Source organism: Blautia hominis (assembly GCA_002270465.1).
In the GTDB taxonomy this organism is placed as follows: Bacteria; Bacillota; Clostridia; order Lachnospirales; family Lachnospiraceae; genus Blautia; species Blautia hominis.
On sequence record NQOF01000006.1, the window covers coordinates 1 to 56,580 of the forward strand.

At 45.2% G+C, this 56,580-nt stretch carries 61 protein-coding genes, 1 tRNA gene and 1 rRNA gene (1 of these 63 only partly in view); 44 read left to right on the forward strand and 19 right to left on the reverse strand.

Annotation, left to right across the window (positions count from 1 at the left end):
• The 6 genes from CI595_RS18290 to CI595_RS18315 all read left to right on the forward strand — a co-directional run.
• Positions 1-121, forward strand: a 23S ribosomal RNA gene (locus tag CI595_RS18290); the annotation flags it as partial.
• A gap of 145 nt (positions 122-266) precedes the next feature.
• Positions 267-337 (forward strand) — tRNA-Trp (locus CI595_RS18295).
• Positions 338-792: 455 nt separating this feature from the next.
• Positions 793-1,308, forward strand: coding sequence for a transposase (locus CI595_RS18300; RefSeq protein ID WP_243135208.1), 516 nt, complete (start codon positions 793-795; stop codon positions 1,306-1,308).
• A 495-nt stretch (positions 1,309-1,803) separates the two neighbouring features.
• Complete coding sequence (locus CI595_RS18305; RefSeq protein ID WP_095175078.1) at positions 1,804-2,472, forward strand: hypothetical protein; 669 nt, start codon at positions 1,804-1,806, stop codon at positions 2,470-2,472.
• Positions 2,473-3,328: 856 nt separating this feature from the next.
• A complete protein-coding gene (locus CI595_RS18310; protein ID WP_095175079.1) occupies positions 3,329-3,850 on the forward strand; it encodes a hypothetical protein in 522 nt (173 codons plus the stop codon).
• A 25-nt stretch (positions 3,851-3,875) separates the two neighbouring features.
• Positions 3,876-4,343, forward strand: a complete 468-nt coding sequence (locus CI595_RS18315; protein WP_095175080.1) for a hypothetical protein — start codon at positions 3,876-3,878, stop codon at positions 4,341-4,343.
• A gap of 129 nt (positions 4,344-4,472) precedes the next feature.
• Here CI595_RS18315 and CI595_RS18320 read toward each other — a convergent pair whose 3' ends face one another.
• Positions 4,473-4,682 (reverse strand): helix-turn-helix domain-containing protein, encoded by a 210-nt coding sequence (locus CI595_RS18320; RefSeq protein ID WP_243135209.1) that lies wholly within the window; start codon positions 4,680-4,682, stop codon positions 4,473-4,475.
• Between the two features lie 121 nt (positions 4,683-4,803).
• On the opposite strand from CI595_RS18320, the gene CI595_RS26265 reads away from it, so the two are divergent.
• Positions 4,804-5,127, forward strand: a complete 324-nt coding sequence (locus tag CI595_RS26265) for a hypothetical protein (RefSeq protein WP_162291918.1) — start codon at positions 4,804-4,806, stop codon at positions 5,125-5,127.
• Here the strand turns inward: CI595_RS26265 and CI595_RS27390 are convergent.
• The 3 genes from CI595_RS27390 to CI595_RS18335 form a co-directional block, all read right to left on the reverse strand.
• Positions 5,034-5,324: a phage holin gene (locus CI595_RS27390; protein WP_095175081.1), complete on the reverse strand. Its 291-nt coding sequence runs from the start codon at positions 5,322-5,324 to the stop codon at positions 5,034-5,036. The genes CI595_RS26265 and CI595_RS27390 overlap by 94 nt on opposite strands.
• Before the next feature lie 561 nt (positions 5,325-5,885).
• Entirely contained in the window at positions 5,886-6,593 is a 708-nt protein-coding gene (locus CI595_RS18330) for a M23 family metallopeptidase (RefSeq protein WP_095175082.1), read from the reverse strand.
• Positions 6,594-6,650: 57 nt separating this feature from the next.
• On the reverse strand, positions 6,651-7,286 hold the full coding sequence (locus CI595_RS18335) for a TetR/AcrR family transcriptional regulator (protein WP_095175083.1): 636 nt from the start codon (positions 7,284-7,286) through the stop codon (positions 6,651-6,653).
• A gap of 132 nt (positions 7,287-7,418) precedes the next feature.
• Between CI595_RS18335 and CI595_RS26705 the strand changes: the two genes are divergently transcribed.
• The 3 genes from CI595_RS26705 (at position 7,419) to CI595_RS18345 (ending at position 8,253) form a co-directional block, all read left to right on the forward strand.
• Entirely contained in the window at positions 7,419-7,550 is a 132-nt protein-coding gene (locus tag CI595_RS26705) for a hypothetical protein (RefSeq protein ID WP_279233391.1), read from the forward strand.
• 158 nt (positions 7,551-7,708) lie between these two features.
• Positions 7,709-8,023, forward strand: a complete 315-nt coding sequence (locus CI595_RS18340) for a hypothetical protein (RefSeq protein ID WP_095175084.1) — start codon at positions 7,709-7,711, stop codon at positions 8,021-8,023.
• On the forward strand, positions 8,020-8,253 hold the full coding sequence (locus CI595_RS18345; RefSeq protein ID WP_095175085.1) for a DUF4177 domain-containing protein: 234 nt from the start codon (positions 8,020-8,022) through the stop codon (positions 8,251-8,253). The genes CI595_RS18340 and CI595_RS18345 overlap by 4 nt, the downstream gene beginning before the upstream one ends.
• Before the next feature lie 73 nt (positions 8,254-8,326).
• On the opposite strand, the gene CI595_RS18350 is transcribed toward CI595_RS18345, so the two are convergent.
• The gene (locus CI595_RS18350; RefSeq protein ID WP_095175086.1) at positions 8,327-8,548 is read right to left on the reverse strand and encodes a flagellar export protein FliJ; all 222 of its coding nucleotides are present in this window, start codon (positions 8,546-8,548) and stop codon (positions 8,327-8,329) included.
• 504 nt (positions 8,549-9,052) lie between these two features.
• Between CI595_RS18350 and CI595_RS18355 the strand changes: the two genes are divergently transcribed.
• Complete coding sequence (locus CI595_RS18355) at positions 9,053-10,450, forward strand: YfcC family protein (protein ID WP_095175087.1); 1,398 nt, start codon at positions 9,053-9,055, stop codon at positions 10,448-10,450.
• Between the two features lie 13 nt (positions 10,451-10,463).
• Positions 10,464-11,891 (forward strand): amidohydrolase, encoded by a 1,428-nt coding sequence (locus tag CI595_RS18360; protein ID WP_095175088.1) that lies wholly within the window; start codon positions 10,464-10,466, stop codon positions 11,889-11,891.
• A gap of 92 nt (positions 11,892-11,983) precedes the next feature.
• Here the strand turns inward: CI595_RS18360 and CI595_RS18365 are convergent, their stop codons facing one another.
• The 4 genes from CI595_RS18365 to CI595_RS26140 form a co-directional block, all read right to left on the reverse strand.
• Entirely contained in the window at positions 11,984-13,321 is a 1,338-nt protein-coding gene (locus CI595_RS18365; protein ID WP_095175089.1) for a helix-turn-helix domain-containing protein, read from the reverse strand.
• Positions 13,322-13,368: 47 nt separating this feature from the next.
• Positions 13,369-14,091, reverse strand: a complete 723-nt coding sequence (locus CI595_RS18370; RefSeq protein WP_187144047.1) for a type 1 glutamine amidotransferase — start codon at positions 14,089-14,091, stop codon at positions 13,369-13,371.
• On the reverse strand, positions 14,091-15,428 hold the full coding sequence (locus CI595_RS18375) for a MurT ligase domain-containing protein (RefSeq protein ID WP_095175091.1): 1,338 nt from the start codon (positions 15,426-15,428) through the stop codon (positions 14,091-14,093). Before CI595_RS18375 ends, CI595_RS18370 begins: the two co-directional genes overlap by 1 nt.
• A 151-nt stretch (positions 15,429-15,579) precedes the next feature.
• On the reverse strand, positions 15,580-15,717 hold the full coding sequence (locus tag CI595_RS26140) for a hypothetical protein (RefSeq protein WP_156087477.1): 138 nt from the start codon (positions 15,715-15,717) through the stop codon (positions 15,580-15,582).
• Between the two features lie 112 nt (positions 15,718-15,829).
• Here CI595_RS26140 and CI595_RS18380 point away from each other — a divergent pair, with 112 nt between their 5' ends.
• Positions 15,830-16,024 carry a helix-turn-helix domain-containing protein gene (locus tag CI595_RS18380; protein ID WP_095175092.1) on the forward strand — a complete coding sequence of 65 codons (195 nt, stop codon included), beginning with the start codon at positions 15,830-15,832 and terminating at the stop codon, positions 16,022-16,024.
• A gap of 103 nt (positions 16,025-16,127) precedes the next feature.
• Here CI595_RS18380 and CI595_RS18385 read toward each other — a convergent pair whose 3' ends face one another.
• Positions 16,128-17,078 (reverse strand): MraY family glycosyltransferase, encoded by a 951-nt coding sequence (locus tag CI595_RS18385; RefSeq protein WP_095175093.1) that lies wholly within the window; start codon positions 17,076-17,078, stop codon positions 16,128-16,130.
• Positions 17,079-17,436: 358 nt separating this feature from the next.
• On the opposite strand from CI595_RS18385, the gene CI595_RS18390 reads away from it, so the two are divergent.
• Positions 17,437-17,730: a phage holin family protein gene (locus tag CI595_RS18390; protein WP_095175368.1), complete on the forward strand. Its 294-nt coding sequence runs from the start codon at positions 17,437-17,439 to the stop codon at positions 17,728-17,730.
• A gap of 71 nt (positions 17,731-17,801) precedes the next feature.
• Here CI595_RS18390 and CI595_RS18395 read toward each other — a convergent pair whose 3' ends face one another.
• A complete protein-coding gene (locus CI595_RS18395) occupies positions 17,802-17,981 on the reverse strand; it encodes an HMG-box domain-containing protein (protein WP_065542391.1) in 180 nt (59 codons plus the stop codon).
• A gap of 21 nt (positions 17,982-18,002) precedes the next feature.
• Complete coding sequence (locus tag CI595_RS26365) at positions 18,003-18,140, reverse strand: hypothetical protein (protein ID WP_167388472.1); 138 nt, start codon at positions 18,138-18,140, stop codon at positions 18,003-18,005.
• Positions 18,141-18,525: 385 nt separating this feature from the next.
• Here CI595_RS26365 and CI595_RS18400 point away from each other — a divergent pair, with 385 nt between their 5' ends.
• The 9 genes from CI595_RS18400 to CI595_RS18440 all read left to right on the forward strand — a co-directional run bounded on the left by CI595_RS18400 (position 18,526) and on the right by CI595_RS18440 (position 28,141).
• A complete protein-coding gene (locus tag CI595_RS18400) occupies positions 18,526-20,205 on the forward strand; it encodes a L,D-transpeptidase family protein (RefSeq protein ID WP_095175094.1) in 1,680 nt (559 codons plus the stop codon).
• A 456-nt stretch (positions 20,206-20,661) separates the two neighbouring features.
• Positions 20,662-21,231, forward strand: a complete 570-nt coding sequence (locus CI595_RS18405; protein ID WP_095175095.1) for a glycerol-3-phosphate responsive antiterminator — start codon at positions 20,662-20,664, stop codon at positions 21,229-21,231.
• A 180-nt stretch (positions 21,232-21,411) separates the two neighbouring features.
• Entirely contained in the window at positions 21,412-22,875 is a 1,464-nt protein-coding gene (locus tag CI595_RS18410; RefSeq protein WP_095175369.1) for an NAD(P)/FAD-dependent oxidoreductase, read from the forward strand.
• Positions 22,876-22,894: 19 nt separating this feature from the next.
• Positions 22,895-24,169, forward strand: a complete 1,275-nt coding sequence (locus CI595_RS18415; protein WP_095175370.1) for an NAD(P)/FAD-dependent oxidoreductase — start codon at positions 22,895-22,897, stop codon at positions 24,167-24,169.
• A 2-nt stretch (positions 24,170-24,171) separates the two neighbouring features.
• Positions 24,172-24,537: a DUF1667 domain-containing protein gene (locus CI595_RS18420; RefSeq protein ID WP_095175096.1), complete on the forward strand. Its 366-nt coding sequence runs from the start codon at positions 24,172-24,174 to the stop codon at positions 24,535-24,537.
• Positions 24,538-24,566: 29 nt separating this feature from the next.
• Positions 24,567-25,391 (forward strand): HAD-IIA family hydrolase, encoded by an 825-nt coding sequence (locus CI595_RS18425; RefSeq protein WP_187144042.1) that lies wholly within the window; start codon positions 24,567-24,569, stop codon positions 25,389-25,391.
• A complete protein-coding gene (gene sfsA / locus CI595_RS18430) occupies positions 25,388-26,071 on the forward strand; it encodes a DNA/RNA nuclease SfsA (RefSeq protein ID WP_095175097.1) in 684 nt (227 codons plus the stop codon). Before CI595_RS18425 ends, sfsA begins: the two co-directional genes overlap by 4 nt.
• Positions 26,068-27,120 (forward strand): A/G-specific adenine glycosylase, encoded by a 1,053-nt coding sequence (mutY, locus tag CI595_RS18435; protein ID WP_095175098.1) that lies wholly within the window; start codon positions 26,068-26,070, stop codon positions 27,118-27,120. Before sfsA ends, mutY begins: the two co-directional genes overlap by 4 nt.
• Positions 27,121-27,124: 4 nt before the next feature.
• Positions 27,125-28,141 (forward strand): glycosyltransferase family 2 protein, encoded by a 1,017-nt coding sequence (locus tag CI595_RS18440; RefSeq protein WP_095175099.1) that lies wholly within the window; start codon positions 27,125-27,127, stop codon positions 28,139-28,141.
• A gap of 95 nt (positions 28,142-28,236) precedes the next feature.
• On the opposite strand, the gene CI595_RS18445 is transcribed toward CI595_RS18440, so the two are convergent.
• The 3 genes from CI595_RS18445 to CI595_RS18455 form a co-directional block, all read right to left on the reverse strand.
• A complete protein-coding gene (locus CI595_RS18445; RefSeq protein ID WP_095175100.1) occupies positions 28,237-28,884 on the reverse strand; it encodes a phosphatase PAP2 family protein in 648 nt (215 codons plus the stop codon).
• Positions 28,885-29,021: 137 nt separating this feature from the next.
• On the reverse strand, positions 29,022-29,855 hold the full coding sequence (locus CI595_RS18450) for a glycerophosphodiester phosphodiesterase family protein (protein WP_187144043.1): 834 nt from the start codon (positions 29,853-29,855) through the stop codon (positions 29,022-29,024).
• Positions 29,856-29,873: 18 nt separating this feature from the next.
• Positions 29,874-30,797, reverse strand: a complete 924-nt coding sequence (locus CI595_RS18455) for a diacylglycerol/lipid kinase family protein (RefSeq protein ID WP_095175101.1) — start codon at positions 30,795-30,797, stop codon at positions 29,874-29,876.
• A gap of 308 nt (positions 30,798-31,105) precedes the next feature.
• On the opposite strand from CI595_RS18455, the gene CI595_RS18465 reads away from it, so the two are divergent.
• The 8 genes from CI595_RS18465 (at position 31,106) to CI595_RS18500 (ending at position 39,372) form a co-directional block, all read left to right on the forward strand.
• Positions 31,106-31,576: a methylglyoxal synthase gene (locus tag CI595_RS18465; protein ID WP_065542372.1), complete on the forward strand. Its 471-nt coding sequence runs from the start codon at positions 31,106-31,108 to the stop codon at positions 31,574-31,576.
• Positions 31,577-32,103: 527 nt separating this feature from the next.
• Positions 32,104-33,102: a LacI family DNA-binding transcriptional regulator gene (locus CI595_RS18470; RefSeq protein ID WP_095175103.1), complete on the forward strand. Its 999-nt coding sequence runs from the start codon at positions 32,104-32,106 to the stop codon at positions 33,100-33,102.
• Positions 33,103-33,155: 53 nt separating this feature from the next.
• Positions 33,156-34,199 carry a Gfo/Idh/MocA family protein gene (locus CI595_RS18475; RefSeq protein WP_095175104.1) on the forward strand — a complete coding sequence of 348 codons (1,044 nt, stop codon included), beginning with the start codon at positions 33,156-33,158 and terminating at the stop codon, positions 34,197-34,199.
• 43 nt (positions 34,200-34,242) lie between these two features.
• Positions 34,243-35,610 (forward strand): ABC transporter substrate-binding protein, encoded by a 1,368-nt coding sequence (locus CI595_RS18480; protein ID WP_162291919.1) that lies wholly within the window; start codon positions 34,243-34,245, stop codon positions 35,608-35,610.
• A gap of 70 nt (positions 35,611-35,680) precedes the next feature.
• Positions 35,681-36,604, forward strand: coding sequence for a carbohydrate ABC transporter permease (locus CI595_RS18485; protein ID WP_095175106.1), 924 nt, complete (start codon positions 35,681-35,683; stop codon positions 36,602-36,604).
• Positions 36,601-37,434: a carbohydrate ABC transporter permease gene (locus CI595_RS18490; RefSeq protein ID WP_095175107.1), complete on the forward strand. Its 834-nt coding sequence runs from the start codon at positions 36,601-36,603 to the stop codon at positions 37,432-37,434. The genes CI595_RS18485 and CI595_RS18490 overlap by 4 nt, the downstream gene beginning before the upstream one ends.
• 19 nt (positions 37,435-37,453) lie before the next feature.
• Positions 37,454-38,413, forward strand: a complete 960-nt coding sequence (locus CI595_RS18495; RefSeq protein WP_095175108.1) for a zinc-binding dehydrogenase — start codon at positions 37,454-37,456, stop codon at positions 38,411-38,413.
• Positions 38,414-38,415: 2 nt separating this feature from the next.
• Positions 38,416-39,372, forward strand: a complete 957-nt coding sequence (locus tag CI595_RS18500) for a sugar phosphate isomerase/epimerase family protein (protein ID WP_095175109.1) — start codon at positions 38,416-38,418, stop codon at positions 39,370-39,372.
• Positions 39,373-39,446: 74 nt separating this feature from the next.
• On the opposite strand, the gene CI595_RS18505 is transcribed toward CI595_RS18500, so the two are convergent.
• The gene (locus tag CI595_RS18505; RefSeq protein WP_095175110.1) at positions 39,447-40,223 is read right to left on the reverse strand and encodes an N-acetylmuramoyl-L-alanine amidase; all 777 of its coding nucleotides are present in this window, start codon (positions 40,221-40,223) and stop codon (positions 39,447-39,449) included.
• Between the two features lie 30 nt (positions 40,224-40,253).
• Positions 40,254-41,591 carry an MATE family efflux transporter gene (locus tag CI595_RS18510; RefSeq protein ID WP_095175111.1) on the reverse strand — a complete coding sequence of 446 codons (1,338 nt, stop codon included), beginning with the start codon at positions 41,589-41,591 and terminating at the stop codon, positions 40,254-40,256.
• A gap of 241 nt (positions 41,592-41,832) precedes the next feature.
• Between CI595_RS18510 and CI595_RS18515 the strand changes: the two genes are divergently transcribed.
• The gene (locus CI595_RS18515; protein ID WP_095175112.1) at positions 41,833-42,456 is read left to right on the forward strand and encodes a hypothetical protein; all 624 of its coding nucleotides are present in this window, start codon (positions 41,833-41,835) and stop codon (positions 42,454-42,456) included.
• Between the two features lie 60 nt (positions 42,457-42,516).
• Here the strand turns inward: CI595_RS18515 and CI595_RS18520 are convergent, their stop codons facing one another.
• Positions 42,517-43,155 (reverse strand): GTP pyrophosphokinase, encoded by a 639-nt coding sequence (locus CI595_RS18520; protein ID WP_242987198.1) that lies wholly within the window; start codon positions 43,153-43,155, stop codon positions 42,517-42,519.
• Between the two features lie 346 nt (positions 43,156-43,501).
• Here CI595_RS18520 and CI595_RS18525 point away from each other — a divergent pair, with 346 nt between their 5' ends.
• The 10 genes from CI595_RS18525 to CI595_RS18570 all read left to right on the forward strand — a co-directional run bounded on the left by CI595_RS18525 (position 43,502) and on the right by CI595_RS18570 (position 54,593).
• Positions 43,502-44,359: a DUF5685 family protein gene (locus tag CI595_RS18525; protein WP_095175114.1), complete on the forward strand. Its 858-nt coding sequence runs from the start codon at positions 43,502-43,504 to the stop codon at positions 44,357-44,359.
• Positions 44,352-45,005, forward strand: coding sequence for a J domain-containing protein (locus CI595_RS18530; protein ID WP_095175115.1), 654 nt, complete (start codon positions 44,352-44,354; stop codon positions 45,003-45,005). Before CI595_RS18525 ends, CI595_RS18530 begins: the two co-directional genes overlap by 8 nt.
• Complete coding sequence (locus tag CI595_RS18535) at positions 44,996-45,535, forward strand: hypothetical protein (RefSeq protein WP_065542366.1); 540 nt, start codon at positions 44,996-44,998, stop codon at positions 45,533-45,535. Before CI595_RS18530 ends, CI595_RS18535 begins: the two co-directional genes overlap by 10 nt.
• Before the next feature lie 3 nt (positions 45,536-45,538).
• On the forward strand, positions 45,539-46,819 hold the full coding sequence (locus CI595_RS18540) for an L-cysteine desulfidase family protein (RefSeq protein WP_095175116.1): 1,281 nt from the start codon (positions 45,539-45,541) through the stop codon (positions 46,817-46,819).
• Between the two features lie 161 nt (positions 46,820-46,980).
• On the forward strand, positions 46,981-47,880 hold the full coding sequence (locus CI595_RS18545) for a DUF445 domain-containing protein (protein ID WP_095175117.1): 900 nt from the start codon (positions 46,981-46,983) through the stop codon (positions 47,878-47,880).
• Between the two features lie 34 nt (positions 47,881-47,914).
• Complete coding sequence (locus CI595_RS18550) at positions 47,915-50,188, forward strand: helix-turn-helix domain-containing protein (RefSeq protein ID WP_162291920.1); 2,274 nt, start codon at positions 47,915-47,917, stop codon at positions 50,186-50,188.
• 161 nt (positions 50,189-50,349) lie between these two features.
• Positions 50,350-51,726: a CapA family protein gene (locus CI595_RS18555; protein ID WP_095175119.1), complete on the forward strand. Its 1,377-nt coding sequence runs from the start codon at positions 50,350-50,352 to the stop codon at positions 51,724-51,726.
• The gene (locus CI595_RS18560) at positions 51,716-53,128 is read left to right on the forward strand and encodes an amidohydrolase (RefSeq protein WP_095175120.1); all 1,413 of its coding nucleotides are present in this window, start codon (positions 51,716-51,718) and stop codon (positions 53,126-53,128) included. The genes CI595_RS18555 and CI595_RS18560 overlap by 11 nt, the downstream gene beginning before the upstream one ends.
• Positions 53,129-53,144: 16 nt before the next feature.
• The gene (locus CI595_RS18565; RefSeq protein ID WP_095175121.1) at positions 53,145-53,861 is read left to right on the forward strand and encodes a DUF5058 family protein; all 717 of its coding nucleotides are present in this window, start codon (positions 53,145-53,147) and stop codon (positions 53,859-53,861) included.
• Positions 53,862-53,873: 12 nt separating this feature from the next.
• The gene (locus tag CI595_RS18570) at positions 53,874-54,593 is read left to right on the forward strand and encodes a hypothetical protein (protein WP_095175122.1); all 720 of its coding nucleotides are present in this window, start codon (positions 53,874-53,876) and stop codon (positions 54,591-54,593) included.
• An 81-nt stretch (positions 54,594-54,674) separates the two neighbouring features.
• Here CI595_RS18570 and CI595_RS18575 read toward each other — a convergent pair whose 3' ends face one another.
• A complete protein-coding gene (locus CI595_RS18575) occupies positions 54,675-55,337 on the reverse strand; it encodes a helix-turn-helix transcriptional regulator (protein ID WP_095175123.1) in 663 nt (220 codons plus the stop codon).
• A gap of 175 nt (positions 55,338-55,512) precedes the next feature.
• On the opposite strand from CI595_RS18575, the gene CI595_RS18580 reads away from it, so the two are divergent.
• Both CI595_RS18580 and CI595_RS18585 read left to right on the forward strand, forming a co-directional pair.
• Positions 55,513-55,884, forward strand: coding sequence for a RidA family protein (locus CI595_RS18580; protein ID WP_095175124.1), 372 nt, complete (start codon positions 55,513-55,515; stop codon positions 55,882-55,884).
• A 23-nt stretch (positions 55,885-55,907) separates the two neighbouring features.
• Positions 55,908-56,580 carry the 5' portion of a 1-aminocyclopropane-1-carboxylate deaminase/D-cysteine desulfhydrase gene (locus CI595_RS18585; protein ID WP_158661642.1) on the forward strand. It continues 308 nt past the right edge of the window, so the window shows 673 of its 981 coding nt (coding positions 1-673); the start codon lies at positions 55,908-55,910; its stop codon lies off the right edge, out of view.

A 56,580-nucleotide genomic window follows, 5' to 3' on the forward strand; every position in this document is an offset into this window, starting at 1 on the left:
TGAGATATCCCATTCTATAAAGAAGTAAGACCCCTTGAAGACGACGAGGTGGATAGGGCAGAGGTGGAAGTGCAGCAATGTATGGAGCTGACTGCTACTAATCGGTCGAGGGCTTGACCTAAGCACGGAAGTGCGAACGGCGGGTAAGAAAAAAAGGTTTTTGTGTTTTGTATATGCGGTTTTGAAGGTATATTTCAAAAAATAGATTTTTTTGAAAAAAAGTCTTGAAAGAAAAAAGATTTTATGTATAATAATAGATAGTATATAGGGGATTAGTTCAATGGTAGAGCACCGGTCTCCAAAACCGTCGATGGGGGTTCGAATCCCTCATCCCCTGTTAGAAAAGCCTTGTAAATAGGGGCTTTTTTCAGTTTAGAGAGAAAAAGGTAATCAGAACATTTGTTCTTTGAGAATAAGCAAGAAAGGAGAGGTTCTTGCGCATATGACAGAATAAGTAGCAATATAAGAGTAAGGAGAGACGCTTATTTTTATATTACTACTTATTTTTTTTGTTTGTTTGAATCGTCTTGACATGCGAACATATACTCGATATAATTAGAATACAAAACAGAACATACATTCGAGAAAGGGCGAAGCTTATGAGGAATATATCATTTGAGAATCATAATGCGTACTTACTATACCAAGCAGTATCTGAATATTTTCCAAACGTACATGGTGAAATAACGGTACGATATGCATTATACCTGTATTATAAAATTCACCCGGAAGAAAGACCAGCAACCTATAAAAAATATAAGACTGCATGAGATTGCTTGAAGGAGAATATAAATGTCTGCAGTGCACATGTTTGATACATATAATACACCAAATTATGAGGAACACAAAAAATGTCTGGAGATACCATATGCAGAAAATATCTTGCAGATCAAGGGTGTAGGTGAGAATATCTTGGCTGGAATCCTTGCAGAAATGGGGGATATCAGCAGATTTGATGATGTGAAAGAAATTCAGAAGTTAAGTGGGATGGGACTTGTTGCATGCAGCTCAGGTAAACATAAAGGACAGACAAAGATCAGTCATAGAGGACGAAAACGGTTGGGATACTGGCTGTTCCAGGCGGCAAAGTCGGCAGTTGTGCATGCATCGGAGTTCAAACAGCTGCATGTGTATTACACAACACGAGTCAATGATCCATTAAAAAAGATGCAGTCCCTGATTGTAACAGCGTGCAAAATACTGAGGGTAATCTATACGATTCTAAAGACAGGGACGACATATGATCCGCTAAAACTCTTGAAGGACATCAAACATCCAGCAAATGTATCGGCACAGGCAGCTGCATAGAAACAGAATAGGAACCATATATTCCAGAGCCTTACCGAGCCGCTGACAGCAAGTTTCGGAGGCTGGGCAGGGTTCTGGAACAGAAACCCGTAAAGGATGGAGTCTGGAACGGACAACATCCGCATAAAGGCCAACTGGAGTCTATGGTGGTATAGCGTCCACTGAGTTAATCAGTACCATTATAGAAGAAGGCAGGTCGGTAACGATCAAATAAAAACAAGAGCTGTAGCTGGCACTCAGTGTATGATAGATGGGACGAAGGAAGTTGGGACACGATCCCCATAGACACGGAAGGTTCATCATCATAGTTGAACAGAGGAAAAATAGCCTTTATAGAGCAAACAATAGGATGATTTTAAAGCTATACCCATTTTTCAGCTATTCGGTACTTGATACCACGATATCCATCACTATCGGCTTTGTTTTAGAGGTAAAAAAAAACGTCAAAGCCAGTAAAATCAATAGATTTAGGCTTGACAGAATAGGAAGATAAAAATGAAATTAATAATTAAAATTATGTTAGTGGCAATACCACCAATTTTTACGGGTATTATAACATTTTGGATCACCAAATATAAATACCATAAGGACAGACCACTGAGTAGATATGAAATTGCTTATAATAGAGTTTATTATCCATTATTTAGCTATTTAATAAAAATGGAACTTAAAAAGGTAAAACGAGAAGATTATATAAAAATCATAGACTATGCTACTCCACGGATAATAAAATATGAAAAATATATAGATAGAAGTACATATAAAACCTTTTTAAATTTTCAAAAAGTTTTAGAAAAAAATGGTAACATAAGACCTGCTTATAATTTGTTTGAAAAAAATATAATTTACTTTAATTCCAAAATAAGAATTCATTTAGGATATCTTGAAACAGGAAGTTTATTAAGATATAAATATTTAAGCTTTTGGGACAAATGTAGATTAAATCTAATTATATTGGGAGGAGTTGGATATTCATCCATAGCTTGTAAAATAATATTAAGCGGGTCAGGTATTCCTTATGAAAACATTATACTTAGAGTAAATTCCTATATTTTTTCTGCGTGTTTGATTTTTATTATTGTTTTTTCTGTATTGATTATTGCCAATACTTTTTTTAATTTATTTAGTTCACTTGTCGACAAAATAAAAAAACAGGGTGGTTGAAATTCCCTCGGTATAGACAAAGGCAACGATTATACAAAATGTTGTATTGTAGCAAAGAAATGATAAATGGAGTAGCACAAAGTGCTCGTTAGATTTTCTTTACGAGTAGTATGAATTAAAGGCAAATGACAAATATAACTGAAAAATTTATGGATAAACTGGCATCATGAAATCGTAACACCAATAAAAATGCCAAATTTGTGCCGATACAAAAAAGTCGAAAAACAACGCACAACCGTAAACACAGAAAAAGCCCTTGAATCCCGCATGTACAGCGACCTCAAGGACTTTTTACTCTCTTCAACTGTCAAAAACAGGAATATTCGGTTGTATAAAGAGGTGTCAAAAACCGGGATAGTAGCTACAGCAGTACCTTATATATTTGTCATGTGATCACCTCTTTAAATATAAAATATTGAAATTTACTGTTTATTTGAATTGTGATATTGTTTTTTTGGAAAAAATATGATAATATAGTAATATATAATATAAATTATTGTATTAATGAAAACTGACTATAAATAATTTATTTATAGTTAGTTTATTGAAATATTTAATGAATTTTGAGAATATACCAAAGTTGTGGACAAATATTAAGTTTGGAAAATCTTCATATATTATTTTTATACTATAGAATTGAGGTGTATACCCATGGGAAACGTATGATGTTTTTATAATAACAAGATAACAGATCAAAAATGGGGTGATATTAATGAAATATCGTAATTTTTGTGGCTGTTATATATATGTACTAATAATACTTTTATTGACCGCATGTAGTAGTAATGAAAAGTATCGAGAACATAAACGAGCCGTAAATCGGATAAAGGATCAGACATTTACGGAAGATACTTTTATGGATTTTCTCGTGGATGAATCAGGCTTTAAGGTTGCATCGGGGTTTACTTGGCATATGACAGAAGAAGAATTTTTAAATACCGTTTTTGGTGCTGAAACGTTAAATCCTGATAGTGATAAGTTTGATGAATTAAGAAGAGGAACAAATGATAATAATATTACATCTTTATCGCCCCCAATTAATATCAGCTTCAAAGATTATGATTGGATAGTTTCACCGGAATTTGTTTTTGATGAGAATAAAAGATTGACACAAATTGCCTATAGATTTCAATTTCAAGATTCGGAGAAAAGTAAATACATAGATTCGCTTATTCAATTTATAATAGAAATGGATAATAATCCCAATACAATAGCGGAAGAAAGAGAATTTGATAATTGGGGTGAGATAAATTGGGATAAACGATTAGCTATAAAATGGACACATAAAAATAAAAATACTGCATTCCGAATCAATTCGACATATTTCCGTGAGGCTAGGTTTTTCGATTTTATAGTATCGAATGTAAGTACCTATTAAGGAAATGTGAGAAAAGGAGGTAATTATGAGTAGAAAAATTTTATTGCCTTTTTTAACAGCAATAGTAATGTGCCTTTCATCGAATTTAGTATATGCAGAATCGAATACTTCCGGTTGGACATTAAGTGAGGAATCAAAGGAGGAAGAGGCTTATTATCTCGAGAGAGGTGGTAGGACACTTGATGAACTAGAAACAGAGGTTGATTGGAAGTCTTTATTAGGAATAGATAAACTTATATCACCTCGGACACTTTGCATAGAATGCGAATATTTTTGTTATACAGTTTGTGCCAGAGATGCATTAGTGGCAGAAGTTTACTATCATGATACATTATTTACCAAAGATTGTAAAGTGACCTGTATACAGAGTAGAGGAGCTTTAATTTGTGATATGGGACATTTAAATGAATGGTTCGGGTATCATCACTGTTGGGAAGTACATACAAAATGTAGCGCCGGAAAATACGATGTATGTACAATGAATATTTCTTAAAGGAAAATATTCATATGGGATTACTGTAAAAAAATATAGTGTTTATGTGTAGTGTAATAAAAAAATTCATCAAAAGTTAATATGAGTCTGTTGATAAAAGAGTACCTGCATTCACCAGGTACTCTTTTATTAAAATAAATTCTCAGTCTTTTCATATGGAAGAGGATTATCTGTGAGTCCCAAAAGATAATCTACACTGGTACCATAAAATTTTGCTAAAATAATAATTGATTCAATAGGTATAGACCTTTGACCACATTCATAGCCGGAATAAGTTCGTTGAGCACAATTTAATATCTTTGCAATTTCTGATTGAGATAAATCTTTATCTTCACGCATATTCCGGATTCTCGGAAACAACATAGTATCACCCCTTTTGTAAAATAATAATAGAATCCATAGTTAGAATTGAAAATTAGCTCAAAATGAGCTAAAATGATAAAAAGGGGAGGTAAAGAGAGTGAAGAGAATGAGAAAATGGCGTAAAGTATTTTGTACGCTTGTAGTAGTTAGTATGTATAGCTACACTATATTTATTAATTTTATCAGTATTCCAACCAAACCTACATGGGATTACTGGTTTGTGACTATTGCCATTTCCATAGGACTGCCTATTTTTTGCGCAGTACAATGGTGGTATATAGAATACTTAGAAAATAAGATTGAAAAAATGATGAGAGGAGTAGTTGTTTACTCCTCTTTGTATTTCTTAATAAACTCTTCCAGTTCATCAGTGGTAATTTTCCCATCCCGTAGCATATATAAGATTGTATCACCGTATTGATCCAGGGTGCTGAAAGACTGGTTTTTCCATGCCGGATATAATATACCTACTAAGTTAAGGATGGTATTCACCCAGAAAGTAATTTGTTCTTCTCCAAAGTTAATGAGCGGTTGTCCGATTAATGTGAGACACTGGTTGATGATCACGACCAGTATCATTACGATACTGATATATGTATGTGGCTTTATATCTTTCAAATTGAATATTTCGATGTGGCGGAGCCACCCTTTATTCCTTTATAGGAAATTTCGATTTTGGGGGCAATAAAAAGAAACATACGTTACCCGAACATATGTTAGATAACGGTGTGTTTGAACATGACTGCATGACGACACAGTTAGAAGATATAAAAACCTTCCACACCAGCCTCATCAGCAAACAGGTCATCTTCATTTAAGAAATAATCCATATACAGAAGTGCATCTTCGCTCATGCGGCGAATGTCCTCGGGTGTTATTCCTTCTGGTGGGTTATCCATATGTTTTTTGCGTAGGACCTCCTTCTCACAATCACTGCTAATGTCCTGATTGTAATGCAAAAAAATAGAAAAAAACGTATAATCAGAAAAATCTGGCAATACTATAATTAGAAAAGAAAATCGACACGGCAAAAAAACAGCTATCGACAAATATCTTATACATATCTAATTCTTATCAGGAAAATTTATTTTCCATAGACACAGAATTTTTTACGCCCTCCTTGGTTTTTATCTTGATCATACATATTCCCTTTATAGGATCCCGCTGACAGAATAAGATTTAGATTTCTAGAGTCTTATGTGGAAATCGAATTCTGTCCGTATCTGTTGGAATGCCATTCTTCACAGTTTCCCACTGGCCATTACCAAACACTTCATACTGTTTAAAAGCGCAGGGAACCCCCTGTGCTGAATTCATATCCCTGTTATCCATAAGCTGAAAATGTAAATGAGGAAAAAAGGAATTCCCGGAATGTCCGATTTTACCCAAAACCTCTCCCCTCTTAACCTTTTGGCCTGCAATAACCTTGATGGAACCGCATTGAAGATGGGCAAACGCCGCATACACGTGTTCGTTATATTTTATGATAATATAATTTCCGGCTATGGACTGTATATGATCTTTCCGGGGATTATAAAAATGTGCACTTTTGACAGCAACATACAGGTCTGAAATAAGATGTGCTCTGGATCTTTCCCTGTGATCATCTTTTGCGTCAACAACTGTGCCATCACAGGGAGCGTAGACATTTTCTCCCCAACAATAGCATTTTTGCAGCGGAACACCAAAAAGTAAATATTTAAACCAATGCGTTTGATAACTGGGATGACCTCTTCGTTTCCAGTCTACCTGTAAAAAGTCATAAGCGTACCGTGTTCCGAACCGGTTTGTACCGTGGCTTGGAATCCGTGCTCCGGGGGTGTTGGGAGAGAACCATTCACCTCTCAGTGGGAAGTCCATGATCACAGGTGTGTATTGCTCATTCATATTGCACCTCCGTAAATTTGGCGTTTTTCTTTTCCGGCCAAGGCTTTAAGCTGCAGATTACAAATTATCTGACGCATAAAATATCTTGCGCAGTTCTGCAAAGTAATGATCAAGTTTAGATATGACAGCCTCCCCGTCAATATGAGGCAACGGATTGTTTCTAAAATCCTCTAAGATTTCATCTGTAAATCCAACATTGGACCAGAAGATAAACTGTTTACATGCATTTATCTCCAATCCTTTTCTGAACAGGCTTTCGTCTATATCATCAAATAGCTTGGGATAGCAGTCTGCATGTTCCTGTTTTCTTTTATCTTGCAGCTTCTTATTTATCTCTTCGGAATTTGTATCGCGTGAGAGCTTATTGAATTCTAAAATCCAGGGATATTTTTCTGTTAGCTTGAGCTGCAGAAGATATGACTGCTGTAGTCTGGCGAAAATATCTCTCTCGTTAAAGTCCATTTGTTCAAAATACTCTCTCCTGATCAAATCGGAAAAATAATCATAAACCACGAAAAAGAGTTGTTGCTTACTGCTGACATAGTGGAACATGAGTGCTTTTGAGATTCCGGCCTCCTTAGCTATGATATTTGTTGAAGCTTTGTCATAACCTTGCGAAGAGAATTCTTTTAGGGCTGCATTTAGTATAGCGTCCCTTTTTTGAGGGATCAGCTCTAATAGTTTTACGGGCATTGTTATCTCCTTTTTGATGACGATATTTACCTATTAGGTTAATACTATTATAATGCCATTTACCTAAAAGGTCAATATAGAAAAAGATTTATATATAGAGTATAAGATCACGGGTAAGCAGACCGATAGATTATGGCGAATAGTGCATGTATGGTAACGGTTCCTATGGCCACTAACCTGCGGGATGTTATCACGCATCCGGCAGGAAAATTCGGAGGACTGCCAGCCCGCTATGGAGCAGATTTCCATATCTGTACATCATGAAGCCTGTTACTGAGAACAATACCCCTGTATTTTATGCGGCGGATCATGATCGTTGATCATGCAGGGATCCCGTTTCTTTTTTGATTGTTTCTTACAGAAAAAAAATGTATAATATCTTTAAATAGAAGTGTATTGGTGCCACAGAAGGGAGTCTGCATATGTTTGGTTTAAGCAGGGCAGAAAAGCTCAAAAAGCATTTTGATAAAAATGGGATTAATACAGTAGGTGAGATTACTTACATTGGCAATACGCCTGTAGATCAGTTTTTTGCCGCACAGTTTGGGGCGCAGTGGGAGGAGAAACCTCCTGCTTTAACCGTAAAATTTAAGACCTTGCAGGGGGAAGATGCGGAGATACAATGCCGGATTGCGGATAATACCTATCAGGCAGGGGAACAGGTTCAGATAAGATATATAAAAACAGAAAATGGATATTGCGGATACATCCTGAGAGAAGAGGAGAGCAGCCTATGAAGAAATATGAATATAAGTTTATTGAAATACCATTGGTTTCGGATAAGACGGAAAAGTCCGGGTACGGGTATGTGCAGACCCGGCAGCCGCAGGTACCTTTTGAGGCCTGTAAAGAAGCAATTATATCTGAAGCTGCCAATGGATGGCGCTTGAAGCAGATATTAGAACCCAGAATGAGTGTGTATGGTGCAAATTGTTATCAGGTGATCTTGGAGAGAGAAACGGAATAGCGTTAAAAGTATCAAAACATAAGTCAGCCCCCCGGCTGTTCAGATCTGAACAGCCGGGGGGCTGACTTATGTTTTATTGGTTGCTTAAACCAGCCAGGACTTCCTCCAGTGATTTGCCGGATTCCATTACTGCTCTATATAAAGCCTCTTTTTTATCTTCCGTGATTTTCTGCTCAATCTCTTTTTTCTTGCGGCGTAGTTCTTTTAAAGTTTCTTCATATGTGGCGATTTCCCCGATAACTGCCTGCAGTTGTTCATCCAGTGTCCTCGTCTCTTTTTTGCGTCCTCTCGCCATGATGTAATCCTCCTCATACATAAAATAATTTCAATAACCAGTATAACATTTAAAATTAGGAATTTCCACTATTTTGTATTACATATTCTCGAATATTTCTGTAATGATGTTACGCTTCGCATCCATGTAAAAGGCGCAGTACAGAGAAACGCAACAAGTGCCGCCTGCCCCGGGATTTCGCCACATCAGGCTGTTTTTCCCGGGGAAACGCTTCCAGGGCAGAAAACTGTGAACCGCAGTGTTACGGCCACGGTGCATCCATATCTATAAAGAATCCGGCTTTAAATGTAATTTACAGTACCATAATTCTTTTCAGAATCGAAAGCACGCATCAAGCCGTTATTTTTTGTGTATTATTTCCGAAATTCAAGAGATATTATCTGCAATTACTGCCAATTGACTTTATTTAAGCAGAGTGGTATCCTAAATATAAAAGAATGGTTCTGTAAGTGTGCTTAAAATAATCAGCAGTTTACAGCGAAAAAGTAAAAGGAGGATTTTTAAATGAAAAGAGAGAGGAAATTCAAATTTTCCATGCCCCATGCCTACGTGATCATGATGACAATGGTCCTTATCAGTGCCATACTGACCTGGGTTTTACCGGCAGGACAGTTTGATAGGGCGGTGGACCCGGATTTGGGGAGAGAACTGGTAGTAGCGGGGAGTTATCATGCGGTGGATGCCAATCCTATAGGCCCCTGGGCTTTTTGCATGAGTATCTTTCAGGGATTTGTAAACGCAGCGGATATTATATTTTTTCTGCTTTTTGCCTGTGGGTACGTTACTTTGCTTATGAGTACCGGAACATTGAATGCGCTGGTCGGTTCTATACTGAGGAAGATCAAGGACAAGGATTATTTCCTGATTCCCATATTTTTTACACTCTTTGCTCTCGGGGGAACTACATTTGGCATGAATGAGGAGGCCTGGGGACTGATCCCGGCGTTTGTTGCCATTGCCATCACACTGGGATATGACAGGATAGTAGGATCTTCCATCGTGATCCTGGGAACCGGTGTTGGCTTTGCCGCGGCAGTCCTTAACCCCTTTACGGTTGGTCTGGGAAGCAGTATTGCAGGAATTCCAAGTGTTGGAGGCAAAATCACCACATTCCGGATCGTGGCATTTGTCTGTTTTGTGACTGTAACCATAATCTACATAATGCACTATGCAAAAAAAGTAAAAAAAGACCCCACAAAGAGTTATCTCTACGGCGTACCGGAGCCTACAGTTACGGCCAGCCGCGATGAGGTTATGCAGATGCCTTTTACAGGCAGACAGAAGCTCACGTTAGTGGGATTTGGTATTATTATCATGACGATTGCCATCGGCGTTGCAAAGTTTGGTTTTTATCTGCAGCAGCTTGCAGCAGTATTTTTTATCGGAATGGTGATAACCGGCCTTATCAATAAAATGGGACCTAGTAAAATTGCAGATTCCTTTGTAGAATCTTCAAAATCCATGGTTTTCACGGTTCTTATGATTGGTTTTGCCCGCTCGATCGAAGTGGTGATGAGTTCAGGTAATATTATTGACACAGCGGTTTTGTATTTATCTAATATAGTAAAAGGCTTCCCCTCCGGACTTTCCGCATTCGCCATGCTGCTGGCACAGAACCTGATCAACTTCTTTGTTCCATCAGGAACCGGGCAGGCTGTAGTGACCGTGCCTATTATGGCGCCCCTTGCCGATGTGGTTGGACTGAGCCGTGAGATCGCTGTCATAGCCTATCAGTTTGGGGATGGATTTTCTAAAATGTTCTGGCCTACAGGATGCGCTATGATGTGCGGTGTTATGGGGATTGGTATGAATAAGTGGTACAAATTTATTTGGAAATTATTTTTAATGTGGATCGCGCTGGAAGTTATCCTGATCATGGGAGCTGTAATGGTGGGTATATAAGGAGAGGAAGAAAATGACAGAGGCAAAAGAAAGATTATGCAAAAGAATTGCTGAGAAGGAGAAGACTTACTCTGATATCAGCCGAAAAATATGGGAATATGCGGAACTGGGATTTCATGAATACCGATCAGCGAAATTACTGCAGGATACGCTGGAAGCGGAGGGGTTTCAGGTGGAAACAGGGCTAGCGGGAATCCCCACAGCCTTTAAGGGAACCTTTGGCACCGGCGGACCGGCAGTTGCCATTTTGGGGGAATTTGATGCACTTCCTGGGCTTAGCCAGAAACCGGGGAGGGATACGCAGGAAAAGAGAGAGGAGACAGACTGCGGTCATGGATGCGGCCATAATCTGCTGGGCACCGGTTCCCTTGCGGCGGCAGTTGCCGTTAAGGCTTACCTGGAGGAGAGCGGAGGAGCAGGAACTATTGTCTACTTTGGCTGCCCGGGGGAAGAGAAGGGTTCAGGTAAAACTTTTATGGCACGGGAGGGCTGCTTTGAAGGCCTTGATGCGGTGTTCTGCTGGCATCCCTGGGACGTGAACGGACTTTTTTCATCCAGTTCGCTGGCAGATATCTGCGCCTCTTTTACTTTCCATGGTAAGGCATCCCACGCCTCCGCGTCTCCCCATCTGGGAAGGAGTGCCCTGGACGCAGTGGAGCTTATGAATGTAGGATGCAATTTTTTAAGGGAGCACGTGATCCCGGAGGCCAGAATTCACTACGCGATCACCAACGCAGGAGGAAACGCAGCAAATGTGGTACAGGAGACTGCATCTGTCTATTACGAAGCCAGAGCTCCGCGGCTTCGCCAGTCTTTTGAAATATTTGAAAGGATCTGCGAAGTGGCACGGGGAGCAGCTATCATGACAGGTACCTCCTATGAGGTGGTGCGGGGGGACGGATTCAGCGACTATATCCCCAATAAGGTCCTTGGAAACGTATTGATGGAGAATTTTCGGGAGGCTGGAGCGCCGGATTTTGACAGCGATGATCACGCGTTGGCGGAGAAGATCCAGAGGACATTTTCGGAGGAGATCATGCAGGAGGCTGTGTCAGCGGTGGAAGATCAGCACGGGGAGAATGCGGCTGCAGAGATGGAGGGCAAAGTGCTGGCAGATGCAGTTTTTCCCATCAATCCCCTGAAAACAGTCATGCCGGGAAGTACAGATGTGGGGGACGTGAGCTATCAGGCGCCCACAGGACAGATCCTGACAGCCTGCAAAGCTTTTGGAACTCCCGGGCATTCCTGGCAGGAGGTCAGTCAGTCAGGGTCTTCCATAGGGATAAAGGGTATGATCACCGCGGCAAAGGTTATGGGGATGTCAGCTATTGATGTGTTTCAGGATCCTCGAATAGCTGAGGAGGCAAAGAAAGAATTTCTCAAAGCAGTGAAAGGAGGCTACCATTGTCCGATTCCAGATGAGATAAAGCCGGATCTATAAACAATAATAAGACAGCAGGGCAAAAACAGCAGCCATTCCGATAAACCGGTAAGGCTGCTGTTTTTGTATATCAAAGAGAACATGCGGATGGATCAGTATTTCAGATCGATCTGATATATGTTGATGGGCCTCCCTTTATTTCCGGAACGTCTCATACCTACAACTTCCGCGTATCCGTCCTTCTGCAAGGCGGCCAGAAATTTATTGGCCGCCCTGGCGGAGATATTCAGGTGATGCATCAATTCCTGGGAAGTGAGTTTATTGGTGCCCTCCTGTTTCATAACACGGATGATCCTGACAATGGTCTCTGAGGAAAGGCTCACTTTGTCCGCAATATCATGGATGTAATCGCCTGACACTTTCATTCCGGCGGGGACCAGGCCAATCTGCAGGACTGTGAGCTGGTCGTTTTCGTCGATCAGGTAGCTGCCGTCCTCCTGCTGGCTGCCGTTTCTGGAATAATGACTGGCATCAATGGCATTTACTCTGGCCTGATAAAAGGTGCGGCCAATGCCGTATCCCACGGAGCCTCTGAAAGAGGGCAGGCTGTGGAGCCGGTCCAGGATCTGACATTTTTGGAAATCCCCTGTGATCTCTTTTATGATACTGTAATCACCGTAAAGTTCAAAATCCCGGTACGTGTTTTTTATGATAAGGCGGTTCAGATATTTCCGGTTCAGTTCCACGATCATTTTATTGATCTCCAGGCGGGTGGTTTCATATGACATTTCATCCTGTACAGGCATATTTTCCATATTAATATGTATGACTGCAGGAAGATGGTCCTTCATGCTTTTAATGGAAATGCTTTTTTTCATACTGTTCAGGATATCGCTTATCATGTTCTCGTCAGGATACACATAAATACAGGGGACAGAGGTGTCACGCAGATTCTCGGTCACGCTGTAGAAATAAGTGATGACCATATCCAGTTTATCCTGCGCTGCCAGTTCCCTGTATTTTTCGGAGAGGGCAGCCTCTCTCTCATCCAGATCTACATTGGATGAATACTCGATCCACTCATCCTCAAATTCACGGATACGCTGGGCAAACCGATTGCTCTCCAAGAGCTCTTTTAAGGTGTGGCCGTCCTGAAGGAAATCCATGCCGATTCGGGACAATTTCAGTTGTTCATTCAAAACAATCTGCTGAAGCAGAATACGGTAGGTGTTCTCCACACTGATATGAAAATAGTCAACAACAGCATCGGCAGCCTGCTCCCCAAGGGAGTATATGGCTTTCATGGGGGCAATACCGCTGACCAGAAATCCTTCAAAGTTGTTTTTGTTTTGCAGAAATAATGTTTTAAGTTCCTCCAAGGTATCATAAGTAAAACATTCTACAAAGATATCTTCGCTGATGCCGGGCAGGCGTTGATTAAAATGTTGGTAGTAGTGCTGTTTCAGCAGCAGTGCGATTCGGTATCCCATAAGTTATTCCCTTCTGTTCATAGCAATCATAAGACCCCCGTATTTATCTATTGTTTGGCTGTAAAGCGATGATAGATATACTGGTTTGCCTCAATCTCCTGGCTGTCATCAAGCGGAGCCAGCTCCGCTTTTCCGTATTTGCGTTCCAGGGCGTTTGTGATCAGATAATCGCTGATATGCGGATTTTTGGGAAGGAGGGGGCCGTGGAGATAGGTGCCCACAACATTTTTGTAAAGCACACCCTCTGCCTTGTCCTCTCCGTTGTTGCCGCTTCCGTAGAGGACTTTTCCGAAAGGCTCATTATCTCCGATATAGGTGCGGCCTCCGTGATTTTCAAAGCCCACAATGGGAAGGCTGAATTTATCATTCTCCAGTACAATGTTGTCGATCAGGCGGGGGCTGCCCTGTTCTGTGTATAAGTCAACAAGGGAAAGGCCTTCAATGCGTCCATCATCTGTGTCATAATAATGACCGAGAAGCTGATAACCGCCGCAGACGGCAATCACCACACCGTTGTCCTCCACATAATCTCTGAAATCCTTCTGAATGCTGCGCAGCTTGTCACAGACCAGCATTTGTTCCCTGTCAGATCCGCCGCCCAGAAGCACAATGTCGAGAGCTGAAAAGTCAATATGGTCCTCAAGCTGGTATTCTATGGTCTCAGCTTCGATGCCTCTCCACTGGCAGCGCTTCATCATGCACTGGATATTTCCCCTGTCCCCGTACAGGTTCAGCAGGTCCGGATATAAATGTCCGATGGTGATCTTCATCATTTTCTGCCCTCCATTTTCTTCAGGATATTATGGGTGGTATACAGGCCGGTGTAATTTACCAGCAGATACAGGTTTTTGGTTCCGTTTTGGATTCGGGTCTGGATAGCCTTCTCTATATCAGGCTCCAGAGAGGAGGGGATATCCACGTATTTCAGCCGCAGGCGCATATCCTGACAGCGGATGCCGCTGACGGTTATGGATGCGGCATTGGCGTCCTTCAGCCTGTCAAAATCCACATCCCAGAGCCAGGATACATCCGTGCCGTCCTGGCTGTTGTCATTGATCAGGATTATGATATCCTTGGGGGAAGTGTCAGTCATGACCGCCCCGATATTCTGGTTAAAACCTGCCGGGTTTTTAGCCAGGTTCAGCATGACTTTCGTACCGCCGATTTCAAAAAGTTCATTTCTTCCGAACTGGGGTGTGTAGTCACCCAGAATCCTGTTAAAACGGTCAAGGGGAATACCCGCCAGGGAGGCAGCGCCGTAGACTGCCAGTATGTTATATATATTGTAAAAACCACGGTAATTGGCTTTTATATGAAAATCGCCCACATCAAAGGACAGACCATCCGACATATCAATATGGCTGCCGTCAAATTCCGGTGTAGGACGGGAAAAACCGCATTTGGGACAGAAATAATCCCCCAATTGACTGTAATGGTAGAATTTGTACTCCATTTTTTCTCCGCAGCGTTTACAGAAACGGCCTTCCCGGATCTCACGGGAATCCTGTTCTTTGTACACCTGTTCACTGATGCCGTAAGTGGTGTACGGATTGTCATTGTCCATGGCGAGAAAGGTGGACAGTGAGTCATCCCCGTTGACTAAAAGCTTCATATCAGGTGCCATCTTCATGGCTCGGGACAGAAGGTTCATAGTGGTGTCAATCTCCCCGTAGCGGTCAAGCTGGTCACGGAACAGATTCGTCAGGACCATATAATTAGGTTTGAAGTGGGGAAATACACGGACCGTGGAGGCCTCGTCAATCTCGATACAGGCATAATCTGCATCCAGATGGCCGTTTGCCCGGGCATTCAGGACAAAGGCAGAAACCACACCGTTCAGCATGTTGGAGCCGGTGCGGTTGCAGACAACCCTGCAGCCGTTTGCTTCCAGAACAGAGGCCAACAGATTGTTGGTGGTTGTCTTGCCATTGGTGCCGCAGACCACAAAAATGTCTTTTCTGACTTCACAGGCCAATTCTTTTAAAATGGGCGGATAGATGGAGAGTGCTATTTTTCCGGCCAGAGTCACACCCTGTCTGCCGGTGATCTGACAGGCTGTCTTAATGAGCTTGGCGCTCCATACAGCAAAAAGTCTTCTTATATTCATATACTAAAGTTCCTTTGTTTTTATTTGCGGTTTTTTCAGCCGCAGTCAGGGTTTCCAGATTCCCCATTTATTATACATAAAGTGAGGAAAGAGTACAAGCGGCATTCTGCATTGAGAAAAAAATCCCCGGCACATCCCGGCCGGGGTAAGACTAATCTTCCAGAAGTCCCATCTCTTTTGCTTTTTTTATAATATTTTCCAGGGTTTTGTCCTCATACCTGTCACAGCTTTCAAGGAACTGTTTCTTGTCGTATTCTGATGAATGTTTTGGCTCTTCATGATTTGTCATAAAATATTCCCCCATTTCATTCTTTTGTTTTAAATATACTCAATATTTTGAGTATAGTCAAGAGATTGAGTATGATACTATTCAATAAATGTTTTGGATAGGAGAAGTGTTTATGATCAGTTATAAACCGTTTTACGAGACACTGTTCCGGAGAGATTTGACGGAGTATCAATTGATTCATACCCATGGTGTATCAGCCCATACCCTGTACAGGATGAAAAAGGGTGAGGCCATTACCACAAAGACCATTGATGTGCTCTGTGATATTCTAAATTGTGATGTTCAGGATATTATTATTCATATCTGATGGCTCAGTTCTGAGCCGACACCGGACCGTGTATGAGGGCAGCAAAATGAGGGGGAAAGGAAAAAGAGAAACACAGCTGTCATGGCGTGTTTCTCTTTCTTTTTTATTTTACCAGCATGTATGCTGCAACAGCCAGGATCACCTGGATGATCAGGAAACGGACAACAACCTGAGTATCTGACCAGCCGCATTTTTTTCTTACGTGGTCATGAATGGGGGTTCTTGTATTTTTCAGGATGGAGATCTTTAAAAATCTTTTCAGGAAGAGTTTTACAAGTCCCAGGCCGCCGTCAATGATCAGTACACCTGCCAGCAGAAGGTAGATGACCGGATGATGGGATTTGATGGCGATCACTGCAATATAAAAGCCCAGTGCCCGGGAGCCTGCGTCTCCCATCAGCATACTGCTGGGGGAGGAATTAAAGTACAGGTATGCCAGCAGGACAGCGGCAAAAAGGAAATTGGCGATCACGTAAGTTCCCAGAGTTTCTTTAAAGATCAGGCCAAAGGACAGCATCACGATCACACAGAGACTGGCGCACAGCCCGTCCACACCATCGGTACAGTTTGTTACATTGATGGAGACCCAGAAGAGGATAATGCCCAGTATGGCAAAGACCGCTTTTGGTATTTCCAGCTCTGCAAAACCAAGGGAGATGGTGGTACTGTTAAAATTCAGGAAAGTGAGAACAGCCACAGCGGAGATGATGAGGTCGATCAGACCTTTTTTGTATTCATTCCACGGCGTCTCAGCAGCATCGTCCAGGTATCCGCTCAGCATAATGCAGAGAAGCAGTATGGCGTAGACGATATACTCTTTGTCAAGAGGCATAAAGAGAACCGCGCCGATGATAAAACAGATGACAAACGTCAGCCCAACGCCCCTTGTCTTACCTTTTGAGAGTGCGCCGTTTAAGGCGAAATCCCGTCCCTGGTCACTGGGGAGAAAGGAAAAGGGATGTTTCAGGGCAAAAAATGTGATGAGAAAGGTAATGATGATTCCCAGCATTACGATCTGTTTTGTATCTAAATATTGATTCAGTAAATGGTACATAAGATTTCTTTTGCTTTACAGCAATCCTCCTTCTTTGCTTTAGAAACTTTTAGTAACAGTTCAGCCTTCCTCTGTCCCGCCAGATGCTGCCTTGCAATTGCAAGACAATCCCGAGACGGCCTCGCGCCAGACTGCGGTCTATGCAGTCTGTACCCTAAAAGGCAGGACTGTGCATGCTTTTGCTGCTATGAAGCCAGAAGGTTGAATAGTAACCGCTTTTAGTATAACACATCCGGATATGCGGGGAAACGGTATTTTGCAGGAATTATCATGGAATGGAAAAAAATACACCGGTCCCGGCAAGTTAAGCCTGTCAGCGCATATGATGGTAAGAGAGGCAGTATTATGGGGAGGGGAAATGGAGACTATAATGGAATATGTAAAACCTGAGCTTCTTGTGGTGGCCATAGTGCTCTATTTTGTGGGCATGGCGCTGAAACAGTCCCAGGCAGTAAAAGATAAGTATATCCCTCTGATCCTGGGAGCAGCAGGAATCCTTATATGCGCGGTATGGGTACTTGCAGTCTGTGATGTCCATTCTCCGCAGACAGCCGCAAAGGCAGTGTTTACTGCTGTTACCCAGGGGATTTTGGTAGCGGGGCTGAGTACCTATATCAATCAGATCATTAAGCAGTCAGCCAAAAATGAATGAAGGGACAGAAAAACCGACTGTGCGGCGCAGAGGATCCTGCGTGTCACAGCCGGCTTTTGAAGCAGCGCATCTCAGGGGCGGAACATGGATTCCACATACTCCCGCATTTCGTGGCGGGAGTTTACCTGTCTGGCTTTGTCTACCAGAGGCTTCTGTTCAGATTTGGGAAGCTGGGCAAAATGGTTCAGGATGTCTGAATGCTGCGCCAGTTCCATGGTGAAGCCGATGGGAAGTTCTTCATTGTCGATCATCAGAATTCACCTCGCTTCCTGTCAGCCTTCTCCGCCAGGGCCGTCTTTGCGCGGCACTTCGTCGGGGATCACGTCTGTGGCGTTTGACTCCCTGGGCAGGTCGATCTCAGGAATGTTTCCGTCATCATAGTCGTTTTCGTAAGGTTTTTCTTTTAACATGGCAGTATCCTCACTTATTCTGCTTATATTGGGCGGCAGCAGTTGCCTGCGCTGCAGAATTAGTATGCGGAGAAAAATATTTTTTATTCCTTGTGACACTTTTCGACACTTTCGTGCGTCTAATATATGGTTGATCCATTCCCAGCAGAATTCTGTGACAGGATAGAATATGAAGAAAATATTTCACATACACTAAAAGGAACAGAAAGTATGACAAAAGCTTTAAATTTTTTTTAGGATTCATTTATATTTATCCGGTTGTAGAATTTTGTGTTATAATAGACAAGTATTCGCGTTTATGTCGAATATAGGCGGCTGCAGCATGGAAAATGAAGCGTAGATGGCTGCAGTACCCACAGAAATGTAATATCGGGGAGCAAATTAGATGAAAAAAAAGACACAGCAAAAGAAATTGCAGCAGGCAGAAGAACAGGCGAAAGCTGCTGTCCGGCAAGGGGAGGCAGAACAGACACAGCCTAAATCAGAGATGGAAGCCAAAATTGATTCTGCCATGGAGAAAATCATACAGGATACCATCGGAAGCCAGGCGGAAACCGCTGCTTACCGGGAGCCGGATAAAAAAACTATAAAGATGCAGAAAAAAGCAGCCAAAAAAGAAATGAGGGCTGAGGAAAAGAAGGGTAAAAAGACCGGGATCAAAATTGCACTTGGCATCACAGGTGCTGTGGTCATACTGGCAGCTGCCGGCTATGGCGCGGGCGCTTACTATTATAAAGACAAATTCTTTAAGGGAACAACCGTAAACCATATAGCTTGCGGGAACTTGACTGTGGAGCAGGCGGAAGATTTGATACGGAAAAAAGTTGAGGACTATTCTGTTCAGGTGCAGTTCAGAAATGACCAGACAAGAGAGATCAAAGGACAGGACATTGGTTATGCTTATGTCAGCGACGGAAGTGTGCAGAAGCTTTTAGATGAGCAGAATCCCTTCACCTGGATAACAGGATATTTCAGGGATACCGATCATGAGGCTGAGGAGAACATCCAGTATGATAAGGAGGCATTGAAAGCCCAGCTTCAGTCTTTTGACTGTATGCAGGCCGCCAGCATGGAGGCTCCAACGGATGCGTACATTACTTTCCAGGAAAACCAGTTTGTCATTGTGGATGAGACGGCAGGCACCACCGTACAGGAGGATGTTATCCTCTCCGCTCTTGAGCAGGCTGTGGCCGGCAGTGAGGAATCAGTTTCCGCTGAGGAGGCAGGTGCCTATGCAGCTCCGGCTGTCACAAAGGAGGACCCCACTCTGAATCACCAGAGGGATGTGTGGAATTCCTGTGCAGCCGTAACGGTCACCTATACCTTCGGAGATAAGACAGAAGTGCTGGACGGTATGACCGTGAAAGAGTGGATGACCTACGACGAGAACGGTAATTATGTGGAGGACCCGGCAACACTGGAGGCCAGAGTAACGGAGTTTGTCGCCTGGCTGGCGGAAAACTATGATACCGTGGGCAGGGACAGGACCATAACAAGCACAGCCACAGGGGAACCGATCACTGTTTCCGGCGGCAATTACGGGTTCCAGATAAACCAGTTAAAGGAAAAGGCCCAGCTTTTAGAGGACATTGCCAACCATGCAGTGACGGTCCGTGAGCCTGTGTATTCCAAGGCTGGTGTGGCATACGGGGAAAATGATATCGGCGGAACCTATGTGGAGATCGACCTGACCAGCCAGCACCTTTGGTTCTACAAGGATGGAGCACTGCTTATGGATACGGATTTTGTATCCGGTACTTATGTCATGAGAGACAGAAGGACGCCGGGAGGTGTGTATTCTCTTATGTATAAACAAAGAAACCAGGTGCTCAGAGGACGGAAACTGGAGGACGGCACTTATGAGTATGAACAGCCTGTAAAATATTGGATGCCCTTTAACGGCGGCATTGGTCTGCATGATGCCAATTGGAGATACAGCTTCGGTGGCTCCATCTACCGCACCAGCGGCTCTCATGGATGTATCAACCTGCCCACTGCTGCAGCTACAACGATATACGAAAATATAGAGGCGGGCTGCCCGGTGGTATGTTTCTACAGAGAGTAACAAGCAGTAGGCAAAAACGCAGCCGCAGTCTGGTGCGTAGCTGCCTCGGGATTGCCTTGCAAATGCAAGGCAGCACCTGGCGGGACAACATCCCCGGGACATTGGGCTGTGAACAGTAACGAACTGTTACGGAAACATTACAACAAGTGACATTTATGCTTGCATGGCACAGGGGGATGTGCTAAGATGTAAGAAGAGACAGGAGACAAGAGGATAAAGCCGTATGACGGCTTTATTGTCTTGTCTTTTTAAAATCAAATAGTTTACTAGTACAGCATTGCGTAAGTTTCGGTGATAGAGTGCCTGATATTTTCGTCAGTGCAAGGCGCCAAAGCGACGGCGCAGCGGTTCCTACGACTAGCTTCGGCAACGCGGCACTGGCGTAAATAGCGGGTGCTCTATCACCGGAACTTATGCAACGCTGTACTAGTTTACAGTACGGAAATGGAGTGTCTCATGAAACAACAGGATATTTTAGAACAATTTGAGGACTGCCCTGTGGTGGCAGCCATCAAGGATGAACAGGGACTTAACAGGTGTCTGGGATCTGACATCAGGATCGTTTTTGTGCTCTATGGGGATATCTGCAGTATCGGTGATATTGTGGGGCGCCTGAAAAAGGGCGGCAAAACCGTTCTGGTACATATTGACCTCATAGGAGGCCTGAGCAGCAGAGAGGTTGCCGTAGACTTTTTGAAAAACACCACAGAGACAGACGGTGTGATCTCTACCAAGCCTGCCATCATCAAACAGGCAAAGGAACTGGGACTGTTTGCGGTCATGCGTTTTTTCGTTATCGATTCCATTGCCTTTGAGAGTATCCGAAGACAGACAGAGAGTGTGCATCCGGATATGATAGAAGTGCTTCCGGGTGTTATGCCCAAGATTATTGCGAGGATCTGTATACACAGCAGAACACCTGTCATTGCAGGGGGACTGATCGCGGATAAGGAGGATATCATGGCAGCACTGAGTGCAGGAGCCGTATCCATATCCACCACGAACCAGAAAGTCTGGTTCATGTAAATAGAATAGATAACGCTGGAGAACAGAGACAAAGCGAAGGACACATGTCAGAAGCATGTGTATTCGCCTTGTCTCTTTTTTGTGTAATGGGTGAATAAGATACAGCCGAAAACGGCTGTACTTTGGCCCGTGGCTCCGGTTCGCCGGATCTTTTATTACAAAAATAGGAGGAATGAGAAAATGAAATATGATGTGATAATTATCGGGGCTGGAGTTGTGGGAAGCTCTGTGGCAAGGGAGCTGTCCAGATACAGCCTGAAGACAGCCGTGCTGGAACGGGAGGAGGATGTCTGCTGCGGTACTTCCAAGGCCAACAGTGCGATTGTCCATGCCGGTTTTGATGCGGAACCGGGCTCCATGAAGGCCAGGATGAATGTGAGAGGCAGTAAAATGATGAAAGCGCTGTCAATGGAACTGGATTTTCCATACAGGCAGAATGGTTCTTTAGTCCTCTGCTTTGATGAGCATGATATCCCGAAGCTGGAGGCATTGAAAACGCGTGGGGAGGAGAATGGGGTGGAAGGCTTAAGGATCGTGAGGGGAGAAGAGATCCATAAACTGGAGCCAAACATTTCCCACCAGGTCAAAGCCCTGTTATATGCCCCCACCGGCGGAATCGTATGTCCCTTTAAACTGACTATCGCCATGGCGGAGAATGCCTGTGTGAACGGTGTGGATTTCTTTTTGGATACAGAGGTAAAAGCAGTCAGAAAGCTGGATAAGGGTGGTTACGAAATTGAGACTGACCGGGAATACTACGAGACAGCGTGCGTCATCAATGCAGCGGGTGTATATGCTGATGTTTTCAACAATATGGTGAGCAGCCAAAAGCTCTCTATCACGCCCAGAAAAGGGGAATACTGCCTGCTGGATAAAAAAGCAGGAGATTTTGTATCCCACACAGTGTTCCAGCTTCCAACAAAGATGGGAAAAGGGGTCCTCATCACCCCCACAGTGCACGGCAATCTGCTTGTAGGTCCCACGGCGGATGACATTGAGGACAAAGAGGGAATCCAGACAACTGCCGGGGGACTTGAAAAAGTGGCATCTCTGGCACGTGTCAGTGCTGCAGATGTTCCCCTGCATATGGTGATCACGTCCTTTGCAGGTCTTCGGGCCACAGAAAAAAATGAGGATTTTGTTCTGGGTGAAGCTAAGGATGCGGAAGGCTTTTTCAATGCGGCGGGGATTGAGTCACCGGGCCTGTCAAGTGCTCCTGCCATAGGAGAATACCTGGCACAGATGACAGCAGAGTATCTCCATGCAAAAAAGAAGGACGATTTTATCGGCACAAGGGAGGATATTCCCAACGTGGCGCAGGCCTCTCCTGAGGAAATGGCAAAGCTGATCCAAAAAGACCCGGCTTACGGCAACGTCATCTGCCGCTGTGAGACTGTGACGGAGGGTGAGATCATAAATGCCATAAGACGGCCTTTGGGCGCCAGGTCTTTAGATGGTGTGAAGCGGAGAACAAGGGCGGGAATGGGCAGATGCCAGTCAGGTTTCTGCGCACCCAGGACCATGGAAATACTGGCAAGAGAGCTGCATGTGGACCCACTCAGCCTTACAAAGGCAGGCAAAGGGGCAAAGCTTCTTACAGGTGTGCTCAAAGACGGGGAAGCAGGAGAGAATAAGACAGTTTAAACGGGGAAAGAGAGGAAAGATCATGTGTTATGATTTAATTATAATCGGTGGAGGCCCGGCAGGACTGGCGGCCGCTGTATCTGCGAGAAAAGAAGGGGTGGAAAACATCCTGATCCTGGAGCGTGACAGGGAACTGGGCGGAATCTTAAACCAGTGTATCCACAATGGATTTGGTCTCCATACCTTTAAGGAGGAACTGACAGGGCCGGAATATGCATGGCGTTTTATTGCCCAGGTGGAAGAGATGGAGATTCCCTATAAACTGCACACTATGGTTCTGGATATCCGGGATGGGGAAGCATGCAAAACCGTTATGGCTATGAACAGGGAGGACGGTCTTATGATGCTGGAGGCCCGCGCCGTGATCCTGGCTATGGGCTGCAGGGAGAGGCCAAGAGGCGCCCTGAATATTCCGGGTTACCGCCCCGCCGGTATTTACACTGCGGGAACAGCGCAGCGTCTGGTGAATATGGAGGGATATATGCCGGGCAGGGAAGTGGTGATCCTGGGCTCCGGTGATATTGGGCTGATCATGGCAAGGAGAATGACCCTGGAGGGTGCCAAGGTAAAAGTGGTGGCAGAGCTGATGCCCTTTTCCGGCGGCCTTCAGAGAAATATTGTACAATGCCTGAATGACTTTGATATTCCGTTAAGACTCAGTCATACCGTGGTTGATATTCAGGGAAAGGAAAGAGTCACAGGGATCACCTTGGCGCAGGTGGATGAGAACCGGAAGCCGGTCCCAGGAACCGAGGAGTTTTACGCCTGCGACACATTGCTTCTTTCCTGCGGCCTGATCCCGGAAAATGAGTTGTCAGGAAAAATAGGCGTGGAACTGTCCCGCGTCACCTCAGGCCCTGTGGTGAATGAAAGCCTGGAGACCAATGTGCCGGGTGTCTTTGCCTGCGGCAATGTGCTCCATGTACATGACCTGGTAGACTATGTCTCCGAGGAGGCAGCAAGGGCCGGTGCCTGTGCGGCCGCGTATATCCGGGGAGAGAAGGAAAAAAGGGATGCAAGGTCGATCCGGGTTTTGGCTGTGGATGGCGTGCGTTACACAGTGCCCCAGACCATCCGGCCTGCGTGTATGGAAGATACCCTTACCCTGCGTTTCCGGGTGGGCGGTGTTTACAGGGACTGTTATGTGAGTGTGTACCTGGGTGAGAGGCGGATCTGGCATAAGAAAAAGAGAAAGCTGGCACCCGGTGAGATGGAGCAGGTTGTATTGAAAAGATCAGATTTGACAGACGATGAAAGTTTCGATAAGATTACTGTGAAAGTGGAGGAGGCATAGAGATGGAAACGAGAGAATTGATTTGCATTAATTGTCCTCTGGGATGCAGTCTTACTGTTACAATGGAAAACGGAGCTGTGAAAAAGGTGGAGGGAAACACCTGCAAAAAGGGTGAAGCTTACGGAAAAAAAGAGGTGACCAACCCCACCAGGATTGTCACGTCCTCTGTCCGTGTAGCCGGAGGCACCCTTCCGGTGGTATCCGTCAAGACAGCCTCCGATATTCCAAAAGGAAAGATTTATGACTGCGCAGAAGCTTTAAGAGCCGTCCGGATGAACGCCCCGGTACATATTGGAGATGTGGTGCTTAGAAATGTGTGCGGAACCGGTGTGGATATCATTGCCACAAAAAATATACCGGCGGTATAAAAAGAACGAAGATTTACAAGGAGAAGAAAATGCTGACAGATAAGAACGGTAAAAATGCAGAAAGCCTGAGAGACAAGGAGCTATATCTTCTGGATATGGATGGGACGATTTATAATGAAGATGAAATATTTGAGGGAACACTGGATTTCCTGGATGAGATCGAGAGAAGAGGCGGACAGTACATCTTTATCACCAACAATTCCTCCAAGTCGGTAAACGACTATGTGGAGAAGGTATCTAAGATGGGGATCCGGGCAGGATATGAGAATTTCTACACATCCAGCCAGGCAACTGCTATGTATATCAATGAAAATTATCCGGGACAGGTGGTATACTGCATGGGAACCCGTTCCCTGGTAAATGAGCTGCGTGAGGCCGGCATACAGGTAGTCACAGAGGTGGATGACAGGGCCACGGTTGTACTCATTGGATTTGATACGGAAAATACCTCTGAGAAAATCAGAAATACATGCATTATGCTGGGCAGGGATGTGGTATATCTGGCTACAAATCCTGATTTTGTATGCCCGGTGAGCTTTGGTTATATCCCGGACTGTGGCTCTATGAGCATAATGCTGAAAAATGCCACAGGAAAAGAACCATTTTTTATTGGTAAACCTGAGCCGATTATGGTAAACTGTGTATTAAAGAAGCTGGACATGAGGGCAGAGGATGCTGTCATTATTGGTGACCGGCTCTACACAGATATTAAAACCGGAGTGAAAGCCGGGGTGGATACCATCTGTGTGCTTTCCGGTGAAGCGACTACACAGGACATAGAAGAAGGAGATGTAAAGCCAACCTATGTCTTTGACAGCGTAAAAGAGATCTATGAGGGACTGACAGAAGCATGAGATATAAGAATATCAGGGAAGGGCGCTTTGTAAGCCGCCCCAACCGTTTTATTGCCCGTGTGGAGATTGACGGGCAGGAAGAGATCTGTCACGTGAAAAACACTGGAAGGTGCCGGGAATTATTAGTTCCCGGCGCCTCTGTTTTTCTGGAGAAAAGTGACAAAAAAGAACGTAAAACAGCATATGACCTGATAGCCGTGAGAAAGGGAGAACGCCTGATCAATATGGATTCCCAGATTCCCAACCGGGTGGTGGAGGAGTGGCTGCGAAAAGGAAATCTCCTTGGGGAGGGCGCCTATATCCGGCCGGAGACAAAATACGGAAATTCCCGGTTTGACCTGTACATGGAACAGGGGGAACGGAAAATCTTCATGGAAGTAAAAGGCGTGACTCTTGAGGAGGATGGGATTGTCCGCTTTCCGGACGCGCCCACCGAGCGAGGCATCAAGCACATAAAGGAACTGTGCCAATGTATAAAAGACGGCTATGAGGCGTATATTATGTTTGTTATCCAGATGAAGGACGTGAAATACTTTGAGCCTAACAAAAGGACGCACGAGGCGTTTGCCCAGGCACTTTTGGAGGCAGAACAGGCAGGTGTACATGTACTGGCCTATGACTGTTTGGTAGAACCGGACGCCATTTGTCTTGGGGAACCGGTGGAGGTGCAGCTTTTATGAAACTGGAAGAGATAACAGAGCCTTTGCTTTCCTGGTATGAGGAGAACAAGCGGGATCTGCCCTGGCGGAGGGAACCGACACCGTATCATGTTTGGGTGTCGGAGATCATGCTGCAGCAGACCAGGGTGGAGGCTGTGAAAGACTATTACCGGCGGTTTCTCGCGGAACTTCCCGGAATCCGGGATTTGGCAGCCTGCCCGGAAAATAAACTCTTGAAATTGTGGGAGGGTTTGGGCTATTATAATCGTGTGAAAAATATGCAGAAGGCAGCAAAAGAGATCGTCGAAGAATACGGCGGGAATATTCCCCCGGATTATGAAAAGATTCTGGCGCTTCCTGGCATTGGCAGTTACACCGCAGGCGCTGTCTCCTCCATTGCCTTTGGTCTGAAAAAGCCGGCGGTGGACGGCAATGTACTGCGTGTCATTTCCCGGATCACAGAAAACGGGGAGGATATCCTAAAGCAGTCTGTAAAGCGGCGCGTGGAGCAGGAATTGGAAGCTGTCATGCCAGAGGACCGGCCGGGGGCCTTTAATCAAAGCCTCATGGAGCTGGGGGCTACGGTGTGTATACCGAACGGTATGGCAAAATGCGATGCCTGTCCTGTACGTCATCTGTGCGGCGCCCGGGCTCACGGTACGGTTCTGGATTTTCCGAAAAAAGCGGCGAAAAAACAGCGCCGGATTGAGGAAAAGACAGTCCTGCTCATACAAAACGGACAGGAATATGCTATTTGCAAGCGTCCGGATAAAGGGCTGTTGGCAGGTTTATATGAATTTCCAAATATGGAAGGGTGGCTTACCCAGGAGGAAGTGTTAAGTGCAGTGGAGGAATTAAAACTCATGCCCCTGCACATAAGGGCTGCCGGGGAAGCAAAGCATATTTTTTCGCATGTGGAGTGGCATATGAAAGGATATGTGGTAAAAGTTGCTACCACAGAGGAGAAAAAGGCAGGAAACCTGCTTTTTATCAATAAAAAAGAGTCGAAGGGAAAATACCCGATTCCCTCCGCTTTTTCCGCATATAGAAAATATATTGAGGAGGACTAATTCAATGAAATTATTGTCCGTTGCAGTTCCCTGTTATAATTCCCAGGCATACATGGAAAAATGCGTGGATTCCCTGCTGGAAGGCGGGGAGCAGGTGGAGATTTTGATCGTAGATGACGGGTCCGTGGATGACACGGCGAAAATTGCAGACGATTATGCTGCTAGATATCCCGGCATCGTGAAAGCCATTCACCAGGAGAACGGCGGCCATGGGGAGGCCGTGAACACAGGCCTTAAAAACGCAACCGGAATCTTTTTTAAAGTGGTGGACAGCGATGACTGGGTGAACAAGGAGGCCTATGAAGCAATCCTGACAAAGCTTTCAGAGATTGTCGGCGGACCACAGACCTTGGATATGATGATCAGCAACTTTGTCTATGAAAAACAGGGCGCCAGACGGAAGAAAGTCATGCGTTATAAGAAATACCTGCCCCAGGGAAAGATCTTTACCTGGGAGGAGATCAGCAAAATGCCGGTGGGGAAATACATTCTGATGCATTCCGTGATCTATCGTACCGGACTGCTCAGAGAGTGCGGCCTGGAACTGCCGAAACACACCTTTTATGTGGACAACCTGTTTGTTTACCAGCCTCTTCCCTCGGTGAAGACCATGTACTATATGGATGTGAATTTTTACCGGTATTTTATCGGCAGGGAGGACCAGTCCGTTCATGAGGATGTCATGATACGCAGGATTGACCAGCAGCTTTTAGTGAACCGTCTCATGATTGATTCCGTGGCGGGAAAGAGGATCGGTGACAAGCATCTGCGGCAGTATCTTCTGAGATACCTGGACATCATCACTGCAGTATCCTCCATCATGCTGATCCGCTCCGGGACAGAGGAGAACCTGGAGAAGAAAAAAGATTTGTGGAAATATTTGAGAAATGAGGATATCCATATTTACAGAAAGCTCCGTCTGGGCATTCTGGGCAGAAGTGTGAACCTGCCGGGATGGAGCGGGAGAAATATTTCTGTGGCGATCTATAAAGTGGTGCAGAAATTTTATGGGTTTAATTAAGGTGTCTGTCCGGGTATAGCAAACAGACAATGCCGGCATATAAAAAGGACGTTCCAAAAGCGGAACGTCCTTTTTATATGCCGGGCCAAACGGCCTCATTTTACAAATGCGGGTTGTTTCTGCCGGGCCGGATGTGCTTTGTAGAACATCTGATAGCAGAACACATTCAGCGCAAACGCTGCTACCACATCCACCAGTGTATGCTGCTTTAAGAATACAGTAGCCATGACGATAAGTATGGTCAGAAGCAGGGTACTGCCAAGCAGTATGGGATGCTTTCTTGCTTTTGCGTTTTTGAAAACTGCTGTGCAGCAGGCCACGGAATTGAATACATGGATGCTGGGCAGTATATTAGTAGGAGTGTCGATCCGGTATAAATGCCTCACCAGTTCAATGAAGATGCTGTCACCGGTAAGCTTGGGACGCAGGTCCTGCCCATTGGGGTAAATGTAGGAGATGACGAGAAACAGTGTCATACCCACTCCAAGGGTAAAGATCAGTTGGTAAAATTCCCGTTTGCTGTCATTAAAAAAAGAAAAGTACAAAACAGTGACCGCGATGTAGGCGAACCACAGCAGATACGGGACGATGAAATATTCACAGAAAGGGATATAATCATCAATCTTCATATGGATGATATGGGGCCGGACATCGCGCTGTTCCAGGTACTGGAAAGCTGTAAGGTAAATGATGCCGTATACCGGAATGATCCAGGTGTGTTTATATTTTTTCAGCAGATTCATAAAATCACCTTCTTTTCGATGCCAAAGCCTTTCTTTATCCTGCCCATTATAGCACAGGAAAATCAAGATAACAATGGGATTTACAGTAAATTCAGAAAAGCTTCACATCCAATTCACACTCTGAAAAAACTGTCCGGTTATGCCTGTTTACGTGGAAGAAAACTGTCAAAAATGACGGAATCAAAACGTTTTTTACACGTTTCATAAGCCTCCGGTGTGCGCAGTGTCCAGGCAAAAACAGGGGTTTTGTAGAGATGGCGGACCAGGCAGAAGCTCAGGTTGCGGCTGTCCTTATAGCAGTAAGCAATAAAGTCGGGACGCCCGATGCAGTTGGTGAGCAGGTGTTTTACCAAAAAACTCAGCACATATCCGCCCTCAGCCACCGGGCTTGTCAGGTTGGAGGAGAGCTGCCCTCTTACCACTCCGGGCCGGTTGCGCCGGTACCAGAAAAGCGCCAGGGAATTAAAAGATTCAATACAGTAACTGCCTTTATATCCCTCTAACAGTTTATCCACAAGAGCACAGGGATATGTGTGGTGGGAGTGAAGTTTTATCTCGATCAGTAAAGGGACCCGGCCATCCACCAGTTTCAGTACATCTGAAAACAGAGGGATCTTTTCTCCGGTGTTCTGCAGAAAGAGCTTTTGCAGTTCCTCATAGGTCTTTGTCTCCAGAGGCAGGTCAATGCCGCACATGCGGCCCAGTGTATAATCGTGGAAAACCACGATCTTGTTGTCTTTTGTAACCTGAACATCCAGCTCAATGGGATATCCGCACAGGACTGCCCGTTCAAAGGCGGGCATGGAGTTCTCCGGAATGCCTTCTTTTAGGTCAAATAATCCTCTATGTGCAAAGAGTCTGTGCATAAAGGCCCGAGTTTGGGATTTTCTTGTAAAACGCGGCATAATACAGTAAAAATAAAGTAAAAAACCGAGAAGTACAATGGCAGTCATTATCAGCAGTAATTTCATAAGTAAACCTTCTTTCAACTATCCGGTGATGACAGAGATCTGTTCCGGCGCGGTTCTCAGGGAAAGAGAACGTCTGAATCCAAAAGATTCCCCGTCACAGTGTACAGGAAGAGGACGCCGGCTGATGATTTCCACCACATGCCCCTGTTCTATCTGTATGCCTTTAAACCATATGTGTTTCCCAATAAATGCAGTGGGCAGCATGGTAATGATTTTCAGTTTGGAGAGTTTTCCGGCTACACAAATGTGGATCTTGCCGTCAGAGTAATCTGCATCCGGGCAGAATTTACAGCCTCCCCCCTCATATTTCAGATTCATGCCCGCAACAAAAAAACAGCGGGGAAAACGGGAGATCTTTTTCTTGTCCAGCCTGATATCCACAGGACAGGGGCGGTACAGAAACAATTGTTTCAGGGCGATAGCCGCATAAGTAAGCTTGCCCAGGTGGTATCTGTTCAGAAGATCCTTGAGGCCGGAATGCAGAGCTTCATGACAGATGGAGGCGTCAAATCCTATGCCGGCACTGATGAGAAAATACCGCTTTTCTTTCTCCGACTGTGCGATGCCAATATCCATCTTTTCAATACATGCGGGGGCCAGGATCTGCTCCACAGCTTTTTCAGTATCTTTCGTAAGCCCAAGGCCTCTGGCAAAATCATTGCCGGAGCCTGTGGGAATATAGCCCAGAGTGATATGGGTGTATACTGTTTTTACAAGACCGTTTATCACCTCATTCGCTGTGCCGTCTCCGCCTACAACAACCAATGTACAGGGGATAGAAAGGGCGGCTATCTGATGTGCCAGCTCGGCGGCGTGTCCCTGCCGCTGGGTAAAATAGGCCTCGTATTCCAGGTTTTCCTCATCCAGACGCTTTTTTACGTTGTCCCAGATTTCCTGTCCTTTGCCGGATCGGGAGCGGGGATTGATGATAAAATAGTACATACGCTTCTCCTTCTTTGCCATTATTGTAGCAGTTTCCCGTTGTGAGGACAAGTAAAATATGATATGATAAAAAAAGCAGATACATGGTGGTTACTGTACACAGGCCACTGTACCGGGAGGCGTTTTCATGCCGGAAGCATGAAAATCCCGAGGCAGCCAGCGCGATATGGGGCAGAATGCTCCATATCTGTGCATCGCGAAGCGTGTTACTGGACACGGAGTGTACAGTAACACATGGTGCAGCCAGCCACAGAGTGGGCAGCAGCAAATACTGTGATCATACAGACAGCTGAAAGGAGTTAAGATACATGGACAACGAATTTGTAACATTTACTATAGGAAAGAAGAAACATATTGCATTGATCGCGCATGACAATGAAAAGCCGAAGCTGATAGAATGGTGCAGAGAGAATTATGATATACTGAAGAACCACAGCCTTTACGGGACAGGCACTACCGCAAGGCTGATCGCAGACAAGGCCGGCCTGCGCGTCAAGGGATACAACAGCGGCCCTCTGGGCGGTGACCAGCAGATTGGCGCCAAGATTGTGGAGGGTGTCATTGATTTTGTAGTGTTCTTCTCAGACCCTCTGACAGCACAGCCACATGACCCTGATGTGAAGGCACTTATGCGTATCGCGCAGGTATACGACATTCCCATGGCGATCAACAAGGCTACAGCAGATTTTATGATCCATTCTCAGTTTATGGATGGAGAATATGACCATGAAGTAATCAACTTTAAAAAGAATGTGGAGAAACGTGCAGACTCCATGTGAGGTGATATGATTTTTATTATAGGATAGGAAAAGATGTCTTCCTGCTTTGCGGCAGAAGACATCTTTTTTTGGTTAAAGATAGCCCAGGAAAAGTAGCAGCTGAAAGTTTTGTAGTAATTTACAACGCATGGATGGAATTAACATATAAAAGAAATGTAACAATTGTGAAAATGTTACATAAATTATATTAAGATAAAACTAACAAAAAGTGGGTAATAATACTATAAAAAACTAACAAATAATAGAAAAAATATAAATAATGCCGAAAAATAGTTTGACAAATACCATGCAATGATGTAATATTAGTGTAACAAAATAACTTTGTTACATAAAAATGTAACACATTTAAGTATGTGAATGCGCATTCGTACTTAATTTATTGGAAAGGGATGATTAAAGAAGGAAAACAGAAGGAAAAGATAAAGATTTTGTGATACATAAGATTTACATTTTTACATAAGATAAATACCAATATTTGGTAGTTATGTTATAATTAGTCAAATATTACATGAAGGAAGTAAAATATTATGGCTAATATACGTGAGGTGGCTCATAGAGCAAATGTTTCCGTAGCTACGGTATCAAGAGTTTTAAATGAAAGTAAAAGTGTAAAACCAGAAACAAGGGAACTGGTATTGGCAGTGATGCAGGAGCTTGGTTATACTGCAGGTAAAACAAAAGAAATCGCAACGACGGATGTTCACCGCATCCTTGTGCTTCTGCCGGATATAGAAAATCCATTTTATTCTGTGATTGCCCAGGGAATATGCGAAATTGCAAGAAAGAAGAATTATCTTGTTATGCTCTGCACAACGGAACGTGATTATAACAACGAAAAAAGGTATATTGATCTGCTTCGAGGGAAAATGGCAGACGGTGCCATAATCTGTGCTCCGGTGATGAGTAAACTGGAATTAGAGGAATTAGATAAACAAAGCTGTATTATACAATGTTGTGAATATAATGAGGAATTGGAGGAGGTTTCACATATATCTATCAATAACTATGCGGCAGGTGTAGATGCAGTACAGCATTTGATAAACATCGGTCATAGAAAAATCGCCATGATCAGTTGTGAAAATGGGTTTTTATCAACCGCAGAAAGAGAAAGAGCATTTAAGGACACATTAAAACGAAACGGTATAGAATTTAAGCAGCAGTACCTTGCAAAAACAGAAAGTGATTACGGCTACAGGACAGGCATCAGGTCAATGAAATATTTGCTTAGTTTAAATGAGCCTCCGACGGCTGTTTTCGCTATTTCTGATATAGTGGCTATTGGGGCTATGCAGGCCATAGAAAACGCAGGTCTTATAGTTCCGGATGATATAGCTGTAGTGGGATTTGATGATCTTGATATTGCATCTTTGTATAATCCCCCATTGACTACCATCTATCAGCCTAAAAAAGATATCGGAAGGCTGGCTATGGAACTGCTGTGTAAAAAAATCCATAATTTATCCGGAGAGAACGGGAGTGTTTTTTTAGAGCATGAATTAAGGATTAGGAAATCAACGGTGAAATAGCCTGGAGCGAATTTTATACCAATACATCAGTAGCGTTCAGGAGGGTTTAGCAGGTGATAAGGGTTGGTGTTATTGGCTGCGGAAAGATAGCACAGGTCAGGCATTTCCCTGAATATGAACGAAATCCCAATGCGGAAATTTATGGGGTATTCGATATTGACAGGGAAAGGGCCTGCAAGATGGCAGGTAAGTATTCCGCAAAGGTTTATGATTCATACGAAGAACTTCTTGGCGATAAAAATATTGAGGCAGTGAGTATTTGTACAGCTAATTTTTCCCACTGTCAGATAACGATTGAAGCGTTAAAAGCCGGAAAACATGTTTTATGCGAAAAGCCAATGGCAATATCTTACGAAGAATGCAGAAAAATGGTTGAGACGGCAAAGGAGACCGGAAAATTTTTAATGATAGGCCATAATCAACGTTTCACAGATACTCACAGGGAAGCCAGAAAACTTATTTTGGAGGGGGAAATCGGCCGTATAATAAGTTTTAAAAGCAGTTTTGGTCATTCAGGGCCGGAAAACTGGGCCATTGATAACAAGAACGTGTGGTTTTTTGACAAACGCATAGCAGCATTCGGGGCAATGGCCGATCTGGGAATACATAAAACTGATCTGGTACAGTTCCTTACAGGGAGTAAAGTTGAAGAAGTGGTCTCTGTTGTGAGTACATTGGATAAAAAAAATCCAGATGGCTCACTAATAGGGGTAGATGATAATGCTTTCTGTATTTATAAAATGGAAAATGGGGTTGTGGGAACTGTAACAGTCAGCTGGACACTATATGGGGAGGAGGACAACTGCACCATATTGTACGGTACTGATGGCTGTATGAAAATCTATCATGATCCGCAATATTCCATTGTGGTGGAAAAAGGACATGGACGGCGTATCTTATATGAAATAGATAAAATCCAGACAAATGAAAATCAGTCAAATTCGGGGGTGATTGATGAATGGATCTACTGTCTGGAAACAAATACACCGCCCAAAGTGGATGGAGAAGAGGCTTTTAGTGCTATGAAAGCAGTTTTTGCAGCTTTGTTGTCTTCAAAAGAGGGAAGAAACATAAAAGTAAGGGAAATTTATCCCTGAACTGTTTTGGACAAGGTAAAGTGTGTATATGGGAGGTAGGCAAATGAAAAAGGTTTTGAGCGTTGTGCTTTCAATGGTTATAGTTAGTATGGCATTTACCGGATGCGGCAAAGAGAAAAAAGATGAGACAACAGGTAAAGTGGAAGAGAACAACAGTGCTGAGGAAAAAGAGGAGAGCGGGGAAAAAAAGAAACTTGTCTGGTTTACAGAGCAGATGGATGATCAGCAGTACGAAAAATGGATGAAATATGTTGTGACACCTTTCAATGAATCCCATCCGGATATTGAAGTGGAAATATCTGCGTCTGCTGATTATGAGCAAGTATTGAAAGTGCAGCTTGCGGCCGACGGAGGCCCGGATATCTGTAACATGGGAGGTCCCTCCATCACAAGTGAATATGTAAAAGGTAATAAGATTCTTGACTTGACAGAATATGTGGAAAAGGCCGGACTTGATAAAAAGATATTTAAGTGGGCCCTTGATTCGTGCAGGATAGATAATAAAATCTATTCTCTGCCAAACTCTTATGAAGCTCTGCTTTTGTGGTATAACAAAGATGTGTTTAAGGAAAACGGATGGGAGGTCCCCGTCAATTATGAGGAATTATCAGCAATCTGCGAGGATGCCCAGTCAAAGGGGTTGGTACCTATTGCCTTTGGTACTTCTGATTTTAAAGCCATAAATGAACAGTTTGTGGGTGTGGCTTTATGTGCTTATGCAGGAAGGGAGAATGTAAAAAAAGCCCTGAATGGTGAGATAAAGTGGACTGATCCGGTATTCCAGGAAGCAATCACAAGGCTGAACGATATGTGGCAGAAAGGCTGGATCATGGATAAAAAATCTCATGCAGTCTCACAGGATGATGCTAATTCTTTCTTCTATAATCAAAATTCGCCGATGGTTATGACAGGAACATGGAACTTGGGCACATTTGCAAATCAGATTTCCGACTTTTCATATGGCGCAGCTCCGTTCCCTGCATTAAGTGATGATGTACCACCCACTGTTTGTATGGGAGCAGGCGGTGTTGTGGCAATCAATGCAAATACAAAATATCCGGACGAATGTTTTGAATTTATTAATTTCCTGTTTAACAATGAAGAACTTCAGGCCCAGGCAGTTGCAGACGGTTTGCAGCCCCTTCCTATGGATATGGATGAAAGTTTATATCCGGATACCCTTCTTGATGTGGACAAGGAAATACTGGGAATGCTGGAAGAAACACAGAAAAATCTGGATTCTGCTGGATATGTTATGTGGACCTATTGGCCGGCGGAAACAAGGCAGTATATGATGGACAATATTGAAAATGTATATTTGGGAAATCTTTCCGTGGAAGATTATCTGGAGAAAGCAAACAGTATTTTTGAAAAGGAATTTGAAAGCGGGACAGTAATTCCTGTATCCTAGTAAAAGGGAAGAAGAGGCTCGCTTTGCGGGCCTCGGATGCTTTCTATGGTTTTTCTACGGGAGGTGCAATATGAAATTCAAAAGAAACAAGGAGATAGTCTTAAAAAACAGATATACAAAACGAGACTGGATTTGCCTGCTTTTCGTGTTTCCTGCGTTTATCTATCACGCGTTAGTCGTTATTCTTCCGTCTTTAAAGACTGTGTTTCTATCTTTCTTTGACTGGAATGGAATCAGCGAGCCGGAATTTGTGGGAATAGCCAATTACGTGGAAATGTTTACAAAGGATACTGTGCTGCCCATAGCCTTTAAAAACACAATGATCTGGACTCTGATTTTTATTACAGTCCCCATTGTGCTGTCTATACTTGTGGCGGTGTGCGTGACAAAAGTAAAAAAACATTCCATGCAGATGTTTTACCGTACCGTTTATTTTCTTCCCTATGTTTTATCTGCTGCTATTGCAGGAAAAATATGGTCTAATCTGTATAATCCTTTTTATGGAATCAATACCATGTTTGAATCCATGGGGTTTCATAACTTGGCGCAGGTATTATGGTTGGGCGACCAGAAGATAGCATTGTTTGCGGTGGCTTTTGTAAGCAACTGGAGCTGGTGGGGATTTGTTATGGTATTGTTTATTTCAGCATTGCAGCAGGTAGACCCTGATTTGTATGAGTCCGCGTCCATTGACGGAGCGAATGGGTGGAAATCCTTTATACATGTAACCCTGCCGGGTATAGCACCTACTATTGTATTCGTTATTTCAATCAGCCTTATGTGGTCTATCCTATCATTTGACTTTGTGTGGGTAATGACTATGGGTGGCCCCGGCCAGGCTACAGAAATGTTGTCCACATGGATTTATAAAAATGCATTCGTCAGCTACCGCGCCGGTTATGCCAATGCAATCTGTGTGCTGCAGAGCTTTATTGTTCTTTTGATTTTCTTTGTAAATCAAAAGATTAGGAAAAGAGTGGAGGATGTAGGATGAGAGGAAAGAAAAAGACGACTGTTCAAATTATAATTCAGATTTTTCTTATGTTCTTGGTGCTATTTCAGCTTTTTCCTTTGATCGTACTGCTGCTGAACTCTTTTAGGACAGATATAGAAATAAAGAATATGCCAATTGGTTTTCCCGAACATCTGGAGATTTCTAACTATATTCAGACATGGGTGAAGGGCAGCTATGCGGTAGCATTTCGCAACAGTATTTTCATCGGTGCCTGCGTGATCATCATTGTGTTGATTGGTGCCAGTCTTGCAGCTTATGGGTTAGCCCGGCTGAATATACCAGGTAAAGGATTCTTTATCGCATATTTTATGCTGGGAATGTCATTTCCTACTTTTTTGTATATTGTTCCACTGTATTATAATTTCAGTAAACTGGGACTTATCAATACGCAGCTCAGTCTGATCATTATATATTCGGCTGGGTACATACCTTTTTCTATTCTGCTCATAAGGACTTTTCTTGTGGGGATACCAAAAGAGCTGGAAGAGGCAGGAAAAATAGATGGGTGCGGTGAGATAGGGGTTTTTCTGCACGTCACCCTTCCTTTGCTGAAACCCATACTGACCACTGTATCCCTAATCGTTTTTGTTTGGTGCTGGAATGAATTTTTGTGGTCTAATACTTTTATTACAGCAGATGATCTGAGGACTGTAGCCACCAGATTTTATAAATTCACATCCGAATGGAGCAAAGATCTGGCAAAGATTTATACCGCAGGGATTATTGCACTGTCACCGATTGTAGTTTTATATCTTTGCCTCCAAAAGGCATTTATTGAAGGGCTGACCCAGGGGGCTGTGAAGGGATAGTAAAGGAGGAGCTGTATTAATGAAAGCATGTGTTTTAAGTGAACCTGGACATATAGAAATAAAAGAAATGCCAGTTCCCGTGTTAGAGGCGGATGAAATGCTGATCAGAATGCTGGTATGTGGTACCTGCTTGTCCGAATACCCAGATTGGAAAGAAGGGCTTTCCATTGGAAAAGTGATGGGGCATGAGCCGGTAGGCATTGTGGAGAAAGTGGGGAGCAGGATCACAAAGTTTAAAGAAGGTGACAGGGTGACAGGGCTTTTTAAGGGGGGATTTGCGGAATATACTGTATCCAAGGAAGAATTGGCAATACCAGTGCCGGAAGCGCTTACAGATGAGGAGGCGATTGGTGAGCCATGGTCCTGTCTAGTAAGCGGAGCTGAACGGACAGATTTAAAAATTGGTGATACAGCAGCCGTTATTGGGTGCGGCTATATGGGGCTCGGCTTTATGCAGCTTCTTAGATTAAAAGGCGCCGGCAAAGTGATAGCCATTGACGTAAGGCGGGAAAGTCTGGAACACGCAAAAATGTTTGGGGCGGATGAAGTGTATTTTCCAGATGAAGTGCCAGAGAAATATATAGTAGATGAATGGAATGACAAGATGTTTGTAAAAGGGGTAGATGTAGCGGTGGAGGTGACAGGAGGTGCGCCCGGTTTGGAATTGGCAGGCAAAATGGTAAGGCCTCATGGAGTTTTGTCCATTGTTGGATATCATCAGAGCGGGGGAAGACGCGAGATTGATATGAAGCTTTGGAACTGGAAAGCTATTACGGTGATCAATGCTCATGAACGGAGGGAAAGGGAGCAGATGGAATATATGAAAAAGGCTCTCGCCATGTTTGAACATAAAAAGATAGATGTGAAACCTTATATGAAATATGGATTTCCGATGGAAGAGATCAATGAAGCATTTAGGGCCATGAAGGAGAAACCGGAGGGATATATAAAGGGCTATATTAGAATTGGGGGAAGATAAACATGAAATTAGGCGTAATGACTGTGATTTTAAGAGATATGCGACTGAGAGAAGCGTTGGCTTATCTAAAATCCATAGGAGTGCAGGAAGTAGAAATAGGCTGCGGAGGGACACCCGGTACGGCACATGCGGATGCAGTTAAATTCATGGAACATCCTCAGCTGCTGCGGGAATTTAAAGAGACAGTGGCAGAATCAGGGCTGCAGGTTGCTGCACTAGCGTGTCATGGAAATCCTGTCCATCCGGACAAAGATACAGCAGAGAATTATCACAGACAATTTGAAGCTGCTGTGTGTATGGCAGAAGAAATCGGTGTTGATACTGTAATAGGCTTTTCAGGCTGTCCAGGTGATTGCGAAACATCCAGATACCCCAATTGGGTTGTGGCTGCCTGGCCTGAGGACTTCCAAAAAATAAAAGAATGGCAGTGGAATGAAAAACTGATACCTTATTGGAAAAACGAGACCAGATTTGCCTTGGAACATAAGGTTTCCCATATTGCACTGGAAATGCATCCGGGATTCTGTGTTTATAATCCGGAAACGCTGCTGAAGCTTCGGAAAGCTGCCGGGCCGGTGATCGGGGCTAATGTAGACCCTTCCCATCTGTTCTGGCAGGGAATCGACCCAATAGCGGCCATAAGAGCATTAAAAGGCGCTATTTATCATTTCCATGCAAAGGATACGGCGATTGATACCTATAACTGTGCAGTCAACGGGGTTCTTGATTCAAAAATGTTTTCACAGATGCAGGAAAGGTCCTGGCTGTTCCGAACAATTGGGTATGGTCATGGGGAGAATATCTGGAGAGGTATTTTCAGTGAGCTGAAAAAGTGCGGATATGACGGGGTGATCTCCATTGAACATGAAGATGATTTGATGACCGTGAAGGAAGGACTGGAAAAGGCAGTTCAGGTGTTAAAAGATACCATTATTTTTGATGACAATAAAAAGAAATAGAGAGAAAAAGATGTCTCCTTGCCGTACAGCAGAAGACATCTTTTTTGTACAGTAGTACAGTATATGCTGTTATCTCAGGTTGTGATCCAGGTACTATAACCTTCCCGCCGCAGTGTCTGTTCCATTCTCACGGCATTTGCCAGGTACTGGTAGGCGCCTACCTGTACTTTGTAAAAGCCGTCCTCATTCAGGATAAAGGCAGGAAATCCTTTGTCCTGCAGTTCATAGAGCAGATTGTCAGCATATTGTTTTTCCCTGAACATGCCTACCTGCACCCGGTAGAGGACAGGTTCACCGGCAGGGGGACGTTCCACTTCTTCCTCCTCCAGAGTTCCAAGGATCGCATAGGCAATACTCTGTGCGATCTCATCGAATTTCTCATCGAACAAGGCGTTGTCTGCGTCGTTGTTGATAAAACCCGTCTCGATCAGGACAGCGGGCATCTTTGTGCGGCGAAGGACCACCAGTCCGGGTCTTGCCTTCACACCAAGGTTATTAAAGCCCAGTTCCCCTAATGCCCCGTTGATATTTTCCGCCATCTCAACCTTGGGACCTGACAGGTCATAGACCAGAGTTTCCACACCGGAATACTGGTTGGCCTGGGGGCTTGAGTTGCGGTGGAAGGAGAAAAACCAGTCTGCACCGGCATCGTTAGCGATGCGGGCTTTCTCAAATGGTGTCTGATATACATCTGTGGTGCGGGTGTACACCACATCCACCCCGTTCTGGGAGAGGATCCGTCCTACGGCCAGAGCCAGGCGGAGGTTGTCATCTTTTTCCTGACGGCCCTTATAGACAGCACCGGGATCTGATCCGCCGTGCCCGGCGTCTATTACAATTTTATATGCCAAATGGTGACTCCTTAAATCGCTTTATGACTATTATATGCGCTGACTTTTGTTTTGTGTCCTGCACAGACGGCGGAATTTGAAGATCAGGGGCAGGATCATGAGACACCAGATGATAGGCTCTGCAATAATGATCCCCATATACTGAAGCGCAGGAGTCAGAAACAGTGCGATCAATACTTTGCCTATCAGTTCAATGAAGCTGGATATGACAGGGGTGATATGGTCACCGATAGCCTGCAGGGCATTTCTTAAGATGTTGATTCCGCAGGCCACAAAATACAGCAGAGAGTTGATGCGCAGGTATCTGGAGGCGTTTTCCACAACCACAGGGCTGCTGCTGCCCGTGACCAGATGGATCAGGAAGGGAGCTGCCGTGTAGCTTAATAAGATAATGACGAAAGTCCACCCCCATGTGATGAACAGTGCCTGCCGGATTCCGGTTTTTACCCGGCAAAACTTGCCGGCGCCGAAGTTCTGCCCGCAGAAGGTGGCCATGGTCACGCCCATGACGGAGATAGGCAGAAAATAAAATTCGCAGATTTTCCTGGCGGCTGTGTGTGCCACAATGATCTCTGTGCCGAAGGTATTGATGGCGCACTGGAGGGCAAGGGTACCGAAAAATACCAGGGACATCATAAGTGCCATGGACAGGCCGGAGGAGAAGAGCACTTTCACCATGGTCCGGCTCAGCTTAAAATCTTCAGGCTTTAAGCGGAAGATGGGATAGCGTTTCCACATGTATATAAAACTCAGCACCACGGACACACTCTGTGCCAGGACAGTGGCCAGGGCAGCACCGCGGACGCCCATATGGAACTCCAGGATGAACAGCAGGTCAAGCCCCACATTCAGTAGGGCAGCGCAGACCAGAAATAAAAGCGGGGCCACTGTGTCCCCCACAGCCCGCATGATACCGGCCAGCGCGTTGTAGAGCATGGTGATGAGCATACCCATAAGAATGATCCTTATGTACCCGGACGCTTGGGGAAGGAGATGCTTTGGAACCTGCAGGAGAGATAAAAATCCGTTGAGCCCCAAAAGAGATACTGCCGTCAGTACCACTGTGGTCAGAAATCCCAGCAGAAACGTTCCGGCCGCCGCTTTTTTGAGCCGTTCCTTTTTATCAGCGCCGAAGCTCTGGGAGACAATGATGGAAAAGCCGTTGGTCAGACCCTGCAGAAAGCCGATGAGCAGTGTACTGATGGCAGTTGTTGCTCCCACAGCGGCCAGAGAGGCTTCACCGAGTGTGCTTCCCACGATCCTTGTGTCAGCCAGACTGTAAAAAAGCTGGAACAGATTGCCCAGACATACGGGAAGCGCAAAGGAAAGCATGAGTTTGGTAGGGTTTCCCTGAGTCAGATTCTTCATAATTTTTATTCTCCAATGATCATTTTTCTCAAAATCCTTTACCATAATATCACAAGACCGGAAAATAGCAAGTTCTAAGTTGCTGTCCACAGGGGGGAAACGGTAAGGTAACCGTTTGGCTGTCTGAACTGATACACGGTAATTCTAAAATCTCCATAAAGTCTTTTAAAATCCCTTCCTTTCTTAATTCAGAAGTGATAAAATCTAAATCAACACAAAAAAAGGACGGATGAATGAACAAATGAAGAAACCACAGATGAAAGATGAGACAAGAAAAAAAGTTGATAACTTCTGGTACTATTATAAGTTTCATGTGCTGATCGGAGCATTTCTGCTTTTTATGGCAGTCGTATTTATTAAAGACATGCTGAGCAAAGTGGATTATGATTATAACATTGCTTTTGTCACAGATTACATGATCGCGGATGAGGACAGCCAGGCTCTGCAGAGTTATTTTGAGACCAATGCAGAGGACCTGAACGGGGACGGGGAAGTCCATGTGCAGATACAGAATTATGTTCTGCCTGCAGAGGATGCCCAGGGATATGATCCCCAGATGCTGGCAGCAGGCCAGACCAAGATGACCGTGGACCTGCAGGAAGGAACCAGTATGATCTTCTTTATCAGTGAACAGAATTATGAAAAGTTCAAAGACGCTGATGTTTTTCCGGAAAAACTGGAAGACTTTACAAAGATGGAAGACTGTGCCGCCTATGCCGAGATGGGGAACCCTTCGTCTGTCAAGGACCTGTATGTTGCCATGCGCAGCCTGGAAGGAACCAAGATGGAGAAGGATGAGGAGATGTTATCTTATTATGACGCCTGTGAAACACTTTTGAACAAATTTGTTTCCGGTGGAAAGTGACAGAAAGCACGCACTGCGGGCTTCCTATTGTCACGAATAAAAAGATGATTAGGGAACTTGTCAGTTCAGTTCCCCGATCATCTTTTTAATATTCTGCATTTGATTGTCCACCGCTGTGATGGTGTGGGCGCATTCCAGAAGCTCCATGCTTATGAGTTCATGGTCTTTGTTGCTGCCCAGCTCCTTTTTATACCTGAGCTGGTGCTCCAGGCTGGCCCAGAAGTCCATGCCTATGGTCCGTATCTGTACTTCAGCCCGCATGGGAGTCTTTCCCTCTGCGAAGAAGACGGGAATCTCCACGATCATGTGGTAGCTTCTGTAACCGTTGGGTTTGGGATTCAGGATGTAATCTTTGATGCGGAGGATCTTAATGTCGTCCTGCTCTGCAAGAAGATCAGCAACCGTGTAAATGTCATCTATGAAGGAACAGATGACGCGGATCCCGGCCACATCGTTTAATTGTTCCCTGATATTGGTCTCTGTAAATTCGTATCCCAGTTTTTGGAGCTTGCTGTAGATACTCATGGGCTTTTTGATCCTAGTCTTGATGGAGGAGATGGGATTACGGTTGTATTTTACGGAGAATTCGTCATCCAGCACTTCCAGTTTTGTCTGTATCTCTCGGATGGCACAGCGGTACATCATCATAAGAGAATTGTAATAATCCGTGTTCTTTATAAAGCGCTCCGGAAAGCGCACATCAAATTCCTGGGGAGGAATGTTTATATCTTCCTGTGTGTTCTGCAAAAAAAATGCCTTCTTTCGTGTTTTTTTCCAGTATGTAACAGTTCACACAAGCTGAACCGTTACGCATCCGGCCATTAAAATCGCTTCGCGATGGGCTGGATAAAGCTGGCACTACTTTTTCATACGGTCAGCGCTGTAAATGCGCAGACCTGTCTGAACTGTTACTTCAGTATAACGGAAAATTAAGGTTACGTCAATGTGGGGATGGTATTTTGCGGAAACTTATAGTATAATAACATAGACTATGTCAAGAAGTAAGAACCTGCAGCAGCAGGCAGGAGAAAGGCAGCTAAATCATATGTTTGGATATGTGACGGTGGATAAACCGGAGCTGAAAGTCAAAGAATTTTATCAGTATAAGGCATATTACTGCGGACTTTGCAAAACCCTGAAAGAAGAATATGGATTTCAGGGCAGGATGACGCTTACCTATGATATGACATTTCTGGTGGTGCTCCTCACTTCTCTTTATGAGAGCGAGACCAGGGAGATCAGTTCCCGATGTCCGGTGCATCCGGTGAAGAAGATCCCTATGCTTCAGAATGAGATCACGCAGTACGGCGCCAGGATGAATATCCTGCTCTCTTTTTACCATTTTGCCGATGACTGGCAGGATGAAAAGAGTATGAAGGGACTGGCAGGCATCCATCTGTTTAAGAAAAAAGCCAGGAAAGTATGTCAGGAATACCCAAGGCAGAGTAAGGCGATCAGGGTGCAGCTCAAAAAACTTTCCGATCTCGAAAAGAGGCAGGAGACGGATCTGGATCTGGTGTCCGGTTGTTTCGGGGAACTGATGGCAGAAATATTTGTTATCCGGGAGGATGTCTGGGAAGACTATTTAAGGAAATTCGGTTTTTATCTGGGAAAATTCATTTATATTATGGATGCCTACGATGACCTGGAAAAGGATATGGAGAAGGGCAGTTATAACCCTCTGAAGTACCTTTATGAATCCTATGGGGAGGATAAAGAAGGATATGAGAAAGAAGTATACGATATCCTTCTCATGATGATGGCTGAGGCCAGTGGTGCCTTTGAGATGCTTCCCTGTGTGAAGGAGGCGGAGCTGCTTCGGAATATTATCTATTCCGGTGTCTGGTCAAAATATAATAAATTAAAAAAAGAAAGACAGGAGATAAAAGAGAACCATGATTAACAATCCTTATGAAGTGCTGGGCGTTTCACAAAATGCCAGCAATGACGAAATCAAGAGAGCATACCGGGATTTGAGCAGAAAATACCATCCCGATTCCTATGTGGACAATCCGCTGGCAGGATTGGCAGAGGAGAAGTTCAAGGAAGTACAGGAAGCGTATGACCAGATCATGCGTGAGAGGGACGGAGGCTACCAGAGCGGTTACGGCAGTGGTTCAGGCAGCAGTTACAGCTCCGGAGGATACAGCCAGCAGAACTATGCGTCACAGGAGGATGGCGTGCAGCTTCAGGCAGCAGCCAACTATCTCAATGCCCGCCAGTACCAGCAGGCCCTCAATGTGCTTTCCCGCATACAGAACAGAAGTGCCCAGTGGTATTATTTGAGCGCAGTGGCCAACATGGGAATGGGAAATAACGTAAATGCCCTGAATCTGGCAAGACAGGCATCCAGTATGGAACCGGGCAATCCGGAGTATTCCAATCTGGTGAACCGCCTGCAGTGGAACAGCCAGCGCTACCAGGGCGGCGGCAGCCCTTACGCAAACAACGGCGGCTCCTCCTGTGGTACAGGCAACTTCTGCTGTGATCTATGGTGTGCTGACAGTATGTGTGAGTGTATGGGAGGAGATCTTTGTCCATGCTTGTAAATGGAAAGAAAATGGCCGTGTCCGGCCTTCTGATGGCATTATCGGTAGTCATGATCATACTCAGCGGTGTCCTGGACTTTAATACGCTATTCTTTCTGGCAGCGGCAGCCTTCTGTGTAGGGATCATTGTCCGGGAATATGAGTTGAAGACAGGAATTGTTTTTTTTGCAGGTACTCTGCTTTTGGGTTTTCTTCTGGCACCTCAGAAGCTGTACTGTATCACCTTTGCCATGATGGGAGCCTATGTGCTTTTTGTGGAGGGCCTGTATCGTTTCCTTGGAAGACACCAGAACATAAAGAATCCGAAGCTGGTCTTTGGGGCCGGGAAATTTGTGATTTTTAATCTTATGTATCTGCCTGCACTCTTTCTGTTCCCAAAACTACTTTTTGCAGGTGAGATATCAGGAAAAGTGATGCTGTTCTTCCTGTTGGGAGGCCAGATCGCCTTGTTTTTGTTTGACAAGGCGTATGAATACTTTTTGATCCGCATGTGGGGGAACTGGCGCGGAAAATTATTTGGGAGAGGGTAAAAAATGATGACAAATGAAATGATAGAAGATTATATAAAAATCCTGGAATCTGAACTGGTTCCTGCCATGGGCTGCACAGAGCCCATCGCGCTTGCGTACGGCGGTGCCAGGGCGAGGGAGATATTGGGCGGGATGCCTGAAAAAGTCATTGCTAAATGCAGCGGCAATATCATTAAAAATGTACGCTGTGTGACCATACCTAATTCCAAAGGTCTGGTTGGTATAGAGGCCGGGGTACTTCTGGGCATTGCCGGCGGAAATGCCGGGAAGCAGATGGAAGTCCTGGAGGATGTTTCAGACGCGGACATTGAGATGGCGAAACAGATGCTGCAAAAAGGTGTCTGTAAGGTGGAATTTCTGGACAGTCCCAGTGTGCTTCATATTATTTTGGAGCTGTACACAGAGGAGCACAGCGCAGTAGTGGAGATCCGTGACGGACACACCAACATCACCAGCATCCGAAAAGACGGAGAAGAACTGCTGGAGGGTGCCGCTAAATTTGAGTATGATGACACAGATGAGAGAAAAGTCATCCTGAATATGGAAAATATCAAGGAGTTTGCCGACACGGTGGAACTTTCCAAAGTGCAGCATCTCATTGAACGACAGATCACCTGCAATATGGCCATTGCCAATGAGGGCATGAAGGGGGAATACGGTCTGGGACTTGGGAAACTTCTGGTGGAATCCTACCCGGATACCACGCTGAACCAGATGAAAGCCTATGCAGCAGCAGGTTCAGAGGCCAGGATGGGCGGATGTGACCTTCCGGTCATCATCAATTCCGGTTCCGGTAACCAGGGCATTGCCTCCTCCGTACCGGTGGTGGTGTATGCCAGGATCAAGCAGGTGGACCAGGAGACACTTTACCGTTCCCTGGTATTCTCCAATCTGCTGACGATCTACCAGAAAACTTATATCGGCAAGCTGTCCGCCTTCTGCGGTGCGGTTTCCGCCTCCTGTGCCAGCGGTGCAGCTCTCACCTATATGGTGGGCGGTACTCTGGACCAGATAAAAATGACGGTGGAAAATACATTGGCTAATATTCCGGGCATTATCTGTGACGGAGCGAAGATCTCCTGTGCAGCCAAGATAGCCACCAGCCTGGATGCTGCCATTATGGCCCATAACCTGGCAATGAAAAACAAAGTCTATGCCCCTTACACGGGAATCCTCCAGGAGGATACCCCTGAGACCATCAGTTGTGTGGGATACATAGGCAAGGAAGGCATGAAGCAGACCGACAAAGAGATACTGAAGATCATGATCGAACATAACGAATAAAATATGTAACTATTCAGTAGGTCTGCGCATTCACTGCGCTGACCGTAAGAAAGCATTTTGCAGCCAAGCAAAAATCCCATCGCCAAAGGCGATTCTGTATGGATTTTTGCCTGTAACTGTGAGGGTACTGAACAGTTCCATAACGAATAGAAGGGATAGCAATGGAATTTTTACGTTTATTGGCCGGGCCGCTCATCGGAGCGGTCATTGGCTACTGTACAAACTATATTGCAGTGAAAATGCTTTTTCGCCCCCTGTATCCGGTGAAGATCGGAAATTGGACACTGCCCTTTACACCTGGTATTATACCCAGAGGAAAAGGCAGACTGGCGAAGGCTCTGGGAAGTGCTGTGGGTGACCATCTGATCACTAAGAAGGACCTGGAAGACATGCTTTTGTCCGAGGGTGTGAAAAGTACTATTGTCAGCCGGATCAGCCAAGGCATACAGAAAGTGCAGAACAGTGATGATACGGTTGAGAGTTTCCTGCAGCACTATGTGGAGCAGGATGACTATGAGACCATGCGGGGAAAACTGGAGAATTTTATTACAGACCGTATTACAGAAGGGCTGGACAAGCTGGATGTAGGTGCCATCATCGCGGAGGAGGGTGCCAAGGAAGTGAAGCAGAAATTCCAGGGTTCTATGGTGTCCATGTTCCTTACGGATGACCTGATCAACTCCATTGCGGAACCGATCGGCAGAAAAGTAGGGGATTATATCAGAGAGAACGGCCATGACAAGATCCACCCGGTCGTAGTTGGGGAGATCGCCGCTGTGGAGAGCCGCAGGATCAGCGATATTGTGGAATCCATCCCTCTGGGTGAGGATAAGATCAGCGCTCTGGTGGAAAGCATCTACGTGAAATTTGTAGGTGACAAGGCAGGCGAACTGGCTGAAAAGTTCCAGATCGCAAAAGTAGTGGAGGAAAAAGTAAACGGCATGGATGTGCTGGAAGTGGAGAATATCCTCATGTCTATTATGAAGAAAGAACTCAATGCGGTCATTAATCTGGGCGCATTGATCGGATTCATCATCGGACTGCTGAATCTGCTGCTGTAAGATGGATGAACGGATATGGAATAGGAGAGCCGGAATGGATAATTTTCAGGTGTATTTGAACCATATGGAGAGCCTGAGCCATCAGATGAATGACGGGCTCTCCTTTCTTCTTGTCCTGCGGGGGCAGGTGATGTTTACAACCTTTGGGGAAGCCAGTGTTCTGGACAGCAACAGCCTGGCTGTGATCAATCACAGGGAACTATACTCTGTGGAGAGCCGCGGGCAGAATATGGTGCTGCTTCTGCGTGTGTCCGGGGAATATCTAAGTACCCGCTGTCCGGAAATACTGAAAAACCGCTATACCTGCAGTTCTGTCAGAGCACAGTCAGGCACAGAGTCCCTGTATGAGTCCCTGAAGCAGAGCGTTGCGCGTATGGCTTTTGTTTACTTAAAACAGGGGGAGGAGGACAGGCTTCTCTTTCAATCCGAATTGATGATGGTGCTGCATACCCTGCTGCACCATTTTATTTCCGGGGAGACGTATGAGATGGGGGAGGTCACCCGGGATGGGAAGCTATATCCTGTCCTTTCCTATATCAATCAGAATTACAGGAGTCCGATCACGCTGGAACAGCTTGCAGCCCAGGCATACCTGTCGGTGCCGTATCTGTCCAAATTGTTCCGAAAGGAAACAGGGGTTTCATATCTGGAATATCTGACCAATATCCGGTTAAAGGCCGCTGTACATGATCTTATTTATACCCAAGAGCCGGTGACCAGGATTGCCATGAACAGCGGGTTTTCGGGAATCAAGACCTTTAACAGCCAGTTTAGGAAAAAGTATGGCTGTTCCCCTGGGGAATACAGAAAAAAGTATGCCCTTATCAGTGAGAAAGAAAGATCCGGCGGAAATAACAGCACAGTCAGGTCACCGGAATCCCTGGAGGCGCTGGTGCGGTATGTAAGCCGCTTTGAGCCGGAGGCAGACATGGGAGAGCCTAAGCGCTGTGTACTCAATATAAGGCAGGCGGGAAGGCTCCAGGTGGATTTCCCCAGGAAGATCTTGGATATCGGACATATCTTGTCCGCTCTGCAGAGTACGGTACAGATGCAGATCCGGGAGGCCCAGAAGGCCATTGGGTTTGAATATGCCATGTTTGACGGCCTTTTCTTTGAAACGGAGCATGTACCGGACAGAGAATTGATACATTATTTTCAATGTACGGAAATAATAAAAAATCTGGAACAGATGGGTCTGGTCCCTTTTATCAGAGTCAGCCTGACACAGCCTGCCCGTGAGGAAAAAGAAAGGCAGCAGTATCTTTTGAGACGTATGAAGCGTCAATTAGAGACTGTATGCGGCAGATTTGAGGAGGAGTATCTGGAGCAGTGGCATTTTGAATTGTGTGCACCGGAAAAGGAACTGTCCTTTGTTTTGGAGGCCGCGTCAGTGATAAAGCAGGTCTGTTCCAAGTTCAGAACGGGGGTCCTTGTGGGAGAACATCCCTATCCTGCAAAGAAAATGGATTTTGTGATGCACAACCAGTTTCTGCTGCTTGTGGACTTCCTCAGCTTTACCTCGGACCCGAACCAGGCCCTGGCTCCTGCGGAGGAGACAAAATACCGGGAGTTCCACAGAAACTACCACCACAGGAAACTGGAGGCAGTGAAGGCGTGGATGGAAGAGACAGGGGCCAGACTTCCGGTATATCTGACCCATTTTAACACTCTTACGGGAAAGTCCCAGGTGGAGGCAGGGGAGTTTCACAGGACAGCGCTGATCGCGGACATGGTCTTTTCCCTGGCCCAGACCACAGCCGGTATGGCTTTTGCCCTGAACCTCTCCAGCAGAGACAATCCCGTGCCTGCACTGCTGTCTTATCCCTTAAGTCTTTTTTTGTACAATAATATCAGAAGGCCTCTGTTCTTTACCCTCCGCTCCCTGATGCTTTTGAAGGAGCAGGTGCTTATGTTTGACAGTCATATTTTAGTGACCATGGACAAGAAAGGAACCTTGGCTGTGCTTATGTATCACCCCTGTTATACAGACCCCTTTCAGTCCCTGGATCATGTGAGAGGAACCGGAAATATAAGAAATGTAGATCTGATTCTGCAGAATATGCCAGCAGGCCGTTACCGGATCAAGAGCATAAGATTGGACCGCGACAATGGAAGTCTTTATAATAACTGGCTGAAAATGAATTTTTCAAATCCTTTGGAGGAAGATGATATTGTGGAATATCTGGAGAATTTCTGCAATCCATCTATCTCACTTGTGGAAGAGTCTATTGACGGCAGATATGAGATCCATCAGTCTTTGACACTCAACGCCATTGCTGTTTTTCTCATCAGGCGGGAGGCAGATTAAAAAAAGGTAGTCTTTTTTTAATCTGCTTTTTCTTTTTCATCTAATTAACTAAAAAACATCCCTATTGTTCTTTTTTATGCCCTGTTTTCTTTTCTTTTGTAAAGTTATACTGTGATCATGAAAACGGCAGAAGCCGGATCACAGAGAAAGCGGGAGAGAAAATGAAGTATAAAACATCAAAACCCATTCAGTGGCTTGCCAGGGCAGCCAGTGTGGTGATGTGGAATCAGTTCAGGTATCCCCAGCCGGTAAAAGATGTGTATGATGTGGCAGACAACACATTTGAAAAACTGAAATGGGCATACCGGTGCTGGGTACATCAGCTGGAGAGAGCTGAAAAGGATTCGGGGATCGAGGATTATTTCTCCGAGCAGAAGATGGAATTTACCCTGCCGGAGGATTTTCAGGTGCAGGAAGAGGTCACTATGTCTGTTGGAGGGGATCTGATGGCAGTGGACTGCCTGACTTATGAAAATACGTCCCACCTGTTTGATGAGATCGCGGATTTTTATTTCGGGGCTGACATAACTTGTGCCAATCTGGAATCCACGGTTTTCCATAAGGCACCTCTGGGCAGAAACCAGGTCATGGGGATGCCGGCAAAAATGAACACTTCGGAGGCCATGCTGGACCGTTTCTGGCAGGAGGGTGCAGGCATCAACTATTTTTCCACAGCCAATAACCACTGTTTTGATCATGGGGAGGATGGTCTGTTCGCAACCCTGGACTGCCTGGAAAAGAGAGGATGTTACCATTCCGGTACGAACAGGAACAGGGAGGAGCAGGAGGATGTGCTGGTGATCGAGAAGAACGGCATCCGCATTGCCATGCTGTCCTATACCTTTGATATGAACGGGAATCATTATGAGAATAAGGCGCTGATCAATGAAGTCAGATTCAATGACAGGAATCCGGATCTGTCGCTGGTAAAACGCCATGTGAAAAGAGCCGGAGAAAAGAAAGCGGATATCATTGTGGCCTCTGTCCACTGGGGATGGGAATTTGAACTGTATCCGCACAAAAATGTCATAGAGACAGGACACAAGCTGGCTGAAATGGGAATTGACGTGATAATCGGCGGCCACCCCCATGTGTGCCAGCAGATGGAAAACTACAAAGGAAGCCTGATCCTGTATTCCATGGGTGATTTCGTGAGTTATCATCCCCTTACAAAAGATTCCAGGCTTACTTATGTGGTGAAGTTCAGAATTGCAAAAGGAATAGAAAAAGGAAGCGCTGCCGGTACCTGCCGCATCCATGATTTTCAGATCCTTCCTGTCTATATCCTGACAGAGGAGCGGGCAGACGAAAGCTATGACTGCAGACTGGTGCCGTTTGAAAAGGTGCTGCATGATACGGACATAGACGGAGCCTTCCGGTATGGACTTACGCAAAAAGAGCGAAAGGACCTGCCAAGGCTCTGGAATAAGGTGTTAATGAAAATACTGCTTCCTTCTAACGGGAAAGATTTGCTTGTAAAGACACAAAAAGAGAGAAGGCCGGAGGCCGGAAAAGAGAGGGTATCTTATGAAGTATGAAATGCTGGACAGACTGCTGGAGGAAAAGAGGGCAGTGTTTGAGAATGTCAGTGACAGGATCTGGGAGTTTGCAGAGACACGGTTTCAGGAGAAGCAGTCAGCAGCGCTGCAGAAAGAAACACTGCGGGCAGAAGGATTTGAAATTGAGGAAAATTTGGGCGGCATTGAGACTGCATTTAGCGCCAAGTTTGGGGCCGGGCATCCGGTGATCGGGATTTTGGGAGAGTATGACGCGCTTCCGGGAATGTCCCAGAAAGCGGATCTCACAAAAAAAGAGCCGGAAGCAGAGGGCGCACCGGGACACGGCTGCGGTCACCATCTTCTGGGCACCGGATGTATGGAAGCGGCTGTGGCGGTAAAAGACTATCTCATGAAAAATCCCATGGAGGGGACTGTGGTCTATTACGGCTGTCCCGGTGAGGAAGGCGGAGCCGGAAAAGCATTTATGGTGAGGGAAGGCTGTTTTGAGGACTGTGATATCTGTCTGGCCTGGCATCCCTATTCGGCCAATTTCAGTTCGATCTCCACACTGGCAAATGCCCGTATCTTTTATGATTTCCACGGCGTGAGCGCGCATGCGGCAGCAGCACCCCATCTGGGGAGAAGCGCACTGGATGCGGTGGAGCTTATGAGCGTAGGGGTCAATTATCTGAGAGAGCATATGATACCGGAAGCCCGTGTGCATTACGCGGTGACGAACGCAGGCGGCGAGGCACCGAATGTGGTTCCGGCTTATGCTCAGGTGCTTTACTCTGTGCGTGCACCGGGAACAGAGGAACTTCACAAGCTGATCGGGAGAGTGAATAAAGTGGCAGAGGGGGCTGCCATGATGACGGAGACAGAGGTGGAGATCCGTGTGGTGAGCGCCTACTCTGACGTTCTTCAGAACAAAACCCTGGATCAGCTTGTATTCAGCCATATCCGGGAAATCTATCCTTTGAAATACACGGAGGAGGAGATGGCTTATGCAGAGAAATTCCATGCAGCCGGGGACCCGGGAGACTGGAAGACATACCAGGGGCTTGCAAGGCAATTTTACGGGGAAAAGGGAAGTGCATTTTTTAAGGGAGCTATGGCGGATACCATATTTCCTCCGGTTCCTGTCAAGATGGGTTCCACCGACGTGGGGGATGTGAGCTGGACCGTGCCCACCTCCTGGTTTGGAAGCGCCTGCTATGCGCTGGGAACCCCCGCCCATTCCTGGCTGGCAGTGGCTCAGGGAAAATCAGGGATCGCAAAAAGAGGGATGGAGGCAGCAGCTTCTGTGATCGCAAGGACCGCACTGGATATTCTGGAAAATCCCGGAATCGCGGCAAAGGCGAAGGAAGATATGGAAAAGGCAAAAAATGGATTTACATATAAGAGTGTGATCCCGGCAGAAGTGAAAGCCGGGGCGTTTTAAGAGAGGGGGAACTATTTTGAACAAGCAGTATTCTTTTGTGGCGAACAGCAGCGTTATGTTTCTCATCTGCGGGCTGGCGATCCTTGTGGTATTGGTACAGGCAGCCATTTTTTTCAGGGCAGCCTGGAAAGAAGCCATCCGTATTGGATTTACCAGATCAGATCTGATGAAAGTGGTGAAGAGCAGCACCGTATTTTCCATTGTACCTTCCCTGCCCATTATAATCAGCTATATGATCCTGCTTCCGGCCCTGGGAAAATTCTTTCCCTGGCTCAGGCTGAGTGTTATCGGTTCCGCCACCTATGAGACCATGGCGGCAAATATGGCGGTTACATCTTACGGATTCAGCAGCCTTGGCAGCGCTGATTTTTCACCGGATGTGTTTGGGTCTATTATGTGGGTGGTGACTCTGGGCGTATTTTTATCCAGCATGTCAGCTTTGATCCTGAAAAAATACGATAAAAAAATGCAGAGTATCACCACAAATAAAAAATCTTTCGGTGCACTGGTGCCGAACATTATGTTTTTAGGCATGATGGCAACCCTGGCAGCACCTTATCTGGTGGATGTGACAAATGTGGTATCTCTTTCCACCATCGTGGTGTCTGCGGGTGTTATGATACTTATGGACAAACTGTCTAAAAACTGGAAACCACTGAAGGAGTTTGCATTTTCCATCAGTATGATATCCGGCATGGCGATGGCTTGTCTGGTGACAAGTCTGATCAAATAGGAGGAACTGGAGATGAAGAAAACAACATCCTCCCCACAGGAGGGAAATTCATTTAATAACCGCATCCATAACCTGGGCATCACCACCACGCTGATCGTGTGGGTGTTCTTCCTGCTGGTACCCACTGTGGTGTGTATTGCATTTAAACTGAAAGTGAATGTAAAAGAAATGCTTATTGTGGCAGCTCCCATTGCACTGATATTTATGATCACGGGCATCTGTGAAAAGTTGTCCATGGCACCTATCATAGGGCCGGGTGCTGTATATCTGGCATCTTCCACAGGGAATATCCAGAATATGAAACTGCCTGCCGCGCTGAATGCCATGCGTATCATGGAGTGTGAGGAGGGAAGTGAGAAAGGGCGTGTGGTGTCTATCTTGGCAGTGGCAACCTCCTCCTTTGTGACCACTATCATCGTATTCTGCGGAATGCTGTTTCTGGCGCCGATCATGACACCGCTGCTCACCAATCCTGTGATCAGTCCGGCTTTTGACAACATGTTTCCCGCGCTGGTAGGCCCCCTTGTCATTCCGGTCCTGATGAAAAATCTGAAAGTGGCAGTGGTTCCTTTCGCGCTGGCTATGTGTCTTGCCGTGGTGTGCGGAGCCTTTTACTCCACCATCCAGAGTATACTTATGGCAGTGGTGATACTGGTATCTCTCGGGATATTCGGAACGGTCTATAAGAAGAGAGAGAAAAAGCAGACAGAGGTTTTAGAACAGAACGTGTAAGAAGTAAAGAGAAAAATAGGGATGTGGGAACGTGTGCCGGACAGAGGTGTTTTCTGTCCGGCACACTTGCGTCAAATGCCTTTAACTGCCGTTTTCCTTTTCCAGGTTCCGCAGATGCAGATATACGGTATTTTTAGAAATGCCAAGGCTTTCTGCTGCCTTGATGACAGCATCTTTCATATTGAAAATACCTTTTTCGTACAGGAGATGGATGATCTCCTTATTTTTATTGGTAGTGGAGATCATAGGATTGGCGTATATTTTTGTTTTGGCCTCATCCAGGGCGGAGGTGATCAGGTCCTCCACATTGTCGCTGAAGGTCTCTGTCACACCGGGGACAATACTGCTTGCAGGGGTGAAGCTTGCCAGGATGCTGGCAAAAGAAACTTCCGTGTGGAAATTGATGCAAAGAAGGCCGATGATCCGTTTCTTTTCCCCAAGGATAGGAATGGTGGCGGATTTCAGAGTGTTGCCGTTTTTCTTATTAAAGTAACACAGGGCGGCAGGCTCTTTTTTCTGACGGATATTGTCCAGCATTTTCAGTGCCAGATCTGTGATGGGAGCGCCCTCCACACGTCCGGTGTAATGTCCGTTAATGATTTTTATGACAGAGTGCTCCAGGTTCTCCAGGCTGTGGAGAATCAGTTCATATCCGTCCCCTAAATATTCTGCAAGTCCGTCCAGGACTGTCTTATATGATTCCAGAATGGTTTTATCTGTTTCTGTCAGGGTAAGGTAATTCATGGCAAAATCCTCCTTTCGTTTTATTATAACTTTTTTAGGAAGGAAACGCAACATAGACTGAAAAATATTTCAGTGAAGAGAGTAAAAGAATGAAAAAATATCTATTGACTAAAAAATAGTTTAGTGATATACTCTTTAATATGATAAAACGACAGAGAAAAGGGGGACTGAAATTATGGAAATTATCAGTACAGAAAAAGCACCGGCCGCAATCGGCCCGTATTCACAGGGAATGAGAACGAATGAACTTTTGTTCACTTCAGGACAGATTCCCATTGACCCGTCTACCGGTGAGGTTGTGGAAGCGGAGATCACCGCTCAGGCAAAGCAGTCTATTGAAAATGTAGGTGCTGTGCTTGCAGCAGGAGGCAGCAGCTTTGAAAAAGTGGTCAAGACCACCTGCTTTCTGGCGGACATGAAGGATTTTGCAGCGTTTAATGAAGTTTATGCAAAATACTTCACCACTAACCCGGCCCGCTCCTGTGTGGCGGTTAAAACACTGCCAAAGGGTGTGCTCTGTGAAGTCGAGGTAATTGCTGAGCGTTAGAGAGGGGGAGAGGAAGCATGCATTTGCTGGAGACTTTTTTAGAGAAGACGGAACGGGTACCGCTTATGCCGGCTCCCACACCGCTCCATCGTCTGCACAGGCTGGAGGAGCAGTGGAGATATCCCGGAATTTATATCAAACGTGATGATATGACAGGCATCGGTCCCGGAGGCAACAAGATAAGGAGTCTGGAATACATACTGGGGGAGGCGGTAAAGGAGGGGAGCAGGACGATTCTGGCAGCAGGGCCTGCCCAGTCCAATCTCTGTACACTGACGGCTGCGGCCTGCGCCAAATTGGGACTGGACTGCGAACTGGTCCACAACGGTACAGAGCCGGAGAAGAAAGAGGGGAATCTGCTGCTGAACCGGATCCTTGGGGTGAAATCCCATTTTCTTGGGGATGTGGACTCGGATGCCCGCAATGCCTTTGTGGAGGAGCTGTTTGAAAAGTACCGCAGGGACGGGAAAAATCCCTATGTGGTGAGAAACGGAGCAACCACGGGAAGAGGGGCTCTTGGGTACACGGCAGCGGTGCCGGAGCTTATGAAACAATGTAAGGAGCAGGGGATCAGCACCATGACCATTTTTGCACCGGGAGGAAACGGCGGTGTGGCAGCAGGGCTGGTGTACGGGAATGCAGTTATGGGAAATCCCTTCCGTATTGTAATCGTCAGTGTGGAGGATGACAGGGAAA

Coding starts and splice junctions, on each gene's coding strand:
- CI595_RS18530 (WP_095175115.1), top strand. CDS start 44,352: ATGATTAACAATCCTTATGAAGTGCTGGGCGTTTCACAAAATGCCAGC.
- CI595_RS18340 (WP_095175084.1), top strand. CDS start 7,709: ATGTTTGGTTTAAGCAGGGCAGAAAAGCTCAAAAAGCATTTTGATAAA.
- CI595_RS18300 (WP_243135208.1), top strand. CDS start 793: ATGTCTGCAGTGCACATGTTTGATACATATAATACACCAAATTATGAG.
- sfsA (WP_095175097.1), top strand. CDS start 25,388: ATGAGATATAAGAATATCAGGGAAGGGCGCTTTGTAAGCCGCCCCAAC.
- CI595_RS18345 (WP_095175085.1), top strand. CDS start 8,020: ATGAAGAAATATGAATATAAGTTTATTGAAATACCATTGGTTTCGGAT.
- CI595_RS18380 (WP_095175092.1), top strand. CDS start 15,830: ATGATCAGTTATAAACCGTTTTACGAGACACTGTTCCGGAGAGATTTG.
- CI595_RS26365 (WP_167388472.1), bottom strand. CDS start 18,140: ATGTTAAAAGAAAAACCTTACGAAAACGACTATGATGACGGAAACATT.
- CI595_RS18425 (WP_187144042.1), top strand. CDS start 24,567: ATGCTGACAGATAAGAACGGTAAAAATGCAGAAAGCCTGAGAGACAAG.
- CI595_RS18545 (WP_095175117.1), top strand. CDS start 46,981: ATGGAATTTTTACGTTTATTGGCCGGGCCGCTCATCGGAGCGGTCATT.
- CI595_RS18305 (WP_095175078.1), top strand. CDS start 1,804: ATGAAATTAATAATTAAAATTATGTTAGTGGCAATACCACCAATTTTT.
- CI595_RS18350 (WP_095175086.1), bottom strand. CDS start 8,548: ATGGCGAGAGGACGCAAAAAAGAGACGAGGACACTGGATGAACAACTG.
- CI595_RS18360 (WP_095175088.1), top strand. CDS start 10,464: ATGACAGAGGCAAAAGAAAGATTATGCAAAAGAATTGCTGAGAAGGAG.
- CI595_RS18335 (WP_095175083.1), bottom strand. CDS start 7,286: ATGCCCGTAAAACTATTAGAGCTGATCCCTCAAAAAAGGGACGCTATA.
- CI595_RS18315 (WP_095175080.1), top strand. CDS start 3,876: ATGAGTAGAAAAATTTTATTGCCTTTTTTAACAGCAATAGTAATGTGC.
- CI595_RS18495 (WP_095175108.1), top strand. CDS start 37,454: ATGAAAGCATGTGTTTTAAGTGAACCTGGACATATAGAAATAAAAGAA.
- CI595_RS18510 (WP_095175111.1), bottom strand. CDS start 41,591: ATGAAGAATCTGACTCAGGGAAACCCTACCAAACTCATGCTTTCCTTT.
- CI595_RS18330 (WP_095175082.1), bottom strand. CDS start 6,593: ATGAATGAGCAATACACACCTGTGATCATGGACTTCCCACTGAGAGGT.
- CI595_RS18375 (WP_095175091.1), bottom strand. CDS start 15,428: ATGAATATAAGAAGACTTTTTGCTGTATGGAGCGCCAAGCTCATTAAG.
- CI595_RS18490 (WP_095175107.1), top strand. CDS start 36,601: ATGAGAGGAAAGAAAAAGACGACTGTTCAAATTATAATTCAGATTTTT.
- CI595_RS18535 (WP_065542366.1), top strand. CDS start 44,996: ATGCTTGTAAATGGAAAGAAAATGGCCGTGTCCGGCCTTCTGATGGCA.
- CI595_RS18320 (WP_243135209.1), bottom strand. CDS start 4,682: ATGCGTGAAGATAAAGATTTATCTCAATCAGAAATTGCAAAGATATTA.
- CI595_RS18420 (WP_095175096.1), top strand. CDS start 24,172: ATGGAAACGAGAGAATTGATTTGCATTAATTGTCCTCTGGGATGCAGT.
- CI595_RS18390 (WP_095175368.1), top strand. CDS start 17,437: ATGGAGACTATAATGGAATATGTAAAACCTGAGCTTCTTGTGGTGGCC.
- CI595_RS18575 (WP_095175123.1), bottom strand. CDS start 55,337: ATGAATTACCTTACCCTGACAGAAACAGATAAAACCATTCTGGAATCA.
- CI595_RS18500 (WP_095175109.1), top strand. CDS start 38,416: ATGAAATTAGGCGTAATGACTGTGATTTTAAGAGATATGCGACTGAGA.
- CI595_RS18540 (WP_095175116.1), top strand. CDS start 45,539: ATGATGACAAATGAAATGATAGAAGATTATATAAAAATCCTGGAATCT.
- CI595_RS18455 (WP_095175101.1), bottom strand. CDS start 30,797: ATGTACTATTTTATCATCAATCCCCGCTCCCGATCCGGCAAAGGACAG.
- CI595_RS18410 (WP_095175369.1), top strand. CDS start 21,412: ATGAAATATGATGTGATAATTATCGGGGCTGGAGTTGTGGGAAGCTCT.
- CI595_RS18560 (WP_095175120.1), top strand. CDS start 51,716: ATGAAGTATGAAATGCTGGACAGACTGCTGGAGGAAAAGAGGGCAGTG.
- CI595_RS18570 (WP_095175122.1), top strand. CDS start 53,874: ATGAAGAAAACAACATCCTCCCCACAGGAGGGAAATTCATTTAATAAC.
- CI595_RS18400 (WP_095175094.1), top strand. CDS start 18,526: ATGAAAAAAAAGACACAGCAAAAGAAATTGCAGCAGGCAGAAGAACAG.
- CI595_RS18465 (WP_065542372.1), top strand. CDS start 31,106: ATGGACAACGAATTTGTAACATTTACTATAGGAAAGAAGAAACATATT.
- CI595_RS18440 (WP_095175099.1), top strand. CDS start 27,125: ATGAAATTATTGTCCGTTGCAGTTCCCTGTTATAATTCCCAGGCATAC.
- CI595_RS18525 (WP_095175114.1), top strand. CDS start 43,502: ATGTTTGGATATGTGACGGTGGATAAACCGGAGCTGAAAGTCAAAGAA.
- CI595_RS18555 (WP_095175119.1), top strand. CDS start 50,350: ATGAAGTATAAAACATCAAAACCCATTCAGTGGCTTGCCAGGGCAGCC.
- CI595_RS18515 (WP_095175112.1), top strand. CDS start 41,833: ATGAAGAAACCACAGATGAAAGATGAGACAAGAAAAAAAGTTGATAAC.
- CI595_RS18580 (WP_095175124.1), top strand. CDS start 55,513: ATGGAAATTATCAGTACAGAAAAAGCACCGGCCGCAATCGGCCCGTAT.
- CI595_RS18395 (WP_065542391.1), bottom strand. CDS start 17,981: ATGATCGACAATGAAGAACTTCCCATCGGCTTCACCATGGAACTGGCG.
- CI595_RS18470 (WP_095175103.1), top strand. CDS start 32,104: ATGGCTAATATACGTGAGGTGGCTCATAGAGCAAATGTTTCCGTAGCT.
- CI595_RS18405 (WP_095175095.1), top strand. CDS start 20,662: ATGAAACAACAGGATATTTTAGAACAATTTGAGGACTGCCCTGTGGTG.
- CI595_RS18480 (WP_162291919.1), top strand. CDS start 34,243: ATGAAAAAGGTTTTGAGCGTTGTGCTTTCAATGGTTATAGTTAGTATG.
- CI595_RS26705 (WP_279233391.1), top strand. CDS start 7,419: ATGGCGAATAGTGCATGTATGGTAACGGTTCCTATGGCCACTAACCTG.
- CI595_RS18385 (WP_095175093.1), bottom strand. CDS start 17,078: ATGTACCATTTACTGAATCAATATTTAGATACAAAACAGATCGTAATG.
- CI595_RS18445 (WP_095175100.1), bottom strand. CDS start 28,884: ATGAATCTGCTGAAAAAATATAAACACACCTGGATCATTCCGGTATAC.
- CI595_RS18365 (WP_095175089.1), bottom strand. CDS start 13,321: ATGGGATACCGAATCGCACTGCTGCTGAAACAGCACTACTACCAACAT.
- CI595_RS18485 (WP_095175106.1), top strand. CDS start 35,681: ATGAAATTCAAAAGAAACAAGGAGATAGTCTTAAAAAACAGATATACA.
- CI595_RS18450 (WP_187144043.1), bottom strand. CDS start 29,855: ATGAAATTACTGCTGATAATGACTGCCATTGTACTTCTCGGTTTTTTA.
- CI595_RS18310 (WP_095175079.1), top strand. CDS start 3,329: ATGGATTTTCTCGTGGATGAATCAGGCTTTAAGGTTGCATCGGGGTTT.
- CI595_RS18370 (WP_187144047.1), bottom strand. CDS start 14,091: ATGAAGATCACCATCGGACATTTATATCCGGACCTGCTGAACCTGTAC.
- CI595_RS18355 (WP_095175087.1), top strand. CDS start 9,053: ATGAAAAGAGAGAGGAAATTCAAATTTTCCATGCCCCATGCCTACGTG.
- CI595_RS18550 (WP_162291920.1), top strand. CDS start 47,915: ATGGATAATTTTCAGGTGTATTTGAACCATATGGAGAGCCTGAGCCAT.
- CI595_RS26140 (WP_156087477.1), bottom strand. CDS start 15,717: ATGACAAATCATGAAGAGCCAAAACATTCATCAGAATACGACAAGAAA.
- mutY (WP_095175098.1), top strand. CDS start 26,068: ATGAAACTGGAAGAGATAACAGAGCCTTTGCTTTCCTGGTATGAGGAG.